This is a genomic window from Actinocrispum sp. NPDC049592 (assembly GCF_040675465.1).
Taxonomy (GTDB): Bacteria; Actinomycetota; Actinomycetes; order Mycobacteriales; family Pseudonocardiaceae; genus Kibdelosporangium.
This window is the reverse complement of the sequence record NZ_JBFAPA010000011.1, coordinates 172844-230018: the sequence shown is the minus strand read 5'-3', so window position 1 is coordinate 230018 and position 57175 is coordinate 172844. Positions and strand designations below refer to the sequence as shown.

The window sequence follows — 57175 nt, the reverse complement described above, 5'->3', positions numbered from 1 at the left end:
TACGACGAGGGCGAGGTCACCCTGGGCAGCCAGCGCATGCGGATCGCGCTGAACCTGTCCCGCCGGTCCGGTGAGGCCGCGTTGTCCGCGGAGATCCTTGCCGCACTGAGCTTCCAGTCGCTGTTCCATGGCACTTTGGACAGTGCGGTGCCGGTGATCCGGATGGCCGAGCAGTCGGCCGAACGCTGTGGCCTGACCCAGCTGCAGGTGGAGGTCGCCTCGATGGCGGCGGCCTGCTACGCGATGATGGGCGACCGGGACACCTGCCTCGCGGTGCTGCGCCGCGCGGAGAAGTCCTTGGAGGCAGCGGGATCGAGCGACCCGACCGACCGGCTCTACCTGGCGGCGGGCTGTGCGCTGTCGTTCCGTTTCCTTGGCTGGCCAAGGGAGGCGGAAGGGTTCGCGCGCACGGCGGTCAAGCTTTCCGACCGCTGGCCGGGTGTGCGGCTGTGCACCCGGACACTGCTGGCCTCGGCACTGGCCGACCAGCGCAAGATCGAAGAGGCTTGTGCCACGGCGTCTCAGGTGGTCCCCCGCACCGCGCCGATCAGGCCTGTTCGTGACCAGGTGTGTCTCACCTCGGTCGTCCGCCGGCTGTCGAAGTTCGGCGACGACGTGTCCGTGCGGACGCTCTACGGCCAGCTGGCCGGCGTCGGCGTGCCTGTCCCGCGCATCTGAAAACCCCTGCCACAGCGCGAAAAGGGCGGTTTTCTATCGTCAAATCCCCGAACTTGACGGTAGAAAACCGCCTCCCAGGCCACCTACACCAGCAGTACCAACGAAAGATCAGCCCGCGGCGATCATCCGCTGGATCTCCTCGTCGAAGTCGAACCAGTTCTCCTCGTCGCCCGGCAGCACCACCTCGTAGGTGGAGTCCAGGAAGTCCGCGATGTCCTGGGCCAGCGCCTCGAAGCGGGCCTGACCCTTGGGCGTCACGAACTCGATGAGCACCAGCTCCTCCTCGTCCGGTGATGGCCACATCCGCACGTCACCCTCGCCCGTGCGGACGATCAGGCCGTCGGCGAGCAGGTCCCGCGACAGGATCCACTGCACCGCACGCGCTCCCTCGGGCTCGAACAGCGCGTAGACAGCGAACGGGTCGCGAGTGTCGTAGCGCAGCTCGACGTCGACCGGGACCGAGTGTTCCGACACCAAGTCGAAGGTCACCGTGTGTGTGATCTCCGTGTGCTCGTCGCGAGTCATCGCTGCCTCCCTGCTCTCCTAGTGGCCTTGCGGCGATGAGACGCCCCCCGGGGGACCACCTGACGTCGTTATCCCAGATGATCACTCGAACGTGTCGGTTAGTGGCGCCGGTCACTCGGAAGAGGCGGCAACTCTGCCCGAAAGTGCCGCCGCGAACGTGCGCCGGTAGTCCTTCGGGCCGACCCCCACGACGCCCTTGAAGTGGTGCCTGAGCAGGGCTGCACTGCCGAACCCGCACTGCTGCGCGATCTCCTCGACGCTGAACGTGGTCTCCTCGAGCAGCCGCTGCGAGTGCAGAACCCGCTGCATGGTGAGCCAGCGCAAAGGTGTCGTTCCGGTCTCGGCCACGAACCGGCGCGCGAAAGTGCGCTCGGACAGCTGCGCGCGGCGGGCCAGTTCGGCCACGGTGTGCTCTGTTGCCAGATTGTCGAGCATCCAGGCAAGGACCGGTTCGAGGCTGTCGCCAGTGCACTCCGGAATTGGCAACTCGACGTACTGCCGCTGCCCGCCCTCGCGCTGCGGCGGGACGACCATCCGCCGGGCGATCGCGGCCGCCGGGCCGGACCCCAGCTCGCGGCGGACCAGATGCAGGCACGCGTCGATGCCGGCGGCCGTGCCGGCGCTGGTGATAATGTCGCCCTCGTCGACGAACAGCACGTCCGGGTCGAGCTTGGCGTCCGGGAACCGCTTGGCGAACATGCTCGCGTGCCGCCAGTGGGTGGTGCACAGCCTGCCGTCCAGCAGACCGGTCTCGCCCAGCATGAACACCCCGCTGCACACGGTGAGCAGGGTGGCTCCGGCGGCGTGGGCCCTGCGCAGCGCGTCGAGGATGGCCGGCGGGTACTCGTCGCGGATGTTCATCGCCGGGATGGCGACCAGGTCGGCGCCCGCCAGCGCGTCCAGCCCGTGGTCGGGCACGAGCGGCACGCCGACGCTGGTGCGCAGCGGGACGCCGGGGTGCTCGGCGCAGACCCGGAACTCGAAGGGCGGGACCCCGTCATCGGTCCGGTCGACCCCGAACACCTCGCACACCACGCCGAACTCGAAGGGGGCGAACTCGTCCGCGAGCACCACGGCGACCGTTTTCAGCATGCCGCCAGCATACTTGGCAGGATTTTGTTGTACAACGTCTCTGCTGCCACTGTTGTCGGGAACTGAACTACCGCAAAATTACTGCCATGACCGTTGCGCTGCTAGTCCTCATCCTGGCGCTCGTGGTCTATGGCCTCGAGCGGAACAACTCCCGTCAGTCCCAGCCGCGTCCGCGCCTCGCTGGCTCCACTGATGTCATCAGCCCGGACACCGTCCGGCCCTACATCCACTGATGGTTCGCTGCCTGGGCGTCGCTCAGGCAGAGCGAACAGCCGAAAGCCGGGGATCGTGCCGGAGGATCGCCGCATAGCGCTGCTGGAGCTCGGGACCGGGGTCCACGCCGAGCTCCTCGGCCAGGCGGGTCCGGAGCCGGTGGTACTGCCGGAGCGCGTCCGGTTGCCTTCCGGCGCGGTACAAAGCGAGCATGAGCTGGCCGGTCGGCCGCTCGTGCAAGGGATACTCCGCGGTGAGCGCGAACAGGTCCGCCAGGACGCGTTCGTGGTTGCCGCGGACGATTTCCGTGTCCACCAACAGTTCTCGTGCCCTTTGCCGTAGTTCGGTCAGGCCGCTGGCGATCCGGTCGCGGAGCCGGTCGGACGCCACATCGGCCAAAGCCGGTCCGTGCCACAGGTTCAGTGCGTTCCTCAACGTCTCCGCGCGCCTGCCTGCGTCCTCGACGGTCGTCGCCAGGTCCACTTGGGACACGAAGACGTGCGCGTCGACCGTGCCCGGATCGACGTCGGCGACGTACCCGCCGTCGCGTGCGATCAGCGGGACCTCGTCGCCGAGCCTGGTGCGCAACCGGGAAACGTGAGTGTGCAAGCAGGCCCGTGCGTTCTGCGTCGGGTTTCCGTCCCACAGCAGGTCGATCAGCCGGTCGACCGGTACTGCCACGCCGGTTCGCAGGAGCAGCAAGGAAAGCAGGCAGCGCTCCCGGCGACGGCCGAGGTGCACTGGTTGCCCCGCGCGTACCGCGGTCACCCTCCCCAGTAAGCGGAACCGCGTTGTGCTCACTGTCCATCACCCCCGCAGCCGATGCTAGGACCTGGGGGCGGGCGGGCAAATACCGCAGGAGTTCGATCCTGCGGTACCACCCTGGTTGACTCAGGACCGCGTGCGGCGGCGGTAAAGCCAGGTCGCGATCGCGAACGAGACCACCAGCAGCCCGACACACCAGACCAGCGCGATCCAGCCGTTGTCACCGATCGGCGTGCCGGTGAGCAGGCCGCGGATGGTCTCGATGACCGGCGTGATCGGCTGGTTCTCGCTGATCCCGCGCAGGAACGACGGCATGGTCTGGACCGGCACGAACGCGCTGCTGAGGTACGGCAGGAACAGCATGAAGAAGCTCAGCGCGCTCGCCGACTCCACGCTGCGCGCGACCGTGCCCAGCCCGGCGGCCAGCCAGGACAACGCGAGGACGTAGACCAGCAGCAGGCCGATCGACAGCAGCCAGTCGTCCAGGCCGGCGCCCGGCCGGAACCCCATCGCCACCGCCGCGCCGATGACGACCGCCGTCGACACGGCGTTCCGGGCCACGCTGGCCACGACATGTCCGTTCAGCACGGCGAAAACGCGGATCGGCAGCGACCTGAGCCGGTCGATCATGCCGCTGCTCATGTCCTGTGCGACCGACATCGCGGTGGACGCGGCGCCGTATCCGCTGCACAGCAAGATGATTCCGGGCACGACGTAGTTGAGGTACCCGGTGCCGGTGTTGATCGCGCCGCCGAAGACGTACACGAACAGCGCCATCATCAGCAGCGGCAACAGGATGGACATCAGCAGGGTGTCGACCTGACGGCGGCTCAACCGGATGCTGCGGCCGATCATCGTCAGGCAGTCGCTGAGAGCGTTGGCCGGCCCGGTGTGCGTGGTCATGCCGGAACTCCTTGGCGGGCAGTGGTTTCGGTGATGCTCAGGAAGACGTCGTCCAGGGTCGGCCGGTGCGACGACGCGGATACAACGTGTATACCGTTTGTGTACAAGGTGTTCAGCACCTGCCGGAGATGCTCGGCGGACCCGTCCGACGGCACGCTCAGCACAGTTGCGTCACTCAGGCCGCCGAGCAGGTCCATGGCTTGGGTGAGGGCTCCCGTGCTGTCGAAGGTGAGGTCCAGGCGGTGGCCGCCGACCTGGGCCTTGAGCGCGTCCGCGGTGCCGCGCGCGGCGACCTGGCCGTTGTCGATCAGCACGATCTGGTCGGCCAGCCGGTCGGCCTCCTCCAGGTACTGCGTGGTCAGCAGGATCGTGGTGCCGGTGCGGACCAGGTCCTTGATCGCGTCCCACATGGTCGTGCGGCTGGCCGGGTCCAGGCCGGTGGTCGGCTCGTCCAGGAAGATCACCCGAGGAGCGGCGATGAGGCTCATCGCCAGGTCGAGCCTGCGCCGCATGCCACCGGAGTAGGTCTGCACCCGGCGGTCCATCGCGTCCGTCAGGTCGAACCGTTCCAGCAGGTCGGCGGCCTGCCTGCGGGCGCCTGCCCGGCCGAGGTGCATCAGCCGGCCGACCATGACCAGGTTCTCGCGGCCGGTCTGCTGGTCGTCCACGGCCGCGTGCTGCCCGGTGAGGCTGATCCCGGCGCGGACCTTGCCCGGTTCGCGCACCACGTCATGCCCGGCGACCAGCACCTTTCCCGCGTCCGGCCGGGTCAGCGTGGTCAGGATGCGCACGGTGGTGGTCTTGCCGGCACCGTTCGGCCCGAGCAGCGCGCAGACCGACCCCTCGGGCACCGCCAGGTCGATCCCGGCCAGCACGACTTTGCCGCCGTAGGCCTTCCGTAAGCCGTTGACCTCGACAATCATGACCCCTCCCCACTACTGCGTATGAGATACGCGAATTAGCGTAGCTGATACGCAGTGAAGCGCGCCAGACCCTAGACTGACGGTCATGACCGAGGAGCTCTCGCCGGATCTGGTGCTGCTGTGGCGGTTGCGCGAAACGCCGAAGCGCGGCCCGAAGCCCGGGCTCATGGTCGACGACATCGTCACCGCCGCGGTCGAGGTCGCGGACGCCGAAGGCCTGGACGCGGTGTCGATGGCCCGGGTCGCGGCGCACCTCGGCAACTCCACAATGGCGCTGTACCGGCACATCAAGAGCAAGCGCGAACTGCTGATGCTGATGGCCGACGCGGCGCTGGAGGAACCGCCGGAGTTCCCGGCCGACGCGGACTGGCGAGCCGGGATGACGCTGTGGGCGCGCGGAGTCTTCGCCGCGGTGTCCCGGCACCGGTGGTTCGTCCACATCCCGATCAGCGCGCCGCCGTTCGGCCCGCGCAACCTGATGTGGTTCGACCGGGCGCTGGGCACGCTGCGCGGCCTGGACCTGCCGCACGAGATCAAGTACAGCCTGGTGATGGGGCTGGTGACGTACGTGCAGGGCGGCTACCGGCTGGCGCTGGACCTGGCCGCCGGATACGCCGAGAACCCCGCGCCGTTCAGTGGCTCCTACGCCGCGGGGTTGCGCAAAGTCGTTGACCCGCACCAGCTTCCCGCGCTGGCCGAAATGGTCGCGGACGGGTTCTTCGAGGGCGCCGAGGACTTCGAGCCCTCGGACACCGGTGACTTCGACTTCGGCCTGTCGGTCTACCTGGACGGCGTGGCCGCCCAGATCGAACGGTTCACTCGCTGAGGTGACCGGGAAGTCCGGTGTCCTCAATGGACAGCCGGTCGGCGTAGGCGGAGTTGAGGTCCAGCCAGCCGTAGTTGACCGCGTCGGCACCGCGGATGGGCGCGATCGGCGTGCCGTCGAGCAGTTTCTCCGCCACGTCAAGGCACATGTGCCAGCCGGCGGCGACCTTGGGCACCCAGTCCTTGTCCTGCACGGTGTGCAGCAACGTCAGCTGGGTCCCGGCGCTGGACGGCTCGAGCTGCCACCGCAACAGGTCCGTGCCCATGGAGTACTCGAGGACCTTGCCGGGTTCGGCCAGCAGCACCTCGGCCTTCATGTCCATCTGGGTGTCGCCATCGATCATGGTCAGGGTCGCCTCGCCTGTCTCGCCGAGGTCGCGATCGGCCGTGTACGGCGCCCATTTCTCCAGGTTCTCCGGCGTGGTCAGCGCGGCCCACACCTTCTCCGGCGGGTGTTTCAGGTCGCGCACGAAGATCAGCTGCCAGCGGTCACCGCTCGGCCGGCAGTCTACATCGGCCAGCGGGCTCGGCTCGTAGGCCGGCTCTTGGGTCGGCTCGTGGGTCATCGTCACTCCATGGTGTCGAGGTGACGCTCCAGGGCGTCCAGGTGCTTGGTCCACAGCTGCCGGTACGGCTCGAGCCAGGCGTCCACCCGCGTGAACGGCTCCCGCTCGATCCGGTACACCCGCTGCTGCGCGGCCGTGCGGACGGACACGAAACCGGCCTCCCGCAACACCTTCAGGTGCTTGGACATGGTCGGCTGGCTGACCGCGAGACTCGCGACGAGCTCGTTGACGCTGCTCTCGGCGCGCCGGAGCTCATCCAGAATCCGCCGCCGCGTCGGCTCCGCCAGCACAGCAAAGGCATCCACCCACCCAATATGCCTCCACCCGCATATACCTGTCAAGGCATACCCGCCCCACCCGCGTGTCCCCCTTTCCTCCCCCGCGTGTCCCCCGTTGCTCCGCCGCGTGTCCCCCGTTCGTCGGGGGTGTGTCCCTCGTTCGTCGGGGGTGTGTTCCCCGTTCGTCCGGGCTAGGGGATGAACCGTCCGAGGGTCTCCGCCACCAGTGCGGGCTGCTCGAGCGACAGCATGTGCGGGGTGCCGGGGAGTTCCTCGAACCGCGACCCGGGGATGCGGCCGGCGATCTCGCGCATGGACGCGGGCGTGGCGCTCAGGTCCGCCTCGCCCGCCACCACCAGCACCGGCGACTCGAACGTGCCCAGTTTCCCGTGCACATCCAGGGTCTTGAACGCCCGCCAGGTCGCCGCCCAGTCCGCCGGGTTCGCGCGCAACATCCGTTCCCGCGCGTACTTCACACCCCAGCCGTTGGCCGCCAACGCTGCGGGCGTGAACCACCGCGTCAGCGACGGCACGATCTGCGCGGCCATGCCTTCGGTTTCCCCTGCCACGGCACGGTTTTCGAACACCTCATCGTTCGGAGTGTCGCCCGTGGCAAGCAACGACAGTGACGCGAACCGCTCGGGATGCGTTACGGCGGCGGCCTGAGCAACGCCGCCGCCGAACGACAACCCAACAACGTGAGCGCGGTCCAGGTCGAGCGCGTCGAGCACGCCCACCAGGTCCGATGTGTACTCATTCATCGACGTGGCCGCGGGCGCACCCATCGCGCGGCCGTGACCGCGCAGGTCGTATGCGAACACCCGGCGGCTCTTGCCGAGCTCGTTCATGACCGGCTCCCACATCCGCCAGTCCAACGAGATCGCGTGGACCAGCAGTACCGCCGTCCCTGTGTCACCTCGTTGCGCCACCACGGTCTCGTGGTCGCCGAGTTGTACGGTCTTGAGTGGTGCTGGCCTGGGGTGACCCGCATCGGTGAGGACTTTGTCGATCACCGTCAGGGCGTTCAACGCTCGCGGCATACCTGCGTACGGGTAAATGTGTTCACACAACGCGATCAGCTCGTCCGGCTCGACGCCGTTGCGCAGCGCGGCCTGGGTGTGCAACGTGAGCTGCGGTTCGGCGCCACCCAACGCCGCGAGCATCGCGACCGTTGCCAGCTCTCGTGAATACCGGCTCAGCTCAGGCTGGCCGATGGTCTCCCGGAACCCGGTGATGATCGCGTCATAGATCTTCGGCGCACGCTCGCGGAGATCCGCCAGCATCTGCTGCGGCGCCGACCCCATCAAGCCCCGGAACTCGTGGTCACCCCGGTCAAAGCTGCTCATGCCGCGGATCATAGGCGGCCCCGGTGAGCTTGGCGATCAGTTCGGTCAGGTCGGCAGGTTCTTCGCCACGCCACGCGACGTAACCATCCGGCCGCACCAGCATCGCGCCCTGGATGTCGGCCTTGTGCGCTTTCACGGGGCTTTCATGCCACCGGCCATCGCCATGGAACAGCGTGAAATCCTGGCCGATGACGTCCAGAGTGGACGTTGTCTCGTCGAGCCAGAGATGCGGGACACGGGTTCCCGGCACGCCGTCGGTGGGGAGGTGCAGTGGGCGCGGAACGGCGTTGTCGATCGCGCTGGAGACGTACTGCGAGCCGAAGATCACCACCAGGTCGTCCTCGTACTCCTCGCCGGAGTGCTGTTCCCAGGCCCTCAGGCGGCGCATCGCCTGGTCCGCGGTCATCTCGGCGACCGGTTTGCGCTCTTGTTCGTAGGTGTCCAGAAGGTGCTCACTCGCCTGTCCTTTGAGGACGAACGCGAGCTTCCAGGCGAGGTTGTGCGCGTCCTGGATGCCGGTGTTCGCGCCGAACGCGCCGGTCGGCGGGACCAGGTGGGCAGCGTCGCCGACGAGGAAGACCCTGCCCTGACGGTACTTCTCCGCGACGGCCGAGGTGGCGTCCCATGGCAGCACCGAAACCAGCTCGATGTCCAGCTCCGGGCGGCCGGTCGCCGTGCGGATCAGGCGTTTGCACTGCTCGTCGGTGAACTGCGTGGGCTCGTTGACCCGGACGTGGAACACCCAGCGGTCCCCGTTGTTGATCGGCAGCATGACCCCGGGCGCCTCCGGGTGGAACGTCCGCGCGATGATGAATGGATCCTCGGTGAGGTCCTTGAGGTCGGCCCGGAACGAGATGCCCACGCTCGGGAACGTCGACCCGTCGCCCTTGAACGCGATACCAAGGCTTTCCCGGATCTCACTGCGGGCGCCGTCGCACGCGATGAGGTAGTCCGCCTCGATCACCTCGCCGTCGACGGTCACCTCGACCTTGTCGTCGCGCTGGCGGAAGCCCTGGACCTCGCTGTCGAACCGGACGTCCGCGCCCAGGTCCACCGCCGCCGCGAGCAGAATCGGCTCCAGCTCGTCCTGCGCGCACATCGCCGACGGCGCCGGGCTGACCGCCAGCTCCGGGTTGACCGCCGGGGGCGCCTCGATCCGCCGGAACGGCGGCTTGTCCAGCGTCTCGCAGAAAAGCAGGTCGTGGTTGTCCCTGAGCACCGCGCCGGCCTCGCGGACCTGTGCCTCCAGGCCGGCGCCGCGCAGGATCTCCATGGTGCGGGCGTTGAACCCGCGCGCCTTGGGATGGATGGAAGTGGTCTTGTGCCGTTCCACCACGGTGGTCCGGATTCCATGCTGACCAAGGAAAAGCGCCACCGACAGGCCGGTCAGCCCGCCGCCGGCGATCACTACGCTCACGTCGTCTCCCCTAAGAACTTGTTGTGCCAGGCCAGTTCGGCCTCCAACCGGAACAAGGTGTGCTCGAAGGTGATCGCCTCCAGGCCCCTGAGGTGGGGCCGGGCCTGCTCGTGCAGCGTCCGCCAGCCGGCCAGCCGCTGCGCGATCTCGTCCCGCCGCGCGGTCATCACGGCCCGCACGTCGTCGGCGGACAGGTCGTCGACGTACAACAGGGCGAGGTCCACCGGGTCCGGCGGGAACCGGACCGTGCGCAGCGCCTCGTCGCGGTGCTGCGCCAGCTCCTCCCAGCCTGCCTCGGTGATCCCGTAGACCGTGCGCGGCGGCATGTTGCCCTCCTGCTCGGTCCGCACGACCTCGACCACGCCGTCGGCCGCCATCCGGTGCAGCGCCCCGTACAGCGACCCGGGCTTGATGTCCGTCCAGAGTTCGGTGCGATCCTCCTGCGCCTGCCGCCGGATCTGGTGGCCGTGCATCGGCCCGTCCTTGGCCAGCGCCCCCAACACGAACAACCTCGTCGAATTCACACGACTACTCAAACACGAGTAGGTATGACTAGTCAAGCGCGAGTACTCGTACGAGACCTCTGGGGGTTGACCTCAGGTGTGGTTGAGGTTTCAGGCTGGAGGTGACACAGGGAGGAAACACACATGCGCGTTGTTGAAGTCACCTCGTTCGGTGGGCCCGAGGTGCTGCGGGTTCGTACGTTGCCCGATCCCGTCGCGGGGGCTGGGCAGGTGGTGATCGATGTTGCCGTTGCCGGGGTTCACTTCGTGGACACCTGGATCCGGCGGGGGATGGGCGGCCAGTACTTTCCCGTTCAGCCACCTTACGTTCCTGGGGGTGGGGTGGCTGGGGTTGTGCTTTCGGTTGGGGATGGTGTGGACGGGGACTGGGTGGGACGGAGAGTGGTCGTTGGGGGTGACAACACCTCTTACGGGCATTCTGGAGTGGGGTACTTGAGTCAGGCGGTTGCTTCGGTTGGATCGCTTTTTGTTGTGCCTGAAGGGGTTGGGCTTCCCGAGGCGATGGCTCTGTTTCACGATGGCGCTACGGCGCTGGCTTTGGTCGAGACGGCTCCGGTGGGTGAGGGTGCTACTGCGCTGGTTCAGCCCGCTTCTGGAGGTGCGGGGACTTTGCTTGTGCAGTTGCTGCGGGAGAGGGGTGTGCGTGTGGTGGGGGTGGCTTCTGGGGAGGCCAAGTTGGCTCTGGTCAAGGAGTTGGGGGCGGACGTTGTGGTCGGGTACTCCGGGGTTGGTTCGGTTGGGGCGGTTGATGTTGCTTTTGACGGGGTCGGTGGGGAGGCGGGGACTGCTGCTTTCGGGGTGGTTCGGGAGGGTGGGTGGTTCTCGAACTACGGGAACGCCAGTGGAGCGCCGGCTGATGTTCCCCGGGATGGTTCTGTTCGGGTTCGGGGGATGGAGCAGTTGGCTACTTTCGGTGGGGAGTTCCGGCGGCGGGTTGGGAAGGTTTTCGCCGCCGCTGCTGCTGGGGTGATCCGGCCGGTGATCGGAGCTACTTTTTCGTTGGGGGAGGCGGGGGAGGCTCATCGGGCGCTGGAGAGCCGGGCTGTGATGGGGAAGGTTCTGCTTGTGCCTTGAGGTGGTTCTTTGCGCGTGCCTTGAGGGTGGCGTTGAGGAGTGCTGGCTTGTGGTGGCACGAAAGAGCGCTGCCATGAGGTGGCGGAAGAGCGTTTGCCTTTAGGTGGCGCGGAAGAGCGCTCGCCGCGCGGCAGCGCCACCCAGAGGGCGAGGGCACGAAGATCCCGTTTGGCATGCGCCGACACACAACCGCAAGCCTCAGCTACACCTCATACCTCAGTCACGGCACTAGAACCAAGACGCACTCTTGCGCCTGCTCGGGAGGCTTCCGGTGCGTCCCCAGAGGCCTGCAGTCGCCGCCTATATGCGAGCATCCCGCCCGGCGGGCCGGGCGGGATGCTTGGCGCGTTGGGGTTATGGGGCTAGATGTTTGGCGGCTTCCAGGACAAGGGGGTCTAGGGAGGCTGGGTCCGTCTGGATGTTGTGCATCAGGTCTTTTCGCATGCGGGGGTCCCAGAAGAGGCGGATGTGGTTGGCTATTTCCTCCGCCGCTTCCTTTGTGTTCCGGTGGTGGAACTGGACCGCTATCTCATTCGCGAGGCGCACCTGGGGGTTGGGGCCGTGGTGATGGTGGTGGGTTGTCATCGTCGTGGGTCTGATCTCTCTGTCAGGAGCCAGGCTGGTCAGTCGATCAGTTGATCAGTCGGTCAGGACGGTGATCGGGCGTTCCTCGTGGGCTTCTTGGGTGGGGACGGCCTGGGTTTTGAGGCCCACCTGGACCGCGGTGACCTTGTACTCCGGGCAGTTGGTGGCCCAGTCCGAATTCTCGGTCGTCACGACGTTGGCGCCGGTGATGGGGTGGTGGAATGTTGTGTAGACCACGCCGACGGGCATGCGGTCGGAGACCATCGCGCGCAAGGTTGTTTCGCCTACGCGGGATGCGAGGGAGACCATGTCGCCGTCGTTGATTCCCCGCACCTCGGCGTCGTGGGGGTGGATTTCCAGGAGGTCTTCGGGGTGCCAGGCGACGTTGGCGGTCCGGCGGGTCTGGGCACCGACGTTGTACTGCGACAGGATCCGGCCGGTGGTGAGGATCAGCGGGTACTTGCGGGTGCTCCGCTCGTCTGTGGGGACGAACGTGGTGGGGACGAAGTGGCCCTTGCCGCGGACGAAGCCGTCCACGTGCATGATGGGTGTGCCCTCGGGGGCGTTGTCGTTGCAGGGCCACTGGACGCTGCCGAGCTTGTCGAGTTTGTCGAAGCTGACGCCCGCGAAGGTGGGGGTCAGGGCCGCGATCTCGTCCATGATCTCGCTGGGGTTGCCGTACTTCATCGGGTAACCCATGGCCTCCGCGATCTCGCAGGCGACCTGCCACTCGTGCTTGCCCGTCTTCGGCGCCATCACCGGCCGCACCCGGTTGATCCTGCGCTCGGCGTTGGTGAACGTGCCGTCCTTCTCCAGGAACGACGTACCGGGCAGGAACACGTGCGCCATCTTGGCCGTCTCGTTGATGAACAAGTCCTGGACCACCAACAGGTCCAGTGACTCCAACGCGGCGAAAACGTGCTTGGTGTTGGGGTCGGACTGCGCGATGTCCTCGCCCTGCACGAACAACGCCTTGAACGAGCCGTCGATGGCCGCGTCGAACATGTTCGGGATCCGCAGGCCCGGCTCGGGCAGCACTGGACGGCCCCACACCGCTTCGAAGGTCTCGCGCACCGCGTCGTCGGCGACGTGCCGGTATCCCGACAGCTCGTGCGGGAACGAGCCCATGTCACACGAACCCTGCACGTTGTTCTGACCGCGCAACGGGTTCACGCCGACGCCGTCCCGGCCGATGTTGCCGGTGGCCATGGCGAGGTTGGCCATCCCGATGACCATCGTCGAACCCTGGCTGTGCTCGGTGACGCCCAGTCCATAGTAGATCGCCGCGTTGCCGCCGGTCGCGTACAACCGGGCGGCCGCGCGCAGCTCGGCCGCGGGTACGCCGGTGATCGACTCGGTGGCTTCCGGGCTGTTCTCCGGGCGGGCGATGAACTCGGCCCAGTCCTCGTACCCCTCGCACCGCTCGGCGACGAAGTCGTCTGCCACCAACCCTTCGGTGACCACGACGTGCGCGAAAGCGTTGACCACGGCCACGTTCGTGCCAGGCTGGAGCTTGAGGTGGTGCTGCGCCTCGACATGCGGCGAACGGACCAGGTCGATCCGGCGCGGGTCGACCACGATCAGCTTGGCGCCCTCCCGCAGCCGCTTCTTCATCCGCGACGCGAACACCGGGTGCGCGTCGGTCGGGTTGGCGCCGATCACCACGATCACGTCAGCGGCGGCCACCGACTTGAAGTCCTGCGTGCCTGCCGAGGTCCCGAAGGTCTGCTTCAGGCCGTACCCGGTCGGGGAGTGGCAGACGCGGGCGCAGGTGTCGACGTTGTTGTTGCCGAACGCGGCCCGGATCATCTTCTGGACGACGTAGACCTCTTCGTTCGTGGTCCGCGAGGAGGTGATCCCGCCGATCGAGCCCTGGCCGTACTTCTCCTGCACCTCACGCAGTTTGCGAGCGGTGTAGGTGATCGCGGTCTCCCAGTCGACGACCTGCCATTCGTCCTGAATGGACTCACGGATCATCGGCTCCAGCTTGCGGTCCGGGTGGGTCGCGTAGCCGAACGCGAACCGGCCCTTCACGCACGAGTGCCCCTCGTTGGCGCCACCGTCCTTGTACGGCACCATCCGCACGAGCTCGTCCCCGCGCAGCTCGGCCTTGAACGAGCACCCGACACCGCAGTACGCGCAAGTGGTGACGACGCTGCGGGTCGGCATGCCCAGGTCGACGACCGACTTCTCCTGCAGCGTCGCCGTCGGGCAGGCCTGGACGCACGCTCCACAAGAGACACACTCGGAGTTCATGAAGTCCACGCCACCGGCGGACACCTTGGACTCGAAGCCGCGGCCCTCGATGGTCAACGCGAACGTGCCCTGGATCTCGCCGCACGCCCGGACACACCGCGAGCACGCGATGCACTTGGAGGCCTCGAAGTTGAAGTACGGGTTGCTCTCGTCGGTGAGCAGGTCGAGGTGGTTCTCGCCCTCGTAGCCGTACCGGACCTGCCGCAGGCCGACAACGCCGGACATGTCCTGCAGTTCGCAGTCACCGTTGGCGGAACAGGTGAGGCAGTCCAGCGGATGGTCCGAAATGTACAGTTCCATCACGCCCTGGCGGAGCTTCTCCAGCCGCGGGGTCTGCGTGCGGACCTTCATCCCCGGCGCGACCGGTGTGGTGCACGAGGCCGGGGTTCCCTTGCGGCCGTCGATCTCCACCAGGCACAGGCGACAGGATCCGAACGCCTCCAAGCTGTCCGTCGCGCACAGCTTCGGGATGTCGATACCGCTCAAGGCGGCCGCGCGCATCACCGACGTGCCCTCGGGCACGGTCACCGGGTGGCCGTCGACCTCCACCGTGATCGTCGCTTCGCCAGGCTGCGCCGGTGTGCCCAGGTCGTGTTCCTTGATCAGGCTCATGATGTCTTCTCCTGGTGGGAGACCGCCGCTATCGGCAGCGCGGTTCTCGGCGTGAAGTCGTCCGGGAAGTGCTTGAGGGCGCTCAGCACCGGGTTCGGCGTGAGACCGCCCATCGCGCACAGCGATCCATCGGTCATCAGCTCGCAGAGGTCGTTGAGCAGCGCCAGGTTCGTGTCGGTGTCCTGGCCGGCCACGATCTTGTCGATGGTCTCCACGCCGCGCACCGAGCCGACCCGGCAGGGTGTGCACTTGCCGCAGGACTCCTCGGCGCAGAACTCCATCGCGAACCGGGCCATCGCCGCCATGTCGACGGTGTCGTCGAAGACCACGATCCCGCCGTGCCCGAGCATCGCGTTCGCCGCGGCGAACGCCTCGTAGTCCAGCGGGAGGTCGAGCCGGTCGGCCGGGAGGTAGGCACCGAGCGGGCCGCCGACCTGCACCGCGCGCACCGGGCGCCCGGACCGGGTGCCGCCACCGAAGTCGTTGACCAGCTCGGCGAGCGACATGCCGAACGCGGTCTCGAAGACCCCGCCGCGGGCGATGTTGCCGGCCAGCTGGAAAACCTGTGTGCCGCGGGAACGTTCCATCCCGAGCGCCGCGTACGCCTCGGCGCCGTCGGCCAGGATCGCGGGCACCGACGCGAGGGTGAGCACGTTGTTCACCACGGTCGGTTTGCCGAAAAGCCCGGTGATGGCCGGGATCGGCGGCTTGGCCCGCACCATGCCGCGCTTGCCCTCCAGGCTGTCGAGCATGGAGGTCTCCTCGCCGCAGATGTACGCGCCCGCGCCCATCCGCACGAAGAGGTCGAACGTGTGGCCGGAGCCCAGGATGTTCTGGCCGAGCCAGCCGCGCGCGTACGCGATCTCGATCGCCTGCTTGAGCGTCCGGCCCGCATCGGGGTACTCGGAGCGCAGGTAGATGTACCCCTCGGTCGCGCCCGTCGCGTATGCCGCGATCGTCATGCCCTCGATCAGGCAGAACGGGTCGCCCTCGATCAGCATCCGGTCGGCGAACGTGCCGCTGTCGCCCTCGTCGGCGTTGCAGCAGACGAACTTCAGCTCGCCCGGCGTGTCCAGCACGGTCTTCCACTTGATGCCCGCGGGGAACCCGGCGCCGCCGCGGCCGCGCAACCCGGACTCCGTGACCTGCGCCACAACATCGGCCGGAGCCAACGTGATCGCCTTGCGCAGGCCTTCCATTCCGCCATGCGAAAGGTAGTCGTCCGCGGACAGCGGATCGGTGACCCCGACCCGCTTGAAACACAACCGGTTCTGCGCGGCCATCCAGGGGAGTTCTTCCACCAGGCCGAGACTCAGCTCCTGGTTCGTGCCGTCCAGGATGGAGGGGACGTCGGCCGGGGTCACGGGCCCGTAGCCGATCCGGCCCGCGTCGGTCACGACCTCCACCAACGGTTCCAGCCACAACATCCCGCGGGAACCGTTGCGCACCACGCGAACACCCGCCCCGGACGCCTCGAAAGCGGCCGCGACCTCGTCCGCGCCGACCGAACAGGCCGCCGAGTCGCGCGGGACGTACACCGTCACCGAAGAGCTGCTCGCAGGGTCGAGCATTGGTCCAGTCATGCGTTCCCCGTCTCCGCTCCCAGGATAAGCGCGTCCAAGCGGTTCGCGTCCAGCTTGCCGTGCAGTTTGCCGTTGATCTGCGCGGCGGGCCCCAGCGCGCAGTTGCCCAGGCAGAAGACCTGCTCCAGGGTCACCGAGCGGTCCGGGGTGGTCTGCCCCAGTTTCACGCCGTAGACCTGTTGCGCGTGCTCGACGAGCTTCTCGGCGCCGACGGACTGGCACGCCTCCGCGCGGCACAGCTTGACGACGGTCGCACCGGCCGGTTCGGGCCGGAAGTCGTGGTAGAAGGTGATCACGCCGTGCACGTCCGCGCGGGAGATGTTCAGCTCGTGGGCCAGGATCGGCACCATGTCCTGGCTGACGTAGCCGAACTCCGCCTGCAGGCCGTGCAGGATGGGCAGCAGCGCGCCTCGGTCGCTGCGATGTGCGTCGATCACCGCACGCACCCGGTCCGGGTCGGGGGTCATGCTCATCTCCTGACACTCCATCTGCATACGGTATACACAACCGTACGCCAGTCCGGCGCCCCGAGGAACCCCCCGGGCTCGGCCCGATCCCTCGTGAGTGGTTGTACTGGTAACCACTCACGAGGATGACCTGCGTCAAGTGTCGAACAGATGGCCGACCTTGGCGATCCCCGCTTGGATGGCACGCTCGGTCAGATTGCCGAAACCGAGCACGAGCTGGGATGGCGTGGCCGCGCGGTTGGACCGTTGCGCGCTCATCCCGTAGAGGCCGACGTCCTGCTCACGAGCCATTTCGATCACGGCATGCTCGTCCGCGCGGATGTGCGCGACGGCGTGGAACCCGGCCGCGAGGCCGGTCACCTCGATCCCGAAATTCGCCAGTGCCTCGACCAAAGCTGTTCTGCGTTGCGCATACACCGGTCTCATCCGGCGCAGATGCCGGTCGAACCGGCCGGACTCGATCATGCGCGCGAGGGTCAGCTGGTCGAGCCCGGGCGAGCCGCGGTCGCTGAACGACTTCTGCTCGGCGACCGCGTCGGCCAGCCCGGGCGGGCAGACGACCCAGCCCAGCCGGACCGCCGGAACGAGCGACTTGCTCACCGTGCCGATCGCCACCACCCGGTCGGGGGCGAGGCCCTGCAGGACGCCCACGGGTTCGCGGTCATAGCGGAACTCCGCGTCGTAGTCGTCCTCGATGATCACGGCGTCCTTGCGCGCCGCCCACTCCACGAGGGCCTGGCGTCGTTGCGGCGCAAGGACCACGCCCGTCGGCCACTGGTGGGCCGGCGTGAGCACCACCGCGCGGGCGGGTGTTGCGTCCAGTGCGTCGACGTCGATCCCGTCCTCGTCGACCGGAACAGCGATCGCGGTTGTCCCGGACTGCGCGCACGCGGCCACGCTTGTGTCGGCGTAGCCGGGATCCTCGAAGGCGATCTTGGTGATCCCGTTGGCCGCCAACGCCCGCAGTGTGACCGCGAGACCCTGTGAGAACCCGGTCGAGATCACCATCCGTTCGGGGTCGGCGGCCGCGCCCCGGACCCGCCGCAGATACGCCGCCAGGACCTCGCGCAGCTGCGGGCTGCCGCGCGGATCGCCGTAGTCGAGCATGGCGTTCGGCACCGACCGGCACGCCTCGCGCATCGCCCACACCCAGTCGTTCCTGGGGAAATTGGCCAGATCCGGCACGCCCGCGGCGAAGTCCGTGCCGATCCTGGGCTTCGCGGGCCGCGGCGTGGCGGGCGGGAGCTGGGCGGTGTTCGCGACGCGGGTCGCCGAACCGACCCGCGTGGTCAGGTAGCCCTCGGCCTGCAGCTGGGCATACGTGTCCTGGACGAGGCCGCGGGAGATGCCCAGCGTGCTGGCCAGTTCCCGGGACGACGGCAGGCGCTCGCCGACCCCCAGGCGGCCGGTCTGGATGGCGGTGCGGAGGGTGCTCTCGAGCTGGGTCTTCAGCGGCGTCGTGGTGTCGCGATCGAGCTTGACCAACAGCTCGGGACCCAAACCGGACCACTCCACGGACATGGAATTGGAGCTTAATCCTGACCCGGTTGTGAACCTAGCGTTCCTGTCATGACGACCACCGAGACCCGCCTCCTCACCGGTTCCCTGCTGCGCGTGCTGGCCGCCAACTTCGGCGCACTCACCGCGCTGTACCTCCTGCTGGCCACGGTTCCGCTGTACATCGGCGCCGGTGGTTCGGGCGCTGTCGGCTTGGCGACGGGCGCGCTGATGGTGTCGTGCATGGTCACCGAGGTCATGACGCCCCGGCTGATAACACGGTACGGGTACCGATCCGTGCTGGCGCTGGGGTTAGCACTGCTAGGTCTACCGGCTTTGGCTCTGCCACTGGTTTCTGGCGTTGATCTGGTTGTTGTGCTGTGCGTGCTTTGCGGGTTGGGGTTCGGGGTGATCGTGGTCGTTGCGGGTGCTCTGGTCGCGCTGCTCGTGCCGCCTTCGCGGCGGGGTGAGGGGCTTGGGCTCGTTGGTGTGGTGGTGAGCTTGCCGGGCGTGCTTGGTTTGCCTGTTGGGGTTTGGTTGGCGGGGTCTGCGGGGTGCTCGGTCGTGTTCTTGCTGGCCGGTTGTGCCGCTTTGGCTGGACTCGCTGTTGTGCCTTGGATTCCGGCGGTGGGGGCTGCTGGTTCGTCGGTGGGGGTGTTGGCCGGGTTGCGTTCTCCGGCATTGGTGCGGCCGTCGCTGGTGTTCTTCGCGACGACCTCCGCTGCGGGGATCGCCGCCGCGTTCCTGCCTTTGGCCGTTGGCAACGCTTCTTTGGCTCTGCTGGTTCAGACGGTGACTACGACTTTTGCCCGGCTGTTCGCGGGGCGGTACGGCGATCGGCATGGGGCTGGGCGGTTGCTGCTGCCTGGGTTGCTGGCCTGTGCGCTGGGGATCTTCTTGGTCGTGGTGTCGCCTGTTGTCGCGATGTTGGTGTTCGGGGCCGGGTTCGGGGTGGTCCAGAACGCGTCGCTGTCCGTGATGCTGCAGCGCGTGGCCAAGTCCGAGTACGGCACGGTCAGCGCGGTGTGGAACGTCGCCTACGACTCCGGGTGGGGCCTGGGCGCTGCCGGGTTCGGGGTTCTTGCTGGGGTGACTGGCTATGGGGCGGCGTTCATGGTCACCGCCGGGCTGATGTTGGTGGCGTTGCGCGCGGTTGACGTCCGGGGCATGATGAGTTCATCGGGCGTTGAATAACTGGGAGGCGATCATGGCGTTCGCGCAGGATGACGTCGACTTCGAGCAGTGGTACCAGGGTGAGACGGCGATGGGGAGCACCATGCCGTGGGACATCGGGCGGCCGCAGCCGGCGCTCGTCGCGCTGGTGGACTCCGGGCAGGTCCGCGGCGACGTGCTGGACATCGGCTGCGGGCTGGGCAACAACTCGATCTTCCTGGCTTCGCGGGGGTTCGCGGTGACCGGAGTGGACGGTTCGCAGACCGCCCTCACGGAGGCCAGGCGGCGGGCGGGTGACCTCGGCATCGACTTCCAGCAGGGCGAGGCGACTTCCCTTGCGGGGCTGGAGGGGCGGTTTGACACCGTCGTGGATAGTGCGCTGTACCACTGCTTGACTCCGGCGCAGCGTCACGAGTACGTGGACGCGTTGGTGCGTGTCACTCGTCCGGGTGCTCTCCTGCACATCTTCTGCTTCTCGACGGATCTTCCGGCTCAGTTCCCTGCGCCGTTCCGGATTACGGAGGCCAACCTCCGCGAGACGGTGGGTTCCAAGTGGACGATCACGCACCTGGGGCCGGCGCTGTATGACACCAACATGAACGGGGAGGCGTTCTTGGGGATGGTGCGGGCTTTGGTGCCGGAGAGTGATGTTCCTCGGGCCGCGGCCTTGGAGGTGCCGGTGGACGAACGGGGGAACCTCCGGCTGGCGATGTGGCAGTTGACCGCCACACGTGCGGAGTAAGGGAATTCGGGGTGGGGACGGGGTTAGGGTGCGGTTGGGTCTCAGTGCCGGGCTCGAGGCGTTCGACGTTGGGTCATGCGGGAGGCTGGGTTGGGGGTCGCTTGGGGCGTAACGCAGGGCACCACCAGTACCCAGTCGGATCTCGGTTCGCTGGCCTGATTGCCCCTTGCATACAAGGTCTGCCGAGACATCGGTAGCCTGCCGCGACACGGTGGGCTTGGAGGCTGAGGTCTTCGGGGTGGTTGCTTGGTCGGGAGGTGAGTGCGATTCAGCTTCTGTTGGTGGTCTTCGGGGCGATTGTGGTCACTGCGTTGGCGCATCGGCGTGGGTTGCAACCGGCGCTTGTCGTGGTGGTGCTGGCGTCGGCGGTCTCCTTTGTGCCGGGGTTGCCCAGGTTTGAGTTGGATCATCGGCTCATCCTGAGTGTGGTGCTGCCTCCGTTGCTGTACTCGGCGGCGTTGAACTTCTCGTTCACGAGCTTCCGGCGCAACCTCCGGCCGATCCTGTTGCTGGGCGTGACCATGGTCCTCGTGTCCACTTTGGTCACGGGGGTGGTCGCGGCGTGGATCGTGCCGGGGTTGACGTTGGTGTCCGCGTTGGTGTTGGGGGCTGTGGTGGCGCCGCCGGACGCGGTGGCCGCGCTCTCGGTGGGGCGGCAGCTGGGGTTGCCGAACCGGTTGATGGCGATCCTGACGGGGGAGAGTCTGGTCAACGACGCCGCCGCGCTGACGATCTTCACGCTGACCGTGGCGGCGGCGACTGGGGAACAGACGTTGTTCGGGAACCCGGTCCTGCTGTTCGTGTACGGGGCTGTGGTGGGCAGTTTGGTCGGGCTGTTGGTGGGGCTTGTGGTGCACTGGGTGCGGTTGCGGCTCCAGGAAAGTGCCTTGGAGACCGCGGTGGGATTGTTGGTGCCCTTCGCGGCGTACCTCTTGGCTGAGGAGGTGCATGCGTCGGGGGTGCTGGCGGTGGTGATGGCTGGTTTTACCTTGGGAGCGAAGGACTCTGCGGCTGGGTTCGCCACGCGGTTGCAGGCCAGGCAGGTGTGGATGAGCCTGGACTCGTTGCTGGAGGCCTTCGTCTTCGCGTACATGGGGTTGCAATGCCGGTTTGTGTTCGCCGACCTCCATGTGTCTGGGTGGTTCGCGGTGCAGGCCCTGGTGGTGCTCGTGACCGTGCTGGCCGTCCGGCCGGTGTGGGTGTACCTCAGCTACGGGCGTAGTGTCCTCATTGGACGAATGCTGCGCCGGCGGAGATCCATGCCGTGGAAGCACGTCGCCGTGATCTCGTGGAGCGGGATGCGGGGCGTGGTGACCCTGGCCGCGGCCGCTGGTGTCCCGCCGGCGGTTCCCGGGCGGGATGTCATCCAGGCGTTGGCCTTCATCGTGGCCGTGGGCACCCTCCTCATCCAGGGCCCGACCTTGCCCTGGCTCATCCGGAAGCTGGCCATCTCCAACGAGGCGGACCAGCTCGAGGAGGCGGAGGCGACCCACCGGGCCCGCGAGGTCGCCGACACCGCGGCCAGGCAGGCGGTTGTGGCGATCTACCAGAACCCGCCGCCGGACGTCGACCCGGCCGTGCTGGCCCGGTTCAAGGAACGTTACGTCGCCGCCATCAACGCCCGGAGGTCGGCCGACGACGAGATGGAGGAGATCGACGCGCACGCCTTCCGGGACACCACGAAGACGTTCCGCCGAAGCGTGCTCGCCGCCCAGCGCGAGGCGTTGACCTCAGCGGAGGACCTCGACGAGGAGGCGGTGCGGCGCGAACTGGAACGCCTGGACTACGAGGAGGCGGCCGCGGCGTCCTGAAGGGCGTCCGCCACACGGGCGGCAGGCTCGGTGAGCTGGTGCGGAAGCCGCGCCAGGACAACGCGACGCGTCTCCCGGGAGTCCCTGATGGACAGAACCTTCACGCCCGTCGGTGCCACAGCGGCAAACGAAGCGGAGACCGTGGTGATCCCGCAACCCGCCGCGACGAGCCGGAGCTTGGCCAACCAATCCCTTGCGGTGTGGGCGATCTCGGGACGCTCGTCCAAACCCGGCCAGATGCCCATCTCGTTGGCCGCGCTCCCGCTGATCCACGTCTGACCACGGAGATCGCGCACGTCCACCGCATCCTGCTGGGCCAACGAATGAGTAGAAGGGACCGCCACGCAAAGGCTTCGCTCGACCAGGGTCTGCGTCCTGAGCCTGGGTGACTCGGCGTCCAGCGGGCGGTACGGCGGCTCGGCGGCCACGATCGCCATGTCGACAGTGCCCGCCCGCAGTGCTCGGATCAGGGCGGGCGTGCTGCCCTCCCGAGTGATCACCTTGATACTCGGGTGACTCCGGCGCAAAGCCGCAATCGCCGTGGGCACGAGGACCGCGCCCGCACTGGTGAACCATCCCAACCGGACAGTGCCCGCCTGCGCCGGCAGCCCGGCCAGCTCGCGTTCGGCCGAGTCGAGCGAGTCGAGAATCCGAACGGCGTGCCGCAGCAGAACATGCCCGGCGGCGGTGAGCCTGGTGCCATCCCGGCGGCGCTCCAGGAGCGTCTCCTTCGTGGCCTTCTCCAACGTGGCGATCTGGCGGGAGATCGCGGACTGCGTGTACCCCAGCGCGGTCGCCGCCGCCGTGAGGCTGCCCCGCTCGGCGACCTCCCGGAACACGCGCAGCCCCGTCATGCTCAGCTCCATGACGTTTACGCATACCACATGTGCGAAACTTTCGTTTGTTGCATGCCCTTGGCGGTCATAGCGTTGGTGTCATGACTGTTGCTGTTGTCACGGGAGCCAACCAGGGACTTGGGTTCGCGTTGGCCGCGGGTCTCGCCGAACGCCTGGAGCCGGCGGATCTGGTCCTCCTCACGGGAAGGAACCCCGAGCGGGTGCAGGCGGCCGCCGCTTCGCTTGCGTCGGCGCGGGCGCGCGTGGAAGGCCGGGTGCTCGACGTCAGTTCACCCGAAGACGTGGCCGCCTTTGCCAAAGCCGTTGGTGCGGTGGACATCGTGATCTCCAATGCCTCGGCGATGCTGACGCCGGAACGATCACAGGCCGCCCAGGTGGACGAGTTCGTGGCGGTGGCGAACGGCGGGGCTCAGGCGGTGTTGCGGTCGTTCGGGCCGATATCGCGGCCGGGTGGGCGGTTGATCGTGGTCGCCAGCTCGCTGGGGACGCTGGGACGGCTGGACCCTCGGGTTCAGCCATTACTGGATGGGGTGTCGCTGGACGAGGTTTCGCGGGTCGTCGACGAGTGGGTGGCCTCGGTGCACGACGGGACCGCGGTGTCGCGCGGCTGGCCGGAGTGGATCAACATCCCGTCCAAGGTCGCCCAGGTCGCGGCGGTCCGCGCGGTGGCCGCCGAGCGCCGGGAGCGTGACCTCGCCGAGGGGACGCTTGTCGCCGCGGTGTGCCCCGGGCTGGTGGACACGCCCCTGTCCCGGCCGTGGTTCGAGGATTTCAGCCAGGCCAGGACACCCGCGGCGGCGGCCGTGCCGATCCTGGACCTGGTGTTCGCGCCGGTGGATCCCGCGCGGTACGGGGAGCTCATCCGGGATGGCGAGGTGCTGCCGTGGCGGTCGGGGCGACCGGTTCAGGTCGCCAAGGCGAACTGACCTGAACTTCACTCGAACGAGGTTTGGCAATGGTGATCTCGGACGGCGAACACATTTCCTACGCACATGGACACCCCCGCTGAACGGGATCAATGCGCCTTCGGCGCTCACTGATCGGGGGCGAAACTCGCTGGATCGGAGTAAAACCGCGAACCGAAATGCGGCCGGCGTGAACTCACTGTCACTTCGGTACCCGGTGTTATCTGGGTGTTGCCGTGGGTGACCTCTGGGCGGGCTCGCCGGACCGCGCCCGCCCAGAGCGATATCGAGATCATGTTTCCGCTGGTGGAGGCCGACATCTAGGCGGATGCGGGCCGGTTGGAACCCGCCGGAGATCACGCGTTTCCTGAAAGCGCGGCTGACCTGCGCTGATATGTCGAACTGCGGGCCGTCGGCCAAATGTGGGGACACGATCTTCCGTCACCCGGTGGTGTCCGTGCGCGGGCGCCAGGAAATCGCTACGCTTAGCAGAGCGGTACACAATAGGTGCCGTTCGGTTGATATGGACAGCACCCGATCGGGTGGCCGCCCGGTCACCCCGATGGCCCAGCAATCATTTGCAGCAGGTCGGTAAGCTGATGTCCTCCCCCGAGATGACGAGGTGTTCGCGGTGACGCAACAGCAGGACTGGGTCCCGCACGGCGTCAACACGTCCATGCCCGGCACAGCGTGGGTGCACGACTTCATGCCCGGCGGTGGGCGCGGCCCCGCCCGGACCGGGCCGTCCGTGGTGACGAGGGCGATCGAGAGCCGCGACGGCCTCGATCGGGCGGACCTTCGGGCGCCCGCGGAGATCCTGAAGACGTTCGGGGACTTCGAACCGGCCGGCCCGGACATGGCCACTCCCATGTCCGCGGGTGCCGGCCGCAGAACGCACTGAGAGCGGACATGTCGGAGCTGCATCACACGGCCGGGCCGCAGGAGGCTCCCCGTGAGCGGGTGATCCTCGCTCGCAAGTGGGCCTATCTCCTGCACAGCACCGTGTTCCTGCCGTTGTCGCAGGACGGCCTGGAGAACGAGCTGCACGTGTTGCTGGACGACGTGTGCTCGGCGGTCCGCGGCGAACCGGCCAGGGCGCGTGCGGCCGGGGCGAAGCTCGTGTCGCTCGGCTGCGGGCTGGACGCCATGTCGTCCACTTTGGACACGCTCGGCAAGGGGCTGCTGGGGCTGCCCGAGTTCCGCCCGGTGGAACGGTTCGCCGAGCCGGCCATGCTCGCGCTCGGCCAGCTGGCCACCGGGTTCGCCGACGCCAGCCGCAGGCTCACCCTGGAACAACAGGAAGAGATCAAGGAGTCGCTGCTCAAGGCGGTCCAGGACGCGAACTGGGACCTGCGGGCCAGCGAGGCCAGGTTCGACGAGGTGGTCACCTCCTCGGCCAGCGGCATCATGCTCACCGACCTGGACGGCAAGCTGGTCCGGGTCAACGAGGCGATCGCCGACATCCTCGAGTACACCCCGGCCGAACTGACCGAGATGGTGCTGTTCGACCTCGTCCACCCGGACCAGGCGGACATCCTGCGCGGCGACTTCCAGTCCATGGTGGACGGTAAGCGGGAGCGGCTCAAGCAGCCGTTGCAGTTACTGCGCAAGGACGGCGATGTCGCGCGGATCACGCTCACCGCGTCCCTGCTGCGCCGCGACGACGACGGGCCGAGCCATTTCGTGACCGTCGTCGAGGACGGCACGGAGATCATGCTGCTGCAAGGGGAACTCAACCGGCAGGCGCTGCACGACGTGCTCACCGGCCTGCCGAACCGCCAGTTCTTCTCGACCTACATGGAAAGCGCGCTGCGCAAGGCCGATCCGGAGTTCGGTGTCACGCTGATCCACCTCGACCTGGACGCGTTCGCGATGATCTGCAACGGCCTCGGCCGCGAGGTCGGCAACCACCTGCTGAAGACCGTGTCGCAGCGGCTGCGTGCGGTGGTGCAGCACGAGACCGCGATGGTCGCCCGGTTCGACGGCGACGAGTTCGGCATCCTCGTGGAGAACACGGCCGCTACGCCCCGGGTGATCGACCTGGTGGCGAGCATCAACAACGAGCTGTCCGAACCTATCTATGTGGACGGTCACGGCCTGGCCGTGTCGGCGAGCATCGGCGTGGTGCACCGCCCCTCGCGGACGGCCGAGCCATCGGAACTGTTGCGGGCGGCGGACTTCACGCTGCGGCGGGCCAAGGCCTCCGGCCGAGGGCAGTGGGAGCTGTTCCACGCCGAGCAGGACGCGAACGACCGCCGGACGTACACGCTCGCCGCGGAGATGCCGGGCGCGTGGGAGAGCGGGCAGATCCACGTCCGGTACCGGCCGCTGGTCGACCTCACCGACCGGCGGCTGGCCGGCGTCGAGGCGCTGTTCGAATGGCGTCACCCGCGGCTGGGCACGTTGCCGCACAACCGATGCGTGGAGCTGGCCGAGCAGACCGGGCTGATCCTGCCGCTCGGCGAGTGGCAGATCAAGACCGCCGCCCAGCAGGTGGGCTGGTGGCGGCAGCGGCAAGAACTTCCTTTGGTGGTCAGCCTGACACCGCACCAGGCCTCCGACGCGGACCTCGTCGCGCGGGTCGTGCGGTCGGTGGAGGACCCGTCGACGTTGATGGCCGGAATGCCCGCGGGAGCGTTGCTTGCGCCCGAGGCCGCCGACAACTTCCGTGTGCTGGCTGATATGGGCGTGCACACCGTGCTGGATGACTTTGGCACGGCGCCGGATGAGCTCGCGTTGGTCGAGGATCTTCCGGTGCGTTCGGTGCGGGTCGCCCGGCGGCTGGTCGAACGGCAGGCGCAGTCAGCGATCAACGCCCCGCTCAGCGTCGCCTTGATGGCTCTGGTTCCGTTGGTGCAGCGGGCCGGCGCCGCGGTGACCATCGATGGCATTGACAGCCGGGGGCAGGCCAACTGGTGGCGAGTGGTCGGCGCGGACCTGGCCATGGGCTCGTTGTTCGGCACTCCTTGCGCGCCAGGGGAGTTCTCGGTCTACTTGGCGCGGTAGCGGGCGAAGGCGGGCAGGAACAGGCCGAGCAGCGCGGACCCGGCTATGGTCGCGATCCCGCCGGTCACCACGCTGATCGCGGGTGACGCCAGGCTTCCGATGGCTCCCGCGCGGAAGTTGCCCAGCTGCGGGCAGGCCGCGCCGACGACCATTTCGGCCGCGCTGACCCGTCCGCGGAACTCGTCTGGGGTGGTCACCTGGACCATGGTCGTGCGCAGGACCACGCAGATCACGTCGGCCGTGCCCGCGATGACGAGCATTGCCAGCGCCAGAGCGAAGTTCTGGGCGAGGCCGAACCCGATCAGGCCCGCTCCCCAGACAGCACCGCCGATCAGCATCGCGCGGCCTTGTCGGGTGATGTGGCCGACCGGGCCGCTCAAGCCGGAGCCGAGGACTCCGCCGACGGCGATCGCCGTCGTCAGCAGGCCGAGCGTTTGCGGGGATCCGCCGAAGTGGGCCTCGTTGATGGCCGGGAACAAGGCGAACGGGGCGCCCAGGATGGTGGCGTTCATGTCGGCGAGGAACGACCCGGTGATGACCTTGTTGCCACGGATGAACTTCAGCGCGGCGCCGACCGCTTTGAACCCCGGCCGGGCTTTTGTCCCTTCTGGAACCATGGATGGCAGGCGGGCGATTCCGTAGAGCGCGGCGGCGAAGGTGAGGACATCGATGAGGTAGCAGACCTTCAGGCCCCATGCGGCCGCGATCACCCCGGCGAGCGCGGGGCCCGCGATCAGGGCGCTGTGCATGGAAAGCATGGTCAGCGCGGCGCCTGCCGTGATCTGGTCGGGTGGGAGGAGCCGGGGGATGAAGGTTCGGCGGGCCGGGCCGTTCACCGAGCCGATGGTCGCCTCGATCGCGACGAGGAGGTAGAGCAGCCACACCTGGTTGAGCTCGGCGTAGGCCTGGATGGCGAACGCTGTTGAGACCAGGGTGAGGAGGCTGCTGGTGAGCAGGACGAGCTTCCGGCGGTCCACTGCGTCGATGAGGGTGCCGCCGAGGAGTCCGAACAGGACAGCCGGGATCCCCGTGGCCAGGCCTACCGCGCCGACGGCGATCGCGGAGTGGGTGATGGTGTAGACCTGCAGCGCGACCGCGAAGTTCGTCATCTGGTTGCCGATGGCTGACAACCCGTTGCCGAGCCACATCCTTCGGAAGGGTGGCGAGTGTTTGAGGGGCCGGACATCCATCAGCAACTTGGCCACTCGCGGAGTTTAGGTGGGTGGTGCTGTTGGGGGCGCGGTGTTTTTATAGGGCGCTTGGGGGCGCCTGCTGTCGTGGGGCCTGGTGCCTGCTGGGCTCGCCGAGGCTCGATTTTGTGCGGGGACCCCTGCGGCGCACGGGGCAAGACCAAAGGGGGCAGGTCTGCGACCTGCCCCGCCGACGAGGTTATGTGCGCGGGGCAAGCGGTTGTGGCCGTGATGCCAGCGGGGCTGGGTATCCCGGGGCGTTTCCTTCTGTGCGCGGCTAGTCCACGGGGAGGCGGGCTGGGGGGAGGGCGGTGTGGGCGGCGGGCAGCTCTTGCTGGTCGAATGCCCTGGTCAGCGCGGCCTTGTGCTCATGCAGCGCACGGGTGTGCGCGGCGATGAGGTCGTTGCCGTGGCGCATTTCGTAGTAGATGGCCAGGAAGATGGAGGTTTGGACCTGGGCGGTCAGCTCCGAAACCGGCTGGGGTGGCCCGGAGGGGTCCTGGGCCTCCTGGAACAGCAGCTCGGCGTACTCGACTCGGGCGTGGCCCAGCGCTCGTTCTCCGGTGTCCGGTGGGAAGGGGGCGTGCTCGGTCATGACACGACGGTAGCCGGACATTCCGGGGCATTCCGAGGCTTACCGGCGGATATCACCGGGAGGGGGCACAGTGGACACCCTGACCGGGCGATGGCCCTACATTCCGTCACATGCACGAATAGTGCTATGTGAAGCTGATTTCGCGGGGATGGCACTGGGCGGCGGCGCCGGTGCACTCGCTCTTGGCGGTGGCGTCCGGCTCCTCCTGGCGGCGCGGCCGACTTTCGTCACGAACGACCTCGGCGGGTGGCCGCGGGTCTGCTGCTCGTTCGTGGGGATGGGGGCACATCGGGGTCCGTCTCTCCTGGGGACATGGGCGGGCTCCGCGGTCCTCGTCGTCGGGGGAGGAGGATCCGCGGAGCCCTTTACCGCGTCCTGCTGGGTTACCTGTCGCAGGCCAGCTGGTGCGTCCGGAAGAAGTCCCAGATCACCGGGGTGGCGTCCATGACGGTGGGGGTCTGGGAGTCCGGGTTCGGCTTGGTGCTGGGCCACACGTGCCCGGCGCCCTGGATCTGGTAGTGCACCAGGTCGCAGCTCTTCCACCGCTGCACCTGGACGCCCTGTTGGGGCGTGGTGGTCACGGGGACAGGCTTGCAGCCGTCGCGCTGCGCCCACGCGGCCAGCCAGTCCTGAATGGACGGCAGGCCCTTGGCCGGGTTCCCGTTGTACGGGATGGTGGTGTCGGCCGTGCCGTGGAAGTCGATGATGGCGGCGTGCTGCGAGGGGTTGCAGTCACCGCCCTGCGGGTAGAACGCCCCGGAGACCGGGGCGAACGCGGCGAACCGGTCCGGCATGCGGCAGGCCAGGACGCCCACGAAACCGCCGCCGTTGGACTTCCCGGCCGCGTAAAGGCGTTTCGTGTCGACACAGTACTGCGACTGCAGGGTGTCGAGCAGGTCCTTGGTGAACAGCACGTCGTCGGCGGCCGCGGAGTAGGGCGCGCCGGTCCAGGCCGACTCACCGTCCGTGCCGATCAAACCCTGCGGGTACACCGCGATGGTGTCGTAGACCGAGAAGCCGGACAGCTCCTCCTGCCACGCGGAGTCCCGCTTGTGGCCGTGGTAGGACACCACGACCGAATACTGCTTGCGCTTGTTGTAGTTCGCCGGCAGGTGCACTGTGTACGAACGATCCAGCCCGCCGGAGGTGAGGTGCTGCGTCGTGGTGGTGCCCGGGGTGACCGGCGGTGCCTGCCCGCACCCGGTCCGAACAGGACGGTTGAGGGTCCCGGCGTCGGCGGTAGGCGCCCCGATGACACCCAACGCGACTACCGCCGCCAGCACCCAACGGCTGGAACTGCGAAGTCCAGGCACGCGATCCTCCTTGATCTGACTTGCTGGGCGTGACGCTAGTCACCGCATGCCGTCAGAGGATGGTTCCGTTCATTGTGTTTACCGCTGCCTGGACGTGCAGCCTGGTGGTCGGGAACACCGGCAGCACACTGTCTTGGGCGCTGACCAGCAGCTCGATCTCGGTACAGCCCAGAATCACGCCCTGAACCCCAGTGGCGGCAAGACGCCGGATGACCTCACGATAGAACTCCCTGGAGTTCTCCAGAAACCTGTCGACGACCAGTTCCTCGAAGATGATCCTGTTGACCTCAGCGCGATCCGCGGCCTCCGGCACCACCACCTCAAGGCCGTGCGAGGCAAGGCGATCCCGCAAGTACAGCTGCTCCATGACATATCGTGTACCGAGCAGCGCGACCTTGCTGACACCGGCGGCTTTGACCGCTTCGGCGGTAACGTCCGCTATGTGCAGCACCGGAATTCCGACGGCTGCCTGCACGTCGTCGGCGACTTTGTGCATGGTGTTCGAACAGATCAGCACCACGTCCGCGCCGGCCGCCTCGAGCCGCCGCGCGGCCTCGCCGAGCACCCGGCCCGCGTCGTCCCAACGATCTTCGAGCTGCATCCGCTCGATCTCCGCGAAGTCCACGGAAACAAGCACGCACGACGCTGAATGCACGCCACCCAGCTCGCGGTTCACATGCTCGTTCAGCAGCCGGTAGTACTCCGCGCTGCTCACCCAGCTCAACCCGCCCAACAGCCCCACAGTTCGCATGACCCCACCATAAATGCCCTCGTGAGTGGTTTCGGCCGTTCTGACGACCGAAACCACTCACGATGGGGTTACTTGAAGGCGCCCAGGCCGTTGGGGGTGCCGACGCCGGTGGGGGCGTCGTAGCCGGGCTGGGCCACGCACAGGTAGTCCTGGCCGCACTTCGTCCCGCCACCAAGGAAGTCGTTGGTGCCGGACGTGACGTCGAACAGGTCCGCCGCGTGCTTGTACAACGCGCCCTTGCCTGCCGTACCACCGTTACGGCCGAACAGGCCCGCGATGAACGGCGCCGAGGCGCTGGTGCCGCTCACGGTGAACCAGCCGTTGTCGGACACGTAGATGGCGATGTTGTCAGCTGCCGCGGAAACGTCCGAAGTGGTCCGTTTCGAGCAGCTCTTGTCCTTCTGCCAGGCAGGTTTGGCGATGTACGCCGAGCAACCGCTGCCGCCGAACTGCCAGGTGCTTTCGATCCAGCCGCGCGGCGTGCTGTCGTCCCGCTCCAGGACCGTTCCGCCGACGGCGACCACCGAGGAGAACACCGCGGGGAACGAGCCGGCGGTGAACCCACTGTCCCCTGAGGACGCCACGACCGTCACGTCCTTGCGGTCGTAGCTCTTCGCGAACGCCAGGTTCTGGCCCATCTCCCGGGCGCCGTAGCTGTTCGACACGACCTTGGCGCCCAGCCGGATCGCGGTGTCCTCGGTGGCGGCGAGGTCGGCGAAGCTGTTCGTGTTGCCCTCCACCACCAGGATCTTGCAGGTCGGGCAGGCGGCGGAGACCATCGAGACATCCAGAGTGGACTCCACCGCCCAGCCGAAGTTCGGCTGCGGCAATGGAGCCGCGTCACCGTTCTGGTTGACCTTGCGGAAGCAGCCGTTGGCCGTCGTGCACTCTGGGATGCCGAACGTCCGGCGGTACTCGTTGAGGTCGTTCTCCAGGGTCGGCGCGTCGAACGCGATCGAGATCGCTACCAGCGTGTCCGTCCCGCCGGTGGCCGGCAGCTTGTAGGCAGACGCGAGGTCGGTCGCGCCCCAGCCGTCGACCGCGGCCTTGAACCCAGTGGTGGTCCCGTAGTGCGTCAGGCACCGGGCGAATCCCGGCCCGGGCTCAGGACAAGCGGCCCGGCCGGGGGACGGCGCGGCCTGAGCGGCCGGCGCGATCGCGAGGGCGGCGACCACACCCGCGACCGCCGCGAGAATGCGACTGTTCACTGTGGACGTGCTCCTCACCGGAAGATCCTGTAGGCGTTGGTGATGGTCTCGGCGATCTGGCCACCGGCCGCGTCGGTCGCGGTGACCCGCAATGACACGAGCGAGCCGCCGAAGTTCGGCGAGAAGGCGGTGAACGCGGCCCGGTACGAGCCATTGCCCGGTGATTCATTGCTCAGGGCCGTCACCGAAGCGTCCTGCCAATCGCCGCCGTCGATGGAGTACTGGACGGTCGCGCCCGTGATCGCGGACCCGGCCACGCTCTGCAGGTGTCCGACGGTGAGGTCCAGAGTCTGCGGGCCACCGTGTGTCATGCCGTTCACATCGAGGTCGCCGAGCGCGTAGGTCAGCGTCATCAACGGTTCCACCGAGCAGTCCCGGGTCGGCGGCTCACCCTTGAACCACTCGCAGTACAGGCCCTTCGGCAGGGTCGCCCCGGCCACGTGCCCGGATTTCCAGGTCCACTCGGTGTGGCTGCCGGTGGACTGCACGTACATCGGTCCCTCGCGGGTCGCGTCCAGGGTGAGCTTGACCGTCGACGGGTTCGGGTCGAGCGTCACCGACTCGTTGAACTGCATGGTGAACCGCGGGTCGATCTGTCCACTTGCGACGGACACGCCGTTCTGGCTGATGTCGAACGCGCCCTTGATGGTGTCGCGGGCCGAACCGTAGTACCCCATCCCCGTATGCCCGACCGAGCCGTCGCTGAACGGGTAGATGTCGAACGTGACGGTGTCGTCCTTGCGAGTCGCCGCGGGATGCACCGGCCAGCGCTCGTAGTTCAGGTCGGGCGTCGTCCCGCCGGCCGGGTGCAAGGGGAAACGGTTCCAGTCCTCGCGAACCGACTGCCCCGCGGTGTAACTGCGGCCGCTGTCGTACTGGGCGCCGAACCAGCTGAAACCGTCGATGGCGAGGTACTTGGCCGTGCCGCCGTACCACATGATCGCCGGGTCGCCGGAGATGTACTCGGTCTGCTTGGCTGGTAGGAGCTGCTGGTGGCCGGAGCGGAAGTTCTGCGTCTCGAAGGCGTACATCCCGGCGCGCTGCCGGTGCCCGACCGAGGCGATCTCCGAGTAGTAGTTCGCGTCCACAGTGGCCAGTGCCTGCGGCTTGATGACATACCGTTGCCGCGGAATGGTTCCGTCGGTGGTCGCCTGCTGAAGGTTATACTCGTACGGCGTTCCCGGCCCGGGCGGCGAGCTGAGCCGGTTGTAGGGGTAGGTCTCGAGCTTTCCAGTGACAACGGGCTTGTTCACCGGCGAGACCCAGATCGGCACGCCCGCCCCAACGCCGACGTCAAGCACGAACGCGGTGCCGGTCTTGGGTTCTCGTTGGACCGAAAACCCGCCTTCCAGCTGCAGTGCGGGTTTCGGCGTCACCCAGGTGACCTTGCTGGACGCCTGCTGGGCGTGCACCCTCGTGGTGGCGTCGCCGAAGACGTTCACCTCGGGTTGCGCGGAAAGCCGCACCGCCGTGACGTTGTTGTCCGCGTCGGTCTCGAAGAACAGCCCGAGCACGCTGTAATGCCCCTCGGGCACGCTGAACTTCGCGACGCCCTGGTAGAACGGCTGCGCCTGTTCGTCGGCATCAAGCAGGTCGCCATTGTCCACGTTGTACGCGAAAGCGACATCGCCTGAGTCCGGCTTGCCATCCGGCCCGTTGGCCTGAACCGTCAACGTCCGCATCACTGACAGAGGCGCGACCTTCTTCCGCGGTGTGGCCCCGGCCAGGCTCATCGCGGGCTGGAACTCGGTGAACCGCCCCTGCTTGCGGTCGTCGAGGAACTTCCGCACCAGCTGGGCGCCGAAGTCCTTGGCTTGGCCGGGATCCAGTACCCGCTGTTCCCGGCCGTCGTTCTGCACGGCGACTTTCGCGTTCTGCTTCGAGTGCAGCACGGCGTCGACGTCGAACAGGCTCCAATCCAGGCCACGCCCGAGATACGGCAGCGCGGCCGCCGGCACCTCGTACGACTTCTTGCCCAGCCCCAGGTGAACCAGAACCCGCCCGATGCCGTTCGCCGCGGCCGGCACGACGGTGGCGGTCCGGCGGCCGTCGGCGAGCGGCTTCACCACGACCTGGTCGCCGGTGACCAGCAACGCCGTGTCCGCGGGCGGCTGTTCGGCCGCTTGCGCGTCCGGCGCGGTCAACGCCGTGAGACCGGCAAGGGTCGCGGCCAGAACGGTGAGAGGTTTTCGCACAGGCAACTCCTCCATGTGGATGTGTCGCCTATACGACGCCAGTTGACCACTCTGTGTTGGGAAGCCCGGGTCAAGTTAGGCCGTTCGCACTAGAGTCGTAGAGCTGTGCGTAGCGGTCGATCCGCCACAGCTGGGTGATCACGATCAGCGTGGTGCCGAAGACCGTCGGCCACACCGCCAGCACGACCAGGCCCCACACCATCAGCGCGGCCCCGATCAGCACCACGCCGAACAGGAACCGGATCACGTTCCGGTGTTCCGGCGGCAGGTCCCGGCTCCTGACCCACAGCCGCTCGCCGTAGATCCCGCGTTCGGCCCACCGCTTGGGTTCGGTGACCGGCCTGAACGCGCGCGGGTTGATCCACAGCCACCCGATCACCAACGCCAGCGGCACCAGACACCACCAGCCGATCCACGTACGGCTCCAGATCGACAGCAGCAGCGGTGGGATCGCGGCGAACCGGGTCCACACGCTCCACGGGTTCGCGTGCCGCTGCCAGGTCTCGTCCTTCATGAGTACAGCCCCTTCGTCAGGATCTCGCTCATCGCCCGGCCGATGTGCTCGAAGTCGGCCTCGCCGAAGTACCGGCCGAGATGCGCGCGCAGTGCGTACCCGCCGAGTTCCATGGCGACCAGGACTGCCGCGCGTTGCTTGGGATCCGTCGTGTCCCGCGCCTCGGACTCGGCCAGCGCCTGCTCGCTGCGCGCGACCATCTGGTCGAACAGCGGGGCGGTGTCGGCGGACCGCTCGACCATCGCCCGGGCCAGGTAGGCGAGCACCTCGTGGTTGCCCTCGGTGCGCTGCTCGGCGACCTCGGCGAACGCGATCGCGTAGGCGTCGCAGGCCTCGATCAGCCCCTGCTTGGACCCGAAGTGGTGGACCACCAACCCGGCCGAAACCCTGGCGTCCGCGGCGATCCGCTTGATCGGCGTACCGGCGAACCCGTCCAGCCCGAACCGCCGGACGGCAGCGTCCCGGATGCGTGCCCTGGCGGTGAGGTCCTCACTGAATCGCACGTCACCAGGCTGATCGCGGCCACGGCCGTTCGTCAAACCGTTCAGCCCGCTGAATGTGCGTTCAGCCGTGCACAGAAAAGGGAGGCCCGGCCGCGGCCGGACCTCCCGTTTGCCGGGATTGCTCAGCAGTCGATGGTGATCACGACGGCGCTGCCCGCGGCCAGGTCGATGCCCAGGGAACCGTTGCGCACGCGCAGGCTGTCGGGGCGGACCTTGAGCTTGCCCTTGGCGTCCACAGTGGACCCCTGGATGGCGGTTGGCTCGTCGGCCAGTGCGGTGCCGGTCATCCGGAGCACCTCGGCGGACCGGTTGTGCCCGCCCACCTTGATGTCCACGTGCGCCGCGGCCGCGGAGGTCTCGTCCTTCTGCAGGATGGCGATCCGCGTCTTGCTGTCGTCGCCCTTGACCGCGTACGCGGTGATGTTGCGGTCAGTGGTCAGGTTCAGCGGCAGGAACTTGCCGGGACCCATCTGGCGGGCCATCCAGAGGCCGTAGTAGATCGGCATCGCCTTGTACACCTGGGCGAGCTCGCCGGCCTTGTCCGCCGCGCAGAACGGCGTGTACCGCTGGAACTTGCCGTTCCAGATCGGGTCGTTGCACACGCCCAGCCCGCCGTGGATGTTCACGCCGGACACACCCGCCTGGGCCAGGGACATGCTGTAGTCGATGACCCACAACGCGGACGCGAACTTGTTGCTCACGCCGTCGATACCGCCGTTGTACGTGGAGTTGGCCTCGTCCACGCGCATCGGCAGGCCCGCGGCCTTGGCGGCGGCGAGGTTCTTGGACACCGCGTTCACGCCGCCGGTCAGGGTCTCCTGCGACAGCAGCTTCGTGGTCGTCGTCGTGGCGCCACCGGGATACTGGTGCACGGTCACCATGTTCATTCTGGCTGCGTTGTCGGTGGCCAGCGAGGCCGCCCAGGACGACGACGTGCTCGCCGTGTCCGGACCGGCGATCCGGTTGCTGCCGACAGCCGCCGCGCAGGTTTCCCAGTCCTTCTTGTAGTCCGCGTAGGCGTATCCCGTTGGGCGGTAAGCCCGCGAGACCCACTGGTCGGGTTCGTTGCCGCACTCGGCCGCCACGAGCCGCTTGCCCAGCACCTCGAACATCACCTTGGCCTGGTCGGCGCCCAGCGCCTGGTCCCAGCGGCCGACGTTGATGCCGACCTCGGCGTTCCAGCCGGTGTTCCGCAGCAGCTTGTCCAGCCGCTTGATGTCCGACGGACGGACGACGTCCTGCACCCAGCCGGGCAACGGGTTGGGCGGCTGCTGTGCTTCAGGCACCCACAGCGTGTCCCGGTCCAGGGTGTTGCCGCCGATCCGGACGTTGCTGCGGCCCAGCGTCTTGAAGAACTGGGCCACGTTGCCCTTGCTCGCGTCGAGGTTGCCGATGCCCAGTTCGCGCATCTCGAACGACAGCCCGACGAAGTCGGCGGGCAGCCGTCCGGCGGGGTGGGCGCTGTCGATGGTGATCGTCGACGCCGCGTCGGCGGCGTAGGCGGTTTGCCCGGTTGCGACCATGACGACGGCAAGAGCCGCGGCGGCGGTCCTTAATTTGCGCATGCCGGTCTGCATGTACTTCCCTTTCAACCGGCGGCGCGCCCGTCTCGGACGGTCTTCGAGACCAGAACCTACGTGGTCCAGTCCAATGGGTCAATGCGTCCACTCAGGACGTTCGCAGCTCCAGCGCGCGTTCGAAGACCAACTCCCTGGCGGCGCCGAGGCCGACCGAGATCGCGCCGGTCAGCACCGCCGCGTCGCCCAGCTCACCGGCGACGATCTTGGGGCGCAAGGGGGTCGTCGAGCGCAGGGCCTGCTCCAGCGGTTCGGCCAGCAGGTCGGTGTTGCTGCCGATCCCACCGCCGAGCACGACCAGCTCCGGGTCGATCACCGCGGCGACCGCGCCGACCACCAGGCCGAGCTGCCGGGCCTCCTCGTTGACCGCCTCCAGGGCCTGCGGCTGCCCCTGGCGCGCCAGTTCGAAGACCTCCTTGGCGGACCTGGCGTCCACCAGGCCGTGCCGGTGCGCCTTCTGCACAACGGAATGACCCGAGACGGCGGTCTCCAGCATGCCCTGCTCGGGCGGCTCCTCGTCCTCCGGCGGCCAGCCGTACGGCAGGTACGCGACCTCGCCCGCGGCCCCGTGGGCGCCACGGAACAGTTGCCCGTTCACGACAATGCCCATACCGATGCCGGTGCCGACCGTGATGCAGACGAAAACGTCCACACCCTGCGCGGCGCCCGCGGTCATCTCGCCGACCGCGGCCAGGTTCGCGTCGTTCTCCACCACCAGGCCCGGTCCCAGGGCGCCGGCCAGCTCTTCCAGCAGGCCGCGCCGGCCCCACCCGGGTAGGTTCGGGGCATGGTGCAGGGCACCGGTCTTCAGATCCGGGACGCCTGGGCTGCCGACCACCTTGGCGCACACCTCGCCAAAGCTGATCCCGGCCTCGGCCACGGTCTGCTCGGCCAGCTCCCGCACCGTCTGCACCAGGCTGCGCGCGGACCGGCAGCGGTTGCGTTCGTCCACACGGGACACAACGGTGCCCGCCAGGTCGGCGACCTCCAGCCGCAGCCGCTCCTTGCCGATGTCCACGCCCAGCACGAACCCGGCGGCCGGGTTCTCCTCGTAGACCACCGCGGACCGCCCAGGACCGGTCGAGGTGCGGCCGATCTCGCGGACCAGCTTGCGTCGTTCGAGGTCGAGCAGGGCCTGGCCGACCGTGGGCTTGGACAGCCCGGTGTCCTTGGCGACCTGCGGGCGGGTGGCGGGGCCGAACGCCCGCAGCCGGTCCAGCACAGCGCGCTGGTTCAGCTCTCGCATTCCGGCGGGGGTGCCCACCTGCGGCGTTCTGGCCACGTATCACTCCTGTCGACAACTCAGACGCGAGTTTACGTTGCCTTGGTTCCGCTCGCCGCCAAGTTATGTTAGGAAACCTTCTTAACGAATTCATCCGGCAAACACGGAGGTGAGCCGTGGCGGGGCAAGCGCCGCTCCCCGGTGGCTTTGAACGTCAAGTGGGAACGGGTCAGGCGACAGCGATCAACATGACCCAGATGTGCGGTATCGGCCCGTTCGTGACCATCCCGGTGATGGTCATCGCGATGGGCGGGCCGCAGGCGATGTTCGGCTGGCTCGTCGGCGCGCTCATCGTGCTGGCCGACGGGCTGATCTGGGCGGAACTCGGCGCGTCCATGCCGCGCGCCGGCGGGACGTACGTGTACCTGCGGGAGGCGTTCCAGTACCGGACCGGGCGGCTGATGCCGTTCCTGTTCGCCTGGAGCGCGGTGCTGTTCATCCCGCTGATCATGTCCACGGGCGTGATCGGGCTGGTGAAGTACCTCGGTTATCTCTGGCCGGGGCTGATCGGCGCCGATGGCGAACCCAACGCGCTGGGCAAGGTCATCGGCGTGGTCGTGGTCGGCATCGTCGTGCTCGCGCTGTACCGGCGGATCGGGCAGATCAGCCGGCTGACGTCGGTGCTGTTCGCGGTGATGCTGGTGTCGGTGGCCGTCGTGATCCTGGCCTCGTTGACACATTTCCACCCATCGCTGGCTTTCGGGTACACACCGGGCGCGTTCTCGGTGCCCGGCGGGGCTTTCTGGGCCGGGCTCGGCTCCGGGCTGATCCTCGCGGTGTACGACTACCTCGGGTACAACACCAGCGCGTACCTCGGTGCGGAGCTGCGCGACCCGGGGCGGACGCTGCCGCGGTCGATCATCTACTCGATCCTGGCGATCATGGGGATCTACTTCCTGTTCCAGATCGGCGTGCTCGGGGTGATGCCGTGGCAGGAGATCGGTGAGTCGCCGTACTTCGCTTCCCTTGTGCTGGAACGGACTTGGGGCTCGACCGCGGCGCACATCTTCACCGTGGCGATCGTGATCACCGCGTTCGGGTCGGTGTTCGCGGGCCTGCTCGGCGGGTCCCGGGTGCCCTACGAGGCCGCTCGCGACAAGCTTTTCCTGCCGTGGTTCGGCAAGCTGCATCCCCGGCTGCACTTCCCGCCGGTGGGGCTGCTGGTCATGGGCGTGATCACGGCGATCGGGTCGCTGTTCAGCCTGACCGTGGTGATCAACATGCTCACGGCGGTGTTCGTGCTGATCCAGTCGATCGCCCAGGTGGCGGCGCTGACCGTGTTGCGGCGCCGGCAACCGGACATGCCCCGGCCGTACAAGCAGTGGCTGTACCCGCTCCCGTCGATCGTGGCCCTCGTCGGGTGGGTGTTCATCTACACGCAGACCGGGTGGCAGCAGATCTGGCTGTCGCTGGCGTGGCTCGCCGCGGGCACCGTCGCGTTCCTGATCTGGGCGTCGGTGGAGAAGATGTGGCCGTTCGGGCCGCTGGAGATCCGCGAGGAGTTCGCCGTCACCAGGTGACGTCGGTGCACTGCACCTCGGTGGGTTCGATCTGCAGGGTGCAGTGCCCGATGTGGTAGTTCTCGGCGAGCAGCACCTGGGCGGCCTTCAGCACGTCCTTCTGGTCCGCGCCGTCGGTCATCGTGAGGTGTGCGGACACGACCTCCATCCCGGATGTGAGCGTCCACACATGGAGGTCGTGCACCTCGCAGACCCCCGGCAGCTTGCCCAGGTCGGCGGTCATCTCCTTGACGTCGACCCCCTCCGGCGCGTGCTGGAAGAGGATCCGCAGCGCGCTGCGGCCCAGGCGGTAGGCGCGGGGCAGGACGAACAGGCCGATCCCGACACCGATGACGGGGTCGGCGTAGCGCCAGCCGAAGAGGATCGTGATCAGGCCGCTGACCAGCACGCCGACCGAGCCGATCATGTCGGCCATCACCTCGAGATAGGCGCCCTTGACGTTGAGGCTCTCCTCCGCGCCCTTCCGCAGGATGAGGAACGCGGCCACGTTCATGACCAGGCCGGTTGTGGCCACGAGCGTCACAGGAAGCCCAGGCACCTCAGGCGGCGCACTGAACCGCCCAACCGCCTCGTACAACACCCACCCAGCGACCGCGAACAGCAGAACGGCGTTGACCAGCGCGGCGAGCACCTCCGAGCGGTAGAGGCCGAACGTGCGCCCCTTCGTCGGCTGCGCCCCATGCGCCACCATGATCGCCGCCGCCGCCAACCCCACCCCGAAGATGTCGGTGAACACATGCGCGGAGTCCGCCAACAACGCCAACGACCCAGTAACCACCCCCACAACCACCTGAAGCACAAACGTCACAGCCCCCAGCCCGACCGCGACCCACAACCGCCCCAAATACCGCCCACCAGCCGAAACCTGCGCGGCCCCATGCCCGTGCCCATGCCCCACCGTCCACACCTCCTCGCCTGCCCCAACATATAGCCGCATGCGCATAAGTGCAACCTGACCTCCGTGTGAACTTGGTTGTGGACGTGCGCTAGGCTTACGTCGTCGCTGAGCCCCCGTAGCTCAGGGGATAGAGCACCGCCCTCCGGAGGCGGGAGCGCAGGTTCGAATCCTGCCGGGGGCACCATCGCTGGCCAGCGCAACCGTTGTTGACGCCTCGTCAAGAGGTGAATGTGTCGTGGGTTGAGGCATCAGCGCGCGCCCGAGTGAATCTACAGGTCATTCTGACGTCGTACCGACCGGCTAGGTGCGTACACCAATGTGACAGTCACTCGTCGCGTCCTGGTAATCCTGCCGTGGGTCGCCCTGATCATCAGCATCGCCGATCGGCGATGCGATGGGCGACGATGGTCCGGCGTTGAGTGATGGCCCAGTAGTTCCTCGGGAGACGGCACTCCGAGGCGGTCATCTCGGTCAGGTACACCTGGACTGCCTCGGCGGCGTAGGTGGTGCCGGGTTCCACACGCCGATCCTCGACAACCGTGAACCGCCGGTCGCCGGCCGACCGCACCCACGGGCCAGGCACTCCAGTACTCGTCCGCGGTGGGCTGCAACGACATCCAGAACATCGAAGTGCACGGGTACATCCGCCGCGGCCGCGGTTCACGCATCGCCGCCTCGATGAACTCGCCCAGGTCGAACGTCTTCGACGCATGGGTGAACTGCCACGCGAGTTCGATCCGGTTGCCACTCTCGTACGCGTTGGCGACATCGACCAACTCAGCGAACCGCCAGACAGCGGTCAACTCCCGCGCGCTGGCGCCGCCGAGCCAGGTCGCGGCGCCTGGCACCAGCAGACCAAGCACAGCTCAGCGACACTTCAGCCAACCTTGGAATCGCCGTATAGGGGCTTGCGGCCCATACGCCTGATCGGGTCTCACATCCGCTGGGCGAGGTGCGTATCTTCTTCACATGGTCGATCACGATGGCCGGCTTGTCACCGGCCGTTACCGGCTGCGTGACCGGCTCGGCAGTGGCGGCATGGGTACGGTGTGGCGGGCCACCGACGAACTCCTCGAACGCGAGGTGGCGATCAAGGAGGTGACTCTCCTCGGCGCCGTCGAGGAGTCCGCACCTGCTTTCCAGCGCACGCTCCGCGAGGCACGCGCGAGCGCGCGATTACGGCATCCCAACATCGTCACTGTGCACGACGTGGTTCTTGACGCCGGTCGGCCGTGGATCGTGATGGAGCTGATCGACGGCCGCTCGCTCGCCGAGGTCGTCGAGCGGGACGGCCCGTTGACGGAGCGCCGGGTCACCGACATCGCACGGCAGTTGCTCGCCGCGCTCGCGAGCACCCATGACAAGGGGATTCTGCACCGGGACGTCAAGCCTGCGAACGTGTTGCTCGACGGGGACAGGGTGGTGCTCACCGACTTCGGCATCGCGGTGGTCGAGGGCGGCACGGCGCTCACCGCTACCAACCAGCTGATCGGTTCGCCGCAGTACCTGCCACCGGAACGGATCAACGGCCAGGAGGCCGGGGCGCCGAGCGATCTGTGGGCGCTGGGCGTAACCCTGTTCTACGCGATCACCGGCAAGTCACCGTTCCAGCGCGACGACGTGCAGTCGGTGTTCGCCGCCGTGCTCACCCAAGATGCTCCCGCGGTGCCTGGGGCACTGGGACCGCTGATCGAAGGCCTGCTGCGTAAGGACCCCGCCAAGCGACTCACGGCCGCCGGGGCCGTCGCCCTACTGGGCCATGGCGCCGAGCCGACCCGGCCGATCACGCGAGAGATCCCTGGGACGCAACTGGCGCCACGGCGCAGCCAGCGCCAGGTCGTGGTCGCGTTGGTACTGGTGGTCGCGCTCGCCGCCACTGCGGTGCTGTGGATCGTGTTGTCGCAGCAGCAGACCAGCGAGTCAGCGCTTGACCGGATGACCGAACGGGGCTCGGTGATCATCGGCGTCCGGGGTGACCAGCCGGGACTCGGCTGGTGGGATTCGGTCAGCCAGTCGTTCACGGGCTTCGACGTGGAGATCGGCAAGCGGATCGCCGCCGGGCTGGGCTTCGCCGAGGACCGGATCACCTTCAAGGCGACCGGCCCGGCACAGCGCGAGAACGCCCTGGCCACCGGCGAGGTCGACATGGTCATCGGCAGCTATCCGATCACCGACGACAACAAGCGGCGCGTGAGTTTCGCCGGGCCGTACCTGACAAGCGGGCCGAGCCTGCTGGTGCGCAAGGAAGACGAGCAAGGCATCAAGCCCGGTTCGTTGCGCGGGCGCAAGGTGTGCGCGGTGGGCGGCACGTTCGCCGCGCAGTATCTGCAAACTGCCGGCGAGGTCGAACCGTCCGGCATCGTGCTGCTGGAGTCACTGGACGAATGCCTCAACGCACTGAACGAAAAGCGCACCGACGCGATCAGTTCGGACGACGCGATACTGACCGCCTACGCATCAGTCGCCGACAAGACGTACACCGTGTTCACCTACTCCACCCTGATCTCCGTCGAGTACGGCATCGGTCTCGGCCATGACGAGAAACCCTTGCGTGACAAGGTCAACAACATCCTGACCAACGCGTACAACGACGGCACCTGGCTGCAGATCTATGACCGGACCCTGGGCTATGCCGACCTGATACCGAAGGTGCCCACGGTGAAGCCGTACTGACTTACTTCCGCAACGCGGTGACCAGCTCGTCCCGGCGGGCGGGCTCGGGGGCGAACGGGAGGTCCTGGCCGGTGAGCAAGGTCAGAAACCGGTACGCGAAGTCGCAGCGGCGGTAGCCGAACATCTTCGCCATTATGGCTTCCTCCGATCCGCGCAGGGGTGCCGGGGAGTGGTCGCCCAGAAGCTCGACGAGGTACTGCCGGGCCGGATTCCCCGCTTCCAGCAACGCCGCGCCGGCAGGCCCGACATACGACCCGCCCGGGTCGAGGTAGCCGAAGTCGTTGAGCCACTGGACATGCGCAAGCGCACCGGCGAGGACGGGCGCACGTGCCCCGGCCGGAATCTCCTGGTAACCCGGGGGATCGTCCCGCCGCAGGGCCATCAACAGATGAAACCCGGTGTGGTCATGGGTCTCCCGCAACTGTGTCAGCCCATCGGCGGCCTGCCCGGCGGAGTACACGAGGTTTGCCTGCGGGCCTTCGATCGACACGATGGCCGTCTCGAAGTTTGAACGACACGGTCAGCATCGAGTCCCCCGCAGAATGCCAGGCGGAGGTGGTGCGTGCGCGGCTGGTGACCATGGTGGCGGACCAATGTCACCCTGGGTCACCTGGTGGAGCGGCACGTCGCGACCATGCGCGCCGGTGTCCTTACTCGTGGCAGCTATCGCGGTTATCTCCGCAAGCACATCTTTCCGCTGATCGGCCGCTTGCATGCGGCGCCGTGCCACCGGAGACCTTGGATGGGTTCTGCGCTGAACTTGCTCGCTGCCGCGAGCATTGCGGCACACCCGCCGCCACGACGGCCGCCATGTCGGCTGCAGCCTCCACAGTGGCCGAAGGCGGCGGCCGGGATGCCAAGCGTCACGAGTGTCGGCCGCTGTCGGCCGCGACCATCCGCAAGATCCACTTTCTGATCAGCAGCGCGTATCGGCAGGCCCGTCGTTGGGGTTGGCTGTACACCAGCCCCACAGTGTTGGCCAACCCGCGACCCAAACCCGCACCCGACCCGCAACCACCGACCCCGGACGAGGTGACCCGGATCCTTCTGCACGCGCGGCCGGACCCGGATCTGGCCGTGTTGATCTGGATTGCGATTGTCACCGGCGCCCGCCAGGGCGAGCTGTGCGCGTTGCGCTGGTCGCACTTCCAGCCCGATCGCCGAGCGGATCCGCGCGCTTGGCGAGGTCGACGCGGTGTTCGACGCGGCGGGCGCTGGGGTGTTGCCCGATGCCATCGAGCTGACCGGCGACGCCGGACGCGTGATCACGTTGTCGGATCCCGCCGCGGCGGGTCTCGGTGCGGACGAGAGCCGGGCGTGGCCGGCGTATGTGCGCGTCCAGCTGCGGCTGACGTATGAGTTGAACCGGCAGCTGCAGGCGGACAGCGGCATGTCGTTGGCGGACTACGACGTGCTGACCGCGCTGGGCAACGTGCCCGGCCACCGCATGCCCATCACTGCCCTCGCCGCCCAGATCGGCTGGGAACGCAGCCGGTTGTCCCATCAGGCCCGGCGGATGACCGAACGGGGCCTGGTCGCGACCGAACCGTCCACAGCCGACCGTCGCGTCACCGAGGTGTTCCTCACCGAAGAAGGGTGGGCCGCGCTGGAGGCCGCCGCTCCGGGGCATGTGGAGGTGGTCCGGCGGCTGTTCTTCGACGGCCTGCCGGACCACCTGCTCGGCCCGCTGACCGAGGCGCTGGAGGCCGTTCACGGCAACATCCTGGACAAAGGCACGTCGCGCTGAGCCGTTGTCCCCCGTGAGAGCTACCTGGGTTGTCGTTTCCAGCGGGATGTAGTGGCCCTGCCTCTCTTTCTAATCTCTGTGCATCGCAAGGAGATTCGACCGAGAGGAGCAGGATCATGGCTAGTGCGAACGGATCGCTGTACAGGTTCCGGTTTCCGGTGTTGCTGGTGGTGTTCGCCGCGATCATGGTCGCGAACGGCGCGCTCATACAGCTCGTGTCGCCGGTGATCATCCTCGCGCTGCCAGTGGGGATCGGTGTTGTCTTCGCTGTTCTGGCCGCCTACCGCAAGCTGACCCGGGTGATCGAACAGCGGCCGGACGTCCCCGAGCTGCCGAAGACGGGCATGTGGTCCCAGCTGCGGCGCGGGGCGATGCTGGGATCCGGCCTGTTCGTGCTGCTGATGCTGCTGATCGCGATGTTCGGCGGCTGGGACGACGTGTCCTGGGGCTCGATCTGGGGCTGTCTCGGCACCGCCGGCCTGACGGCGAGCGTCGCGATCACCGAAGAGGTGCTGTTCCGCGGGATCCTGTTCCGGCTCATGGAGCAACGGACCGGCACGGTGATCGCCCTGGTGCTGTCCTCGCTGATCTTCGGGTTCACGCACATCGTCAACGTCCACGCGACGCTGTGGGGCGCGCTGTCGATCGCCCTGACCGGCGGGCTGCTGACGACCTCGCTCTACGTCCTGACCCGTTCGCTGTGGCTGCCGATCGGCCTGCATTTCGCCTGGGACTTCACCCACGCCGGGATCTTCGGGGTCACGATGTCCGGCTCGGACACCGTGCCCGGCCTGCTGAAGACCACGCTGTCCGGCCCGGCTGTGCTGACCGGTGGCGTGTTCGGCCCCGAGGCGAGCCTGTTCCTGCTGCTGATCTGCGCGGTTCCCACCGTCATCCTGCTGCGCCGCGCGGCCCGCACCGGCCGGATCCAGCGCCGTGCCAAGGTCACGGCCTGAGCAGTAGGCTCGCGCGGTGCGGTTACCCACCTGGTGGCAACGTCTTCCCCAGTCCAGTAAGGACACTGCGTTCATGCTGGTGTTCCTGGCACTGGCCTTCGTGCCCACCGTCTCGTCCATCGGGCCGCAGCTCGGTGACCTGCCCAAGCGCCCGGTGGACACGCTCACGCTCGTGCTGGTCGCCGGCCAGGCCGCCCCGCTGGCGATCCGGCGGCGCTGGCCCACGGTCTGCCTGGCGCTCACCGGAGCCGCCTTCGCGCTGCACCAATCGCTTGGCTACCCGGACACCTTCGCGGGCATCGGGTTCTACCTGGCGCTGTTCACCGTTGGCGCGCACCAGATCCGGCACCGCCGGGCGATCGCCCTCGTGGCGACCGCGGCCTATGCCGGACTGGCAATCGCTTTACACCTGCTCGGATCTCCCAGTCAGATCCAGGTTTTCGTCGCGTTCTACTTGAGTCTGGTGGTGATGTGGATGGCTGGGACCGCGATGCGGCGGTGGCGGGCCGAGGAGGCGGAACACCGTCGGCTGAGCGTCGAGGTGGCCACCGCCGACGAACGAGCCCGCATCGCACGAGACCTGCACGACGTGGTGACCCACCACGTGACGGCGATGGTCGTCCAGGCCGATGCGGCGCAGTACCTGCTCGAGGGCGCGCCGGACCGCGTCGGCGAAGGGCTCAGCGCCATCAGCGACACGGGTCGCCGGGCGTTGACGGAACTGCGGCACCTGCTCGGCGTGCTCGAGGCGACCGGCGACTCCGCGACCACGGACCGGTCACCGACCCTGGGCCGGGTCAGCGATCTCGTTGAGCGGGCCCGGTTGTCCGGCCAGCCGGTCGAGCTTTCCCGGCGTGGCGACCAACGTGAGCACGCCGTCGACATCGAACTGGCCGCGTACCGGGTGGTGCAGGAGGCGTTGACCAACGCGATGAAGTACGCGACCGGACACCGCACCCGAGTCGAGATCGACGATCATGACGACCGGATCGAGATCGAGGTGACGACCGACGGGACCACCCAAGGCGCGCCCGCGGTCGCGCCGGGCGGACGCGGCCTGAGCGGTCTGCGGGAACGGGTTCGCATGCTCGATGGTGAACTGGTGGCCGCGGCCCGGCCCGAAGGCGGGTTCCGTGTGCACGCTCTCATCCCGTCCAGGAGGCAGGCATGACGGTGCGGGTGCTGGTCTGCGAGGACCAGGCGCTGGTGCGGGCCGGCTACACCACGATCTTCTCGGCGCAGCCGGACATGGATGTCGTCGGCGAGGCCGAGGACGGCAGGCAGGCCGTCGAGGAGGCGTTGCGGCTGCGCCCCGACGTTGTCGTGATGGACATCCGGATGCCCATCCTCGACGGCATCGAGGCCACCCGGCAGCTCGCCGGTCCCGGCGTGTCGCAGCCGGCGAAAGTGTTGGTGGTAACCACTTTCAATGTCGACGAGTACGTCTACGAGGCTTTGAAAGCAGGTGCGAGCGGGTTCCTGCTCAAGGACGCGCCACCGGCGGAGCTGATCGCGGGCGTGCGCACGGTAGCCGCCGGTGAGTCGCTGGTCGCCCCGGCGGTGACCCGCACGCTGATCGGCCACTTCGCCGAACGCCTGCGTCCCAACGACACCACCCGGCCGGCTCGGGAGCAGGTGCGGCAGGCGTTGGCGCGCCGCGAGCTCGAGGTGCTCGAACAGATCGCCGCCGGCCTGTCGAACGCCGAGATCGCCGAGAAACTGTGCATCACCACCGAGACCGTGAAGACCTACGTCTCCCGGATCCTGACGAAACTCGACCTGCGCGACCGTGTCCAGGCCGTCGTGCTCGCCTATCGGGTCGGACTCGTCACCACCGAGTGAAGCTGACGTCGGTCAGTGGTGAACGGGTCGCCTTCCAGTGGCGAGGCCGCGTCCGACGAGGTAGTCGTAGCAGTTGCGGAGCAGCCAGTACATGTCGTAGTGCGAGCGGTCCATCTCGACGATGTTCCAGCGCACCGAGGGGTTGGCGCGGACGACGCCGTCGACGTCGATCACGCCTTGGCCGTAGGGGACCATGTAGTCGTCCATGCCGGTGGCGGGGCCGTCCTTGATGTGGATGTACTCCAGGCGGTTGCCCAGTGAGCGGGCCACGGCGGCGGGGTCGACGCCGCCGGTCTTCGCCCAGTAGGTGTCGAGTTCGATGACGACGGACGGGTCCAGCAGATCCAGCAGGATGCGGTAGGCCTTGCGGCCGTTGAAGGTGTTGCGGAACTCGGCGAAGTGGTTGTGGTAGCCGATTCGCATGCCGTACGCGGCCGCATTGGCCACGGCTTCGTTGATCCGGTCCGCGCCGTGGCGGATCGCGTCGAGGGTGTCGAACTCCTCCGGTTCCAGGCTCCACACCAGGGTTTTCGCGCCCAGTTCCGCGTACTGGTCGAGGATGGCCTTGGCGTCGGGGCCTTCCGGGAACGGCGCGTGGGAGCTGCACAGGCGCAGGCCGAGGGCGTCGAGGTGGGCCCGGACCGATTTCGGTGAATGCCCGTACAGTTCGTAGCTCTCGATGGCCACGTAACCCATTTCGGCGACCCGGTCCAAGGCGCCCATCAGGTCCTGCTCGGCCTGTTCGTGCAACGACCACATCTGCAGCGCGATCGGCGCGGGTTTGCAGTGCGCGGCATTAGCCGAGGTGTTCGACAGGACGGTGCCTGCGGCCGCGAATGCGGCCGACATCAGCAGGGAACGGCGGCTGACCGTCATACGAACTCCTTGGTGTATCGGCTGTTTCGCTGACCGGGAACCGAAAGGGGGCAGGTCCTCTCCATGATTCAGACATGGCCCCCGGCCCGCTACCGCCGATTGTGGCTGCAATTCGCCAGAGCGTCCTTTGTGGACGTCAGGGCTCCAGGTCGGTCACTCCTCTGCCGGTGGCCATGTCGAACGGGACCGACGCCTGGTCGTGCACGATCAGCCAGGAACCGTCGATCTTCCGGAAACAGAACGTGCCCCGCACCCACATACCATCGGTCGACGTGCCGTTCCGCAGAGTGCCGCTGAGCCGGCCGAAGCAGTGACCGATCGCCAGGTGCTCGTCGACGATCAGGGTCAGATCGCGGACCTCGTAGGACACTTCCTGAAAAAATGTGAAGACGCGGGTCCAGTTCTTGAGTTTCGCCTCGACACCCACATGCTGTAGAGGCGGTTCGACGTCGAAGGACACGACGTCGGTCGCGTAAATCCGTTTCAGCGCGTCGAGGTCCTTGTTGTGAATTCCCTCGACCAGCTTGTCGATTTGCTGCTTGATCGTCGCTTCACCCATTTCGCGCTCCCTTTCCGTGGTGGCTCTCACTGGTACGACCAGACAGCGACCCGGAATGTCAGGTGGGGATGAGGCGGACGGCGTCGGCGACTACGTACCCGTTCGCCGCGTCGGACAGGGTGACCGTGGTGTCCTGCGTGAGCCAGAAGTCGCCAAGGGAGACCCATTGGCCGCCGTGGTCGCGTTGGTCGACGGTGACAGTGGTGGTACCTACGGTGTAACGGGCGTTGGAGGCACGGTTGGGATGCTCGGCGTACCAGACGGCTACTTGGTACATGCCTGATGCAGGCACGCCGAGGTGCCACCGCACGACGGCAGTGCCCGTGCCAGCGGGGTGAGTACGGTAGTTCTGGCCGAAGTAGCCGGAGACGCCGGTTGCCGGGTCCCACACGCCGGACAGCACCTCGTAGCTGCTGGTGTCATTGTCGGCGACGACGCCTTGGTACGTCACACGGATCGCGTCAGCGACGACGTACCCGTTGGCTGCGTCGGACAAGGCGACCGTGGTGCCGGGGGACAACCAGAAGGTGCCGAGTGAGACCCATTGGCTGCCGTGGTTGCGTTGGTCGACGGTGACTGCTGTGGTGCCGACGGTGTATGTGGCGTTGGTGGCGCGGTTGGGGTGTTCCGTGTACCAAACGGCCACCTGGTATATGCCCGCCGCCGGGATTTCGGGATGCCAGCGCACAACCGAGCGGTACCCAGTGGCCGCCGCCGGACCGTTGGTCCACCTTGACCGCCGACTGCCCCCCGGCGTGATGGACCACAAAGGACGCGTTGGACGCCTGGCCCGCCGCGGCCCGGTACCACACGGCGGCCGAGTAGATCCCGCTCATCGGCACGTCCGGCCGGAACCGGACCTTCGCCGTGCCGGAGCCACCGGCATGAACCCGTTCGCTCTGGCCAAAGTAGCCGGTCCCGGTGGTGATCCGGTCCCAAGTGTCCGACACGACCTCGAAACTCGCCACGGAGTCGTTGTCCGCCACCACGTTCGGCGGATCGGCGGGCGGACCCGAGGTGAGGGTCAGTTGGTCCGCGACGACCGCGCCGGTGAACCGGAGCCAGTGACGTCCGGCGGTCAACGGCAGCGTCCCCACCCGGTACACCTGATAGCCCTGGCCGACCGTCAGCTTCGGGTCGATGAGCCCTTGAGCCAAACCGTCGACGCTCACGCGCACCTGAACGGAGCCGGAGCGCCGCTGAAGTCGCACGGCCACGTCGTAGGTGCCTGCAGCCACGTCGAACGGAACCTCGACGTTGTCCCCACGCAATGCCTTACCGCCCATAGCGTTGGCGTCGGACACGACCGTGCCGCCGCGGGCGTCGGCAGAAGCCAGTTCCTGGGACGACGACGTGCTGTCGCGGCCGTTGGTGAGCCACGCCAGGTCGAACCGGGCGGCGGTGATGCGTTCGGGGAAGCTGGGCAGGGTGCCGTCCCGCCCGTACACCAACAGGACCGTGCCGTCGGACAGCACGCCGAGGTCGGAGTAGTACGACGGGCCGGGGTTGACCACCCGGCTGTACCGGTAGCTCGCGCCCTCGTCGTAGGAGATGGAGACGGTCATGTTCGCGCGGGCCGACGAGTCCGGTCGGCTGAACAGCAACCGGTCGCCGAGTTGGACCATCCCGGCGTCGACGGCCACGAACTGGCCGGTGGCCCCGTCGACCACGGGCGGCGACCACGTCTGCCCGCCGTCGGTGCTGGTCGACGTGATGCGGTACCGGGTTCCGCCCGCACCCCACCGGCCGTTGATCACGACCGAACCGTCTTTTCGTTGGTACACACGGCTTTCATTGATGGGATACGCAGGGTCCAGCGGCGCCGGTGTGCCGCGTTGCCACGATCGGTTCACCGTGGGCGTCGCTGTAGAGCATGTCGAACCCGTAGTTGGCGTCCGGGTCGGGTGCGCGGTGGTTAACGGGCATTAACAGTCTGCCGTTGCGCAGTTGGATGCCGTGACCGGGAATCGGGCTGTTGCGGGTCCAGCCGTGCGGGTTCGATGCGAACAACGGCGTCAGGTCCTCCGGGGCCGACCAGGTCACTCCGGCGTCGTCGCTGCGCTTGACGAAGATCGACCCACCGGAACCCTTGTAGAACAAGCACACCCGGCCCGTCTGCGAGTCCACCACCGGCGTCGCGTTGCCCCAGCTCTGCGCGGGATCGGCCGGGACCACGGGCACACTGGCATCCCACGTGTGCCCGCCGTCCACACTGCGACGCATCAGCAGGTCCTTCGGCCCGGCGTCGGATACCTGGGGCCTGCCCTCGGTGAACGTCAGCACGACGTCATTGACTACAGCCAAGCCCTGCACATGGAAGCTCGCGTAAGCGTCGTTGTCCGTCGAGTCCCACAGTTCGGTCTCGGTGAACGCGCCCACGGGCGCGGCCTGAGCCGGAACCGTCAGCGACAGCAGGAATACAGCGGCGACAACCAACAGCCGTAACAAGAGTCCTCCTAGGCCGGGCTGCCGAACGGCTGCCAATCGCTCCACGAGTGGTCCGTGCGCTGGAAGCGGACCCAGGTCTGGTCGGGCCGGATGGCGTGCGCTTCGAGGCGGCCGTCCTGGTTGGTGGACAGGTCGGCGTCCGAGCCGCCCGCGCCGATCCGTTGCCACGAACCCCATCCGCCGTTCGCCGCGGTCTGCGCCCGCTGCCACGACTCGTCCGGGGTCACGGCCACGGCGGTGATCAACCCATCAGGGTCACGTCCCGCGGCTAGCCGGGCTGCCGAAGGACCACCTGATGAGGTGAACGCGGTCCAGTCACCGCTGGTCGTGCCTTGGTATCGGTGCTGCACGCCGTTGCTGGTCGCGAGGAGGAGTTCCAGCCGGGCGTCTTGGTCGGGCACGACGGCCAGGTCGGTGCCCGCGGGACCGATGGGCAGCCACGGCCCCCAGCCTGCGTTCACCGCGTACTGGTCGCGCTGGAAGGTCCCGTTGGCGCCGCTAGCGAACAACACCAGCGTGCCAGCGGCCTCACGGCCCAACGCGAGCACGGCATTGCCGGGGCCCTGCTCACTCTGCCAACCAGACCACGTGCCGCTAGTAGTCCGCCAGCGGTGCCGTATGCCGTCGGCAGCCGCTAGGAACACCTCCAGCCTGCCGTCCTCCGACGGACCGACCACGATGTCCCGCCCACCTGGGCCACCCGTGTCCTGCCATGTGTCCCAAGGCTGGCTGTACTGCCAGGTTCCCTGAGCATTGGTGGCGAACACCTCCAGGGTGCCGTCGGCGTTGCGGCCGACCGCGAGGGTCGCTCCGGCCGGGCCGCCGGCGTTCTGCCACGCGCCCCAACCCGCGTTGATGGCTGTCTGCGAGCGGTGCCAGACTCCGTTGGCCGCAGCCACGAACAGCTCCAGACGGCCGTCCTTCGCCGGTGCCGCAACGACTTTGCCGGACGACTGGTAGCGCTGCAGGTCGTTGCCGGGCCGGGTCGCCCGTTCTATCTGCAAGCCGGTGAAGTCGGCGGAACCGATGACCTCGCTGACAGCGGTCACGAACAACCCGGCGTCCATGCGGGAGGCGGCGTTGGGCACGTCGGCCTTCCCGACCTGCTGCCACTGTTTGCCGTCGCTGCTGGCGTACCCGGTGAACGAACCGCCCGACTTGGTCAGCTTCAGCCACGCTGTCGTGGCGGTCCACGCCAGCGACACCGTCTGGTCGATGGAACCGCTACCAGTGCTGTCCCACTGGAGTGTGACCCCGTGTCCTGGGGTGCGTGCGAGCACGACTGCCGGGGACTTGGCGGGAACCGTGTTGCGGACGAGGAGCCCGGCCCTCGCCCAAGGAGCCGTGTCGTCTTGCCGAGTGACAGTGGTGACTACCGATTCGCCGTTGCCTACGGCGTCCTGTCGGTAGACCGAGGCGAACTCCTGAGTGCCCTTCCACAGATCCCGGCCGGCGGCGAAGATCGTGTACCGCTTGCCTTGCTGGGCAACGCCGCCTGTTGTGGAGGCGTGCGTCTGGTTGGGTGCTTGGGGCGGCAGGCCGACCCGTAGCACGCCTGTCTCTTGCGTCTGGCGTGCCGTGGTGCCGTCGGTGTAGTCGGCCGTGGCGGTGAGTTCGGTGACGACCATCGCTGTATCCCGCGGGAGTGCTGACGGCGTATACCGCCACGTCGTCGTGACCGACGCGCCTGGGGCCACTTCGGCGAACGTCGTGGTGCCCACGGCAGTCGCTCCAGTGAGGACGATACGTACCCCAGTACGGGGACGACCCGGGTCACGGTTGGTGAACCGCACGGTCACCTCGGTTGCGACATCCGGTGCACAGAACTGTGGTGCGACGACGTGCAACGCGCCCTGCCCAGGTTCTGCGGTCAGCTCAGCCACGATTTGCTGCACGACGAGGTACGTGTCGCCGACGGGTTGCGTCGGGTACGTCTTGGTCTCGTGCGTCCACGCCTCGCTCGTCGCGGCCCAGGCGTCGGGCTCGCTGGACGGCAAGCTGGTGTCGCCCGTCGCGAGCCGCCTTGCCACATCAGCGAACCAGGCACTCCACCGTGGCCGGTAGAAGTCGGCCAGCAGGCCGTTCCACTCGCGGTTGGCGTACTCGCGCAGCCGTGCGTAGGCCTTCGGCGTCCAGATGGTGATGATGCTGCGGGCGTCGTACTCCAGCTGCGCCTTCTCCTGCGCGGTCTCACCCCACGAGCGGGCGGCCGCCAGCCAGCTGCCCAGCAGCCAGTATTCGTTGGTACCCAACAGTTTGTCGGTGAGGTCGAGGTATCGCAGGAACCGGGCCGTGAGGGTCTGGAACTGCGGGATGTCCTTCGCCTCGTGCGCGGCCCGGATGTCCTCGAGCAGCTGCCTGGCCCGGTTGGCGAGCAGCTGACGGGTGACATCGACCAGGTCGTAGCGGTACGTCGGCAGCGTACGCAGTGCGGGGTCGGCCGCGAAGAGGGCGACGAAGGCGGGGATGAACAGGTCGAGGTCGTACCGGGGGCTGGCCGGCGCGGTCCGGGACGATCGGGTCACGGTCAGGTTCGGCAGGGCGGCGAACGGCGTTTCGTACGGCCCCTCACCGTCCGCCGGTTCGGTTCGCCGGAACCGGTATGCCGTGTCCAGCAAGGTCTGCCAGGCGGCTGCGGCGTGCGGGTCGTCCACGCCATAGCGGCGGCGAGCGTAGTCGTGCACCCACTCGCTCAGGTCCAACGGCGCATCCCGCCAGGCCGTCTCACCCCACAGATCCCCGGTGATGGGGTTGTGGTGGTGTGCCTCAGCCATGGCTGCTGTGCCGCGTAACCGTCCACGCTCGGGCAGCTTGCGGACGGCGGGCAGGGTCTCGGCGGGTTCATGCAGGCTGCCGAACATGCCTAACCTGCCCCCGAAGTTGCCGATAGACCCCCAGGCCCACGGGGCACCCCAGTAGGCCGACGTGGTCCGCCATGTCTCCGTGGTGTCCGAGATCAGGTCGAGCACGAGGAGACGGTCGGTGTCCAGGGCCTGCACCAGTGCCTGACGCGGGTTGCCCGCCCACCCTTGTAGTGCCCAAACCGAACTAGCAGGCATAGCAGCCTGTACTGCTTGTGCGGCCTGCGCGAGTGGTACGTCGCCGGTGGTGCCGCCCTCGTGCAACAGGTCGTTGGAGTAGTGCGTGGTCACGCCGAAGTGGGCGGCCTGTGACTCGTAGAACGCCTTGGCAACGCGGGGATACAGCGGGTCGGTAGTGCTCAGCCAGTCCGGTCGCGGTTGGCCGTTGTAGTCGCCCTGGGGGAGCACCTTGGCGCTCGGGTTGGCCGCGGCGAAGATGCTGCTGGGCACGTGCCCGATGTACGCGGGGAACACGGGCGTGATGCCCAGCTCCCGCATCCGGTCGGCGATCTGCGCACCCAGCTCGGCGCGGCGCTGGAGGAACCCGGTGGTGACCGACCCGCCGACCGAGATGCTGCCGTACCAGACCCACGGCTGATGGGCCGAGTACGGAATCCACGTGAGCACCTGGCTGGGGCTCAGGCCGAACCGGGTGAACGTCTCGTACCAGACGATCTCCTGACCCACCAAGGACAACGCTCGGTTCACCCCGCTCGCGGCGAGGTAGTCCAGCTCACGCTCCCAGTCCGACCAGCTCCAGTACGGCGTTGTGTAGCCATACACACAGAAGTTGTAGGCATAACGGTCGGTCAGCTCGGTGCGTCGGGTGACGTCGGCTGTGGGCAGCTGCTCCGGCAGCGTCAGCCGGTCGCCGTTCCAGGACACGTGTGCACCCGCCACGTACTTCAGCCACCAGTGAAACGCCGACACCAGGGCGACCGTGTTCGTCCCCGCCAGCTCGACGCGGCCCGTGCTCCCGCTAATGGTGAAAGCATCGCCGTCGGCGGACAGCGTCGACAGGGTGAACTGGGCCGCGCGGGCCGTGTCACCACCCAACAGCCGCGTGATCGCCGCCCTCGCAGCAGTCGTGTCGGCGGGTGCGGCCACGGCCCTGCCTATCGGCACCAGGCCCGCCACGGCGACCGCACCCGCTCCGGCCAGCAACGTTCTTCTGGACACCCCGTTGTCACGCATCGGCACCCCAGGCTGACATAGGACATACGACATTGGTTGTCTACACCTTAGGTGTACCCGTTGCGCCGAGAAGACCCCGCTGACCTGGGACGGAACAGAAAAGGAATCGCGAGGGAAGTACCACGGCCGACGCTGCACCGGGCATTGGAACGGTTCTAGCAGGGGGTTCGCGTGCGTAGGCGCAGAGCTGGCCTTGTCGGTTTGTTGTTGCTGCCGGGGTGGGCGCTGAAGCTCGGGGCGGCGGTGCTGGCCATCACGATGGTGATCAGCGTGTCCGGCGACACCATCCTCGGTGGCGCCGAACGGGAGCGGCAGGCGCTCGCGTCGCTGCACGGCCCGGGCCAGCGGTGGGGTTCGGCCGAGCAGGCCGGTGACCACATCACCGGAAAGCCGAACAACAGGTCGCTTCCGGACACGGTTCGCAGCCGCTACCCGAAGCAGGTGTGGAACCAGGACGCCGGGAACGCCGCGTCGGAGGTGGCGGCGCCGGCGCAGGAGCCGCACGACGGCTACGACGCCGGTACCAGCAAGGAGATCCCGGAGGCGCGCAACGCCAACGAGCGCGTCTACAACAACACCGACGGCACGCAGACCACGGAGTTCTCCACCGGGAAGCTCAACTACCGCAAGGACGGCGCCTGGACGCCGATCGACCCCACCTTGGTCGCCGCTTCCGGCACCGGCTGGCGCAACAAGGCGGACGAGATCGACCTGCGGTTCGCGGCCAACGCCGCCGTCCCCGACCTGGTGACGCTCAAGGTCGACCCGGACCACGAGGTGTCCTACTCCCTCGCCGGCGCCGCGCAGTCCGCGCCGAAGGTCGACGGCACCACCATCACCTACCCCAACGTCCAGTCCAAAGTAGACCTCAAGCTGGACTCACAGCCCGGCGGTGTCAAGGAGACCCTGGTCCTGACCGGCCCGGACGCGCCGACCACATTCACCTTCCCGTTGCGCCTCAAGGGTCTGACCCCGCGCGTCGACGGCCGTCAGGTGGTGTTCACCGACGCGTCCGGCGCCCAGCGGGCCGTGATCCCGGCCGGGACCATGATCGACGCGCACGACGAACTGTCCACCGGCGTCGGCTACAAGCTCAACCAGGGCGCGCTCGAGGTGTCCGTGGACCCGGCCTGGCTGAAGGCCGCGGGCCGCGCGTTCCCGGTCGAGGTCGACCCGACCATCCAGCTCCCGGTCAACGGCGGCACCGCGGACAGCAGCCTGGCCGTGCGCAGCGGCGGCTCGTCGTCGGGCGCGGACGAGTTCAGCACGGGCCCGTCGTCCGCCGGGTACATCAAGTTCACCGATCTGGTGAACCGCCTGCAGTTCCACACGATCTTCGGCGCCCAGCTGTGGCTGGTGAACTTCGACGCCGAGTCCTGCAACCCGCGTCCGGTCAGCGTGCACCCGGTCACCGAGTCGTGGAGTTCCGGTGACAACCGCAGTTACCCAGGTCCCTCGGTTGGTGGCGCCCTGGCTACGCGGTCGTTCGCGCACGGGTACATCGCTTTCGGGCAGCCGGGGTCGGCGTGCCCGCGGTCCGGTGAGCTGTTCAACCTCGGCGCCGGTGGCCGGGATCTGGTGCAGCGTTGGGTGAACGGCGACCAGGCCAACAACGGCCTGTCGATCCGGGGGTCTGCCAGCAAGCGGTTCACCGGTCAGAACACGGCCAACCCGCCGCGCCTGTATGTCACGCACAGCCCGTATAACGCATCCTACAAGCTCGTCGACCCGCGTCCGAACCCGCCCGTCCTGCAGAACCAGGACGGCAAGGTCAAGATCACCGTCACCAACAAGAGCGCCAGCGCGTGGGCACCCAGTGACTACTACCTCGCCTATCGTGCCTACAAGGC

At 67.8% G+C, this 57175-nt stretch carries 52 protein-coding genes and 1 tRNA gene (2 of these 53 cut by a window edge); 18 read left to right on the top strand and 35 right to left on the bottom strand.

Translation table 11 applies throughout. The annotated features are described in order from the left end of the window. Positions 1-678: the 3' portion of a helix-turn-helix transcriptional regulator gene (locus AB0J95_RS27135; protein ID WP_364763450.1), read on the top strand. 546 nt of this gene lie to the left of the window's left edge; 678 of the gene's 1224 nt are visible here — the last part of the coding sequence; its start codon lies off the left edge, out of view; the stop codon is at positions 676-678. A 108-nt stretch (positions 679-786) separates the two neighbouring features. On the opposite strand, the gene AB0J95_RS27130 is transcribed toward AB0J95_RS27135, so the two are convergent. Continuing rightward, positions 787-1203: an SsgA family sporulation/cell division regulator gene (locus AB0J95_RS27130; RefSeq protein WP_364763447.1), complete on the bottom strand. Its 417-nt coding sequence runs from the start codon at positions 1201-1203 to the stop codon at positions 787-789. A 111-nt stretch (positions 1204-1314) separates the two neighbouring features. Next, positions 1315-2295 carry a helix-turn-helix domain-containing protein gene (locus AB0J95_RS27125; protein ID WP_364763444.1) on the bottom strand — a complete coding sequence of 327 codons (981 nt, stop codon included), beginning with the start codon at positions 2293-2295 and terminating at the stop codon, positions 1315-1317. An 86-nt stretch (positions 2296-2381) separates the two neighbouring features. Between AB0J95_RS27125 and AB0J95_RS27120 the strand changes: the two genes are divergently transcribed. Beyond that, complete coding sequence (locus tag AB0J95_RS27120; protein ID WP_364763441.1) at positions 2382-2528, top strand: hypothetical protein; 147 nt, start codon at positions 2382-2384, stop codon at positions 2526-2528. Positions 2529-2550: 22 nt separating this feature from the next. Here the strand turns inward: AB0J95_RS27120 and AB0J95_RS27115 are convergent, their stop codons facing one another. From AB0J95_RS27115 to AB0J95_RS27105, 3 genes are all read right to left on the bottom strand, one after another. Next, complete coding sequence (locus tag AB0J95_RS27115; protein ID WP_364763438.1) at positions 2551-3276, bottom strand: AfsR/SARP family transcriptional regulator; 726 nt, start codon at positions 3274-3276, stop codon at positions 2551-2553. Positions 3277-3399: 123 nt separating this feature from the next. After that, positions 3400-4176 carry an ABC transporter permease gene (locus AB0J95_RS27110; RefSeq protein WP_364763435.1) on the bottom strand — a complete coding sequence of 259 codons (777 nt, stop codon included), beginning with the start codon at positions 4174-4176 and terminating at the stop codon, positions 3400-3402. Further along, the gene (locus AB0J95_RS27105; RefSeq protein ID WP_364763432.1) at positions 4173-5099 is read right to left on the bottom strand and encodes an ATP-binding cassette domain-containing protein; all 927 of its coding nucleotides are present in this window, start codon (positions 5097-5099) and stop codon (positions 4173-4175) included. The genes AB0J95_RS27110 and AB0J95_RS27105 overlap by 4 nt, the downstream gene beginning before the upstream one ends. Positions 5100-5184: 85 nt before the next feature. On the opposite strand from AB0J95_RS27105, the gene AB0J95_RS27100 reads away from it, so the two are divergent. Then, positions 5185-5925, top strand: a complete 741-nt coding sequence (locus AB0J95_RS27100; protein ID WP_364763429.1) for a TetR/AcrR family transcriptional regulator — start codon at positions 5185-5187, stop codon at positions 5923-5925. On the opposite strand, the gene AB0J95_RS27095 is transcribed toward AB0J95_RS27100, so the two are convergent. The 5 genes from AB0J95_RS27095 to AB0J95_RS27075 all read right to left on the bottom strand — a co-directional run bounded on the left by AB0J95_RS27095 (position 5915) and on the right by AB0J95_RS27075 (position 10055). Then, the gene (locus AB0J95_RS27095; RefSeq protein ID WP_364763426.1) at positions 5915-6490 is read right to left on the bottom strand and encodes an SRPBCC family protein; all 576 of its coding nucleotides are present in this window, start codon (positions 6488-6490) and stop codon (positions 5915-5917) included. The two genes, AB0J95_RS27100 and AB0J95_RS27095, sit on opposite strands and share 11 nt — an antisense overlap. 2 nt (positions 6491-6492) lie before the next feature. After that, entirely contained in the window at positions 6493-6795 is a 303-nt protein-coding gene (locus AB0J95_RS27090; RefSeq protein ID WP_364763424.1) for a metalloregulator ArsR/SmtB family transcription factor, read from the bottom strand. A 164-nt stretch (positions 6796-6959) separates the two neighbouring features. Beyond that, positions 6960-8114: an alpha/beta fold hydrolase gene (locus AB0J95_RS27085; RefSeq protein ID WP_364763421.1), complete on the bottom strand. Its 1155-nt coding sequence runs from the start codon at positions 8112-8114 to the stop codon at positions 6960-6962. Continuing rightward, entirely contained in the window at positions 8101-9531 is a 1431-nt protein-coding gene (locus tag AB0J95_RS27080) for an FAD-dependent monooxygenase (protein ID WP_364763418.1), read from the bottom strand. The genes AB0J95_RS27085 and AB0J95_RS27080 overlap by 14 nt, the downstream gene beginning before the upstream one ends. Next, positions 9528-10055, bottom strand: coding sequence for a PadR family transcriptional regulator (locus AB0J95_RS27075; RefSeq protein WP_364763415.1), 528 nt, complete (start codon positions 10053-10055; stop codon positions 9528-9530). The genes AB0J95_RS27080 and AB0J95_RS27075 overlap by 4 nt, the downstream gene beginning before the upstream one ends. Positions 10056-10178: 123 nt before the next feature. On the opposite strand from AB0J95_RS27075, the gene AB0J95_RS27070 reads away from it, so the two are divergent. Then, positions 10179-11129 carry a zinc-binding dehydrogenase gene (locus AB0J95_RS27070; RefSeq protein ID WP_364763412.1) on the top strand — a complete coding sequence of 317 codons (951 nt, stop codon included), beginning with the start codon at positions 10179-10181 and terminating at the stop codon, positions 11127-11129. A gap of 354 nt (positions 11130-11483) precedes the next feature. Here AB0J95_RS27070 and AB0J95_RS27065 read toward each other — a convergent pair whose 3' ends face one another. The 5 genes from AB0J95_RS27065 to AB0J95_RS27045 form a co-directional block, all read right to left on the bottom strand. Next, the gene (locus AB0J95_RS27065) at positions 11484-11714 is read right to left on the bottom strand and encodes a formate dehydrogenase subunit delta (protein WP_364763409.1); all 231 of its coding nucleotides are present in this window, start codon (positions 11712-11714) and stop codon (positions 11484-11486) included. Positions 11715-11768: 54 nt separating this feature from the next. After that, a complete protein-coding gene (gene fdhF, locus AB0J95_RS27060) occupies positions 11769-14582 on the bottom strand; it encodes a formate dehydrogenase subunit alpha (protein ID WP_364763406.1) in 2814 nt (937 codons plus the stop codon). Next, positions 14579-16126, bottom strand: coding sequence for an NADH-quinone oxidoreductase subunit NuoF (locus tag AB0J95_RS27055; RefSeq protein ID WP_364763403.1), 1548 nt, complete (start codon positions 16124-16126; stop codon positions 14579-14581). The genes fdhF and AB0J95_RS27055 overlap by 4 nt, the downstream gene beginning before the upstream one ends. Before the next feature lie 35 nt (positions 16127-16161). After that, positions 16162-16653 carry a formate dehydrogenase subunit gamma gene (locus tag AB0J95_RS27050; RefSeq protein ID WP_364763400.1) on the bottom strand — a complete coding sequence of 164 codons (492 nt, stop codon included), beginning with the start codon at positions 16651-16653 and terminating at the stop codon, positions 16162-16164. Positions 16654-16767: 114 nt separating this feature from the next. Next, positions 16768-18153: a PLP-dependent aminotransferase family protein gene (locus tag AB0J95_RS27045; protein WP_364763397.1), complete on the bottom strand. Its 1386-nt coding sequence runs from the start codon at positions 18151-18153 to the stop codon at positions 16768-16770. Positions 18154-18201: 48 nt separating this feature from the next. Between AB0J95_RS27045 and AB0J95_RS27040 the strand changes: the two genes are divergently transcribed. The 3 genes from AB0J95_RS27040 to AB0J95_RS27030 all read left to right on the top strand — a co-directional run bounded on the left by AB0J95_RS27040 (position 18202) and on the right by AB0J95_RS27030 (position 21855). Continuing rightward, positions 18202-19323, top strand: a complete 1122-nt coding sequence (locus tag AB0J95_RS27040) for an MFS transporter (protein ID WP_364763394.1) — start codon at positions 18202-18204, stop codon at positions 19321-19323. 13 nt (positions 19324-19336) lie between these two features. Next, positions 19337-20044, top strand: coding sequence for a class I SAM-dependent methyltransferase (locus AB0J95_RS27035; protein ID WP_364763391.1), 708 nt, complete (start codon positions 19337-19339; stop codon positions 20042-20044). A 281-nt stretch (positions 20045-20325) separates the two neighbouring features. Further along, a complete protein-coding gene (locus tag AB0J95_RS27030; RefSeq protein ID WP_364763388.1) occupies positions 20326-21855 on the top strand; it encodes a sodium:proton antiporter in 1530 nt (509 codons plus the stop codon). Here the strand turns inward: AB0J95_RS27030 and AB0J95_RS27025 are convergent. Then, entirely contained in the window at positions 21828-22709 is an 882-nt protein-coding gene (locus tag AB0J95_RS27025; protein WP_364763385.1) for a LysR family transcriptional regulator, read from the bottom strand. The two genes, AB0J95_RS27030 and AB0J95_RS27025, sit on opposite strands and share 28 nt — an antisense overlap. Positions 22710-22792: 83 nt before the next feature. On the opposite strand from AB0J95_RS27025, the gene AB0J95_RS27020 reads away from it, so the two are divergent. The 3 genes from AB0J95_RS27020 (at position 22793) to AB0J95_RS27010 (ending at position 26623) form a co-directional block, all read left to right on the top strand. After that, the gene (locus AB0J95_RS27020) at positions 22793-23638 is read left to right on the top strand and encodes an SDR family NAD(P)-dependent oxidoreductase (RefSeq protein WP_364763382.1); all 846 of its coding nucleotides are present in this window, start codon (positions 22793-22795) and stop codon (positions 23636-23638) included. A gap of 610 nt (positions 23639-24248) precedes the next feature. Further along, positions 24249-24518, top strand: a complete 270-nt coding sequence (locus AB0J95_RS27015; RefSeq protein WP_364763380.1) for a hypothetical protein — start codon at positions 24249-24251, stop codon at positions 24516-24518. 8 nt (positions 24519-24526) lie between these two features. Further along, entirely contained in the window at positions 24527-26623 is a 2097-nt protein-coding gene (locus tag AB0J95_RS27010; RefSeq protein ID WP_364763378.1) for an EAL domain-containing protein, read from the top strand. On the opposite strand, the gene AB0J95_RS27005 is transcribed toward AB0J95_RS27010, so the two are convergent. The 10 genes from AB0J95_RS27005 to AB0J95_RS26960 all read right to left on the bottom strand — a co-directional run bounded on the left by AB0J95_RS27005 (position 26608) and on the right by AB0J95_RS26960 (position 37715). Next, positions 26608-27828 carry an MFS transporter gene (locus AB0J95_RS27005; RefSeq protein ID WP_364763376.1) on the bottom strand — a complete coding sequence of 407 codons (1221 nt, stop codon included), beginning with the start codon at positions 27826-27828 and terminating at the stop codon, positions 26608-26610. The two genes, AB0J95_RS27010 and AB0J95_RS27005, sit on opposite strands and share 16 nt — an antisense overlap. A gap of 262 nt (positions 27829-28090) precedes the next feature. Beyond that, the gene (locus AB0J95_RS27000; protein ID WP_364763373.1) at positions 28091-28408 is read right to left on the bottom strand and encodes a hypothetical protein; all 318 of its coding nucleotides are present in this window, start codon (positions 28406-28408) and stop codon (positions 28091-28093) included. 383 nt (positions 28409-28791) lie between these two features. Next, entirely contained in the window at positions 28792-29688 is an 897-nt protein-coding gene (locus AB0J95_RS26995; protein ID WP_364763787.1) for an alpha/beta hydrolase-fold protein, read from the bottom strand. Positions 29689-29773: 85 nt separating this feature from the next. Beyond that, positions 29774-30472: an aspartate/glutamate racemase family protein gene (locus tag AB0J95_RS26990; RefSeq protein ID WP_364763371.1), complete on the bottom strand. Its 699-nt coding sequence runs from the start codon at positions 30470-30472 to the stop codon at positions 29774-29776. A 68-nt stretch (positions 30473-30540) separates the two neighbouring features. Then, entirely contained in the window at positions 30541-31680 is a 1140-nt protein-coding gene (locus tag AB0J95_RS26985) for a S53 family peptidase (protein WP_364763368.1), read from the bottom strand. Positions 31681-31694: 14 nt separating this feature from the next. Then, complete coding sequence (locus AB0J95_RS26980; RefSeq protein ID WP_364763365.1) at positions 31695-33875, bottom strand: hypothetical protein; 2181 nt, start codon at positions 33873-33875, stop codon at positions 31695-31697. 70 nt (positions 33876-33945) lie between these two features. Further along, the gene (locus tag AB0J95_RS26975) at positions 33946-34389 is read right to left on the bottom strand and encodes a DUF6653 family protein (RefSeq protein WP_364763362.1); all 444 of its coding nucleotides are present in this window, start codon (positions 34387-34389) and stop codon (positions 33946-33948) included. Further along, positions 34386-34892, bottom strand: a complete 507-nt coding sequence (locus AB0J95_RS26970; RefSeq protein WP_364763359.1) for a TetR family transcriptional regulator — start codon at positions 34890-34892, stop codon at positions 34386-34388. Before AB0J95_RS26970 ends, AB0J95_RS26975 begins: the two co-directional genes overlap by 4 nt. A 122-nt stretch (positions 34893-35014) precedes the next feature. Next, a complete protein-coding gene (locus tag AB0J95_RS26965) occupies positions 35015-36457 on the bottom strand; it encodes a glycosyl hydrolase family 79 C-terminal domain-containing protein (RefSeq protein ID WP_364763356.1) in 1443 nt (480 codons plus the stop codon). Between the two features lie 103 nt (positions 36458-36560). After that, complete coding sequence (locus tag AB0J95_RS26960; protein ID WP_364763784.1) at positions 36561-37715, bottom strand: ROK family protein; 1155 nt, start codon at positions 37713-37715, stop codon at positions 36561-36563. A 194-nt stretch (positions 37716-37909) separates the two neighbouring features. On the opposite strand from AB0J95_RS26960, the gene AB0J95_RS26955 reads away from it, so the two are divergent. Further along, a complete protein-coding gene (locus AB0J95_RS26955; protein WP_364763353.1) occupies positions 37910-39271 on the top strand; it encodes an APC family permease in 1362 nt (453 codons plus the stop codon). Here the strand turns inward: AB0J95_RS26955 and AB0J95_RS26950 are convergent. After that, positions 39261-40169, bottom strand: a complete 909-nt coding sequence (locus AB0J95_RS26950; protein WP_364763781.1) for a cation diffusion facilitator family transporter — start codon at positions 40167-40169, stop codon at positions 39261-39263. The two genes, AB0J95_RS26955 and AB0J95_RS26950, sit on opposite strands and share 11 nt — an antisense overlap. A 109-nt stretch (positions 40170-40278) precedes the next feature. Between AB0J95_RS26950 and AB0J95_RS26945 the strand changes: the two genes are divergently transcribed. Further along, positions 40279-40353, top strand: a tRNA-Arg gene (locus AB0J95_RS26945). A 186-nt stretch (positions 40354-40539) separates the two neighbouring features. Here the strand turns inward: AB0J95_RS26945 and AB0J95_RS26940 are convergent. Further along, the gene (locus AB0J95_RS26940) at positions 40540-40752 is read right to left on the bottom strand and encodes a hypothetical protein (protein WP_364763350.1); all 213 of its coding nucleotides are present in this window, start codon (positions 40750-40752) and stop codon (positions 40540-40542) included. A 386-nt stretch (positions 40753-41138) separates the two neighbouring features. Between AB0J95_RS26940 and AB0J95_RS26935 the strand changes: the two genes are divergently transcribed. Next, complete coding sequence (locus AB0J95_RS26935) at positions 41139-42842, top strand: serine/threonine-protein kinase (protein ID WP_364763347.1); 1704 nt, start codon at positions 41139-41141, stop codon at positions 42840-42842. A 1-nt stretch (position 42843) separates the two neighbouring features. Here the strand turns inward: AB0J95_RS26935 and AB0J95_RS26930 are convergent, their stop codons facing one another. Further along, the gene (locus AB0J95_RS26930; RefSeq protein WP_364763344.1) at positions 42844-43332 is read right to left on the bottom strand and encodes a hypothetical protein; all 489 of its coding nucleotides are present in this window, start codon (positions 43330-43332) and stop codon (positions 42844-42846) included. 606 nt (positions 43333-43938) lie between these two features. Between AB0J95_RS26930 and AB0J95_RS26925 the strand changes: the two genes are divergently transcribed. From AB0J95_RS26925 to AB0J95_RS26910, 4 genes are all read left to right on the top strand, one after another. Continuing rightward, positions 43939-44589 (top strand): MarR family transcriptional regulator, encoded by a 651-nt coding sequence (locus AB0J95_RS26925; protein WP_364763341.1) that lies wholly within the window; start codon positions 43939-43941, stop codon positions 44587-44589. 116 nt (positions 44590-44705) lie between these two features. Continuing rightward, positions 44706-45545: a type II CAAX endopeptidase family protein gene (locus AB0J95_RS26920; protein WP_364763338.1), complete on the top strand. Its 840-nt coding sequence runs from the start codon at positions 44706-44708 to the stop codon at positions 45543-45545. Positions 45546-45618: 73 nt separating this feature from the next. After that, positions 45619-46716 (top strand): histidine kinase, encoded by a 1098-nt coding sequence (locus tag AB0J95_RS26915; protein ID WP_364763335.1) that lies wholly within the window; start codon positions 45619-45621, stop codon positions 46714-46716. Next, the gene (locus AB0J95_RS26910; protein ID WP_364763332.1) at positions 46713-47387 is read left to right on the top strand and encodes a response regulator transcription factor; all 675 of its coding nucleotides are present in this window, start codon (positions 46713-46715) and stop codon (positions 47385-47387) included. Before AB0J95_RS26915 ends, AB0J95_RS26910 begins: the two co-directional genes overlap by 4 nt. 12 nt (positions 47388-47399) lie before the next feature. On the opposite strand, the gene AB0J95_RS26905 is transcribed toward AB0J95_RS26910, so the two are convergent. The 6 genes from AB0J95_RS26905 to AB0J95_RS26880 all read right to left on the bottom strand — a co-directional run bounded on the left by AB0J95_RS26905 (position 47400) and on the right by AB0J95_RS26880 (position 55325). Then, positions 47400-48263, bottom strand: a complete 864-nt coding sequence (locus AB0J95_RS26905; RefSeq protein ID WP_364763329.1) for a sugar phosphate isomerase/epimerase — start codon at positions 48261-48263, stop codon at positions 47400-47402. 136 nt (positions 48264-48399) lie between these two features. Then, positions 48400-48822 carry a nuclear transport factor 2 family protein gene (locus tag AB0J95_RS26900; protein WP_364763326.1) on the bottom strand — a complete coding sequence of 141 codons (423 nt, stop codon included), beginning with the start codon at positions 48820-48822 and terminating at the stop codon, positions 48400-48402. Positions 48823-48880: 58 nt separating this feature from the next. Further along, on the bottom strand, positions 48881-49318 hold the full coding sequence (locus AB0J95_RS26895) for a hypothetical protein (RefSeq protein ID WP_364763323.1): 438 nt from the start codon (positions 49316-49318) through the stop codon (positions 48881-48883). Then, positions 49284-50675: an exo-alpha-sialidase gene (locus tag AB0J95_RS26890; RefSeq protein ID WP_364763321.1), complete on the bottom strand. Its 1392-nt coding sequence runs from the start codon at positions 50673-50675 to the stop codon at positions 49284-49286. Before AB0J95_RS26890 ends, AB0J95_RS26895 begins: the two co-directional genes overlap by 35 nt. Next, complete coding sequence (locus AB0J95_RS26885) at positions 50614-51270, bottom strand: sialidase family protein (RefSeq protein ID WP_364763318.1); 657 nt, start codon at positions 51268-51270, stop codon at positions 50614-50616. Before AB0J95_RS26885 ends, AB0J95_RS26890 begins: the two co-directional genes overlap by 62 nt. An 8-nt stretch (positions 51271-51278) precedes the next feature. After that, complete coding sequence (locus AB0J95_RS26880) at positions 51279-55325, bottom strand: alpha-N-acetylglucosaminidase TIM-barrel domain-containing protein (RefSeq protein WP_364763315.1); 4047 nt, start codon at positions 55323-55325, stop codon at positions 51279-51281. A 171-nt stretch (positions 55326-55496) separates the two neighbouring features. On the opposite strand from AB0J95_RS26880, the gene AB0J95_RS26875 reads away from it, so the two are divergent. Further along, positions 55497-57175, top strand: the start of a protein-coding gene (locus AB0J95_RS26875) for a LamG-like jellyroll fold domain-containing protein (protein ID WP_364763312.1). The gene runs 7600 nt beyond the window's last position; 1679 of the gene's 9279 nt are visible here — the first part of the coding sequence; its start codon is at positions 55497-55499; its stop codon lies off the right edge, out of view.

Bases quoted from the DNA above. Each gene is read 5' to 3' on its own strand.
- AB0J95_RS27130 (WP_364763447.1), bottom strand. From the start codon at position 1,203: ATGACTCGCGACGAGCACACGGAGATCACACACACGGTGACCTTCGAC.
- AB0J95_RS27125 (WP_364763444.1), bottom strand. From the start codon at position 2,295: ATGCTGAAAACGGTCGCCGTGGTGCTCGCGGACGAGTTCGCCCCCTTC.
- AB0J95_RS27120 (WP_364763441.1), top strand. From the start codon at position 2,382: ATGACCGTTGCGCTGCTAGTCCTCATCCTGGCGCTCGTGGTCTATGGC.
- AB0J95_RS27110 (WP_364763435.1), bottom strand. From the start codon at position 4,176: ATGACCACGCACACCGGGCCGGCCAACGCTCTCAGCGACTGCCTGACG.
- AB0J95_RS27105 (WP_364763432.1), bottom strand. From the start codon at position 5,099: ATGATTGTCGAGGTCAACGGCTTACGGAAGGCCTACGGCGGCAAAGTC.
- AB0J95_RS27100 (WP_364763429.1), top strand. From the start codon at position 5,185: ATGACCGAGGAGCTCTCGCCGGATCTGGTGCTGCTGTGGCGGTTGCGC.
- AB0J95_RS27095 (WP_364763426.1), bottom strand. From the start codon at position 6,490: ATGACCCACGAGCCGACCCAAGAGCCGGCCTACGAGCCGAGCCCGCTG.
- AB0J95_RS27085 (WP_364763421.1), bottom strand. From the start codon at position 8,114: ATGAGCAGCTTTGACCGGGGTGACCACGAGTTCCGGGGCTTGATGGGG.
- AB0J95_RS27070 (WP_364763412.1), top strand. From the start codon at position 10,179: ATGCGCGTTGTTGAAGTCACCTCGTTCGGTGGGCCCGAGGTGCTGCGG.
- AB0J95_RS27065 (WP_364763409.1), bottom strand. From the start codon at position 11,714: ATGACAACCCACCACCATCACCACGGCCCCAACCCCCAGGTGCGCCTC.
- fdhF (WP_364763406.1), bottom strand. From the start codon at position 14,582: ATGAGCCTGATCAAGGAACACGACCTGGGCACACCGGCGCAGCCTGGC.
- AB0J95_RS27050 (WP_364763400.1), bottom strand. From the start codon at position 16,653: ATGGAGTGTCAGGAGATGAGCATGACCCCCGACCCGGACCGGGTGCGT.
- AB0J95_RS27045 (WP_364763397.1), bottom strand. From the start codon at position 18,153: ATGTCCGTGGAGTGGTCCGGTTTGGGTCCCGAGCTGTTGGTCAAGCTC.
- AB0J95_RS27040 (WP_364763394.1), top strand. From the start codon at position 18,202: ATGACGACCACCGAGACCCGCCTCCTCACCGGTTCCCTGCTGCGCGTG.
- AB0J95_RS27035 (WP_364763391.1), top strand. From the start codon at position 19,337: ATGGCGTTCGCGCAGGATGACGTCGACTTCGAGCAGTGGTACCAGGGT.
- AB0J95_RS27025 (WP_364763385.1), bottom strand. From the start codon at position 22,709: ATGACGGGGCTGCGCGTGTTCCGGGAGGTCGCCGAGCGGGGCAGCCTC.
- AB0J95_RS27020 (WP_364763382.1), top strand. From the start codon at position 22,793: ATGACTGTTGCTGTTGTCACGGGAGCCAACCAGGGACTTGGGTTCGCG.
- AB0J95_RS27010 (WP_364763378.1), top strand. From the start codon at position 24,527: ATGTCGGAGCTGCATCACACGGCCGGGCCGCAGGAGGCTCCCCGTGAG.
- AB0J95_RS27000 (WP_364763373.1), bottom strand. From the start codon at position 28,408: ATGACCGAGCACGCCCCCTTCCCACCGGACACCGGAGAACGAGCGCTG.
- AB0J95_RS26990 (WP_364763371.1), bottom strand. From the start codon at position 30,472: ATGCGAACTGTGGGGCTGTTGGGCGGGTTGAGCTGGGTGAGCAGCGCG.
- AB0J95_RS26975 (WP_364763362.1), bottom strand. From the start codon at position 34,389: ATGAAGGACGAGACCTGGCAGCGGCACGCGAACCCGTGGAGCGTGTGG.
- AB0J95_RS26965 (WP_364763356.1), bottom strand. From the start codon at position 36,457: ATGCGCAAATTAAGGACCGCCGCCGCGGCTCTTGCCGTCGTCATGGTC.
- AB0J95_RS26960 (WP_364763784.1), bottom strand. From the start codon at position 37,715: ATGCGAGAGCTGAACCAGCGCGCTGTGCTGGACCGGCTGCGGGCGTTC.
- AB0J95_RS26935 (WP_364763347.1), top strand. From the start codon at position 41,139: ATGGTCGATCACGATGGCCGGCTTGTCACCGGCCGTTACCGGCTGCGT.
- AB0J95_RS26920 (WP_364763338.1), top strand. From the start codon at position 44,706: ATGGCTAGTGCGAACGGATCGCTGTACAGGTTCCGGTTTCCGGTGTTG.
- AB0J95_RS26915 (WP_364763335.1), top strand. From the start codon at position 45,619: ATGCTGGTGTTCCTGGCACTGGCCTTCGTGCCCACCGTCTCGTCCATC.
- AB0J95_RS26910 (WP_364763332.1), top strand. From the start codon at position 46,713: ATGACGGTGCGGGTGCTGGTCTGCGAGGACCAGGCGCTGGTGCGGGCC.
- AB0J95_RS26905 (WP_364763329.1), bottom strand. From the start codon at position 48,263: ATGACGGTCAGCCGCCGTTCCCTGCTGATGTCGGCCGCATTCGCGGCC.
- AB0J95_RS26900 (WP_364763326.1), bottom strand. From the start codon at position 48,822: ATGGGTGAAGCGACGATCAAGCAGCAAATCGACAAGCTGGTCGAGGGA.
- AB0J95_RS26880 (WP_364763315.1), bottom strand. From the start codon at position 55,325: ATGCGTGACAACGGGGTGTCCAGAAGAACGTTGCTGGCCGGAGCGGGT.